The sequence below is a fragment of the Pseudomonas sp. LH21 genome (assembly GCF_036549575.1).
In the GTDB taxonomy this organism is placed as follows: Bacteria; Pseudomonadota; Gammaproteobacteria; order Pseudomonadales; family Pseudomonadaceae; genus Aquipseudomonas; species Aquipseudomonas peradeniyensis.
The window spans coordinates 1,050,544-1,105,191 of sequence record NZ_CP144367.1; the positions used below are offsets into that span (position 1 = coordinate 1,050,544).

General features: G+C 64.1%; 57 protein-coding genes (2 of these 57 cut by a window edge). 31 read left to right on the top strand and 26 right to left on the bottom strand.

Annotated features, from left to right (window positions below; translation table 11 throughout):
• Nucleotides 1-381, bottom strand: partial view of a hypothetical protein gene (locus tag VUG52_RS04950; RefSeq protein WP_050704074.1) — the 5' portion only. 1,254 nt of this gene lie to the left of the window's left edge; 381 of the gene's 1,635 nt are visible here — the first part of the coding sequence; it begins with the start codon at nucleotides 379-381; the stop codon falls past the left edge of the window.
• 190 nt (nucleotides 382-571) lie between these two features.
• Between VUG52_RS04950 and VUG52_RS04955 the strand changes: the two genes are divergently transcribed.
• Both VUG52_RS04955 and VUG52_RS04960 read left to right on the top strand, forming a co-directional pair.
• The gene (locus VUG52_RS04955) at nucleotides 572-1,513 is read left to right on the top strand and encodes an AEC family transporter (protein ID WP_050704075.1); all 942 of its coding nucleotides are present in this window, start codon (nucleotides 572-574) and stop codon (nucleotides 1,511-1,513) included.
• A gap of 210 nt (nucleotides 1,514-1,723) precedes the next feature.
• A complete protein-coding gene (locus VUG52_RS04960) occupies nucleotides 1,724-3,079 on the top strand; it encodes an amino acid permease (protein ID WP_028689633.1) in 1,356 nt (451 codons plus the stop codon).
• A gap of 1,044 nt (nucleotides 3,080-4,123) precedes the next feature.
• Here the strand turns inward: VUG52_RS04960 and VUG52_RS04965 are convergent.
• The 6 genes from VUG52_RS04965 to gatC form a co-directional block, all read right to left on the bottom strand.
• Complete coding sequence (locus VUG52_RS04965; RefSeq protein ID WP_050704077.1) at nucleotides 4,124-4,510, bottom strand: carboxymuconolactone decarboxylase family protein; 387 nt, start codon at nucleotides 4,508-4,510, stop codon at nucleotides 4,124-4,126.
• A gap of 10 nt (nucleotides 4,511-4,520) precedes the next feature.
• Complete coding sequence (locus tag VUG52_RS04970; RefSeq protein WP_050704078.1) at nucleotides 4,521-5,564, bottom strand: calcium/sodium antiporter; 1,044 nt, start codon at nucleotides 5,562-5,564, stop codon at nucleotides 4,521-4,523.
• A 61-nt stretch (nucleotides 5,565-5,625) separates the two neighbouring features.
• Nucleotides 5,626-6,000, bottom strand: a complete 375-nt coding sequence (locus tag VUG52_RS04975) for a septal ring lytic transglycosylase RlpA family protein (protein WP_052896239.1) — start codon at nucleotides 5,998-6,000, stop codon at nucleotides 5,626-5,628.
• 112 nt (nucleotides 6,001-6,112) lie between these two features.
• Nucleotides 6,113-7,558 carry an Asp-tRNA(Asn)/Glu-tRNA(Gln) amidotransferase subunit GatB gene (gatB, locus tag VUG52_RS04980; RefSeq protein ID WP_050704079.1) on the bottom strand — a complete coding sequence of 482 codons (1,446 nt, stop codon included), beginning with the start codon at nucleotides 7,556-7,558 and terminating at the stop codon, nucleotides 6,113-6,115.
• 11 nt (nucleotides 7,559-7,569) lie between these two features.
• Entirely contained in the window at nucleotides 7,570-9,021 is a 1,452-nt protein-coding gene (gatA, locus tag VUG52_RS04985; protein ID WP_050704080.1) for an Asp-tRNA(Asn)/Glu-tRNA(Gln) amidotransferase subunit GatA, read from the bottom strand.
• Between the two features lie 15 nt (nucleotides 9,022-9,036).
• Nucleotides 9,037-9,324: an Asp-tRNA(Asn)/Glu-tRNA(Gln) amidotransferase subunit GatC gene (gene gatC, locus VUG52_RS04990; RefSeq protein WP_050704081.1), complete on the bottom strand. Its 288-nt coding sequence runs from the start codon at nucleotides 9,322-9,324 to the stop codon at nucleotides 9,037-9,039.
• Between the two features lie 203 nt (nucleotides 9,325-9,527).
• On the opposite strand from gatC, the gene mreB reads away from it, so the two are divergent.
• The 8 genes from mreB (at nucleotide 9,528) to tldD (ending at nucleotide 20,591) form a co-directional block, all read left to right on the top strand.
• The gene (mreB, locus tag VUG52_RS04995; protein ID WP_003255163.1) at nucleotides 9,528-10,565 is read left to right on the top strand and encodes a rod shape-determining protein MreB; all 1,038 of its coding nucleotides are present in this window, start codon (nucleotides 9,528-9,530) and stop codon (nucleotides 10,563-10,565) included.
• A 161-nt stretch (nucleotides 10,566-10,726) separates the two neighbouring features.
• Entirely contained in the window at nucleotides 10,727-11,755 is a 1,029-nt protein-coding gene (gene mreC, locus VUG52_RS05000; protein WP_082337643.1) for a rod shape-determining protein MreC, read from the top strand.
• Nucleotides 11,755-12,243, top strand: a complete 489-nt coding sequence (gene mreD / locus VUG52_RS05005; RefSeq protein WP_028689641.1) for a rod shape-determining protein MreD — start codon at nucleotides 11,755-11,757, stop codon at nucleotides 12,241-12,243. The genes mreC and mreD overlap by 1 nt, the downstream gene beginning before the upstream one ends.
• Before the next feature lie 32 nt (nucleotides 12,244-12,275).
• Nucleotides 12,276-12,875 (top strand): Maf family protein, encoded by a 600-nt coding sequence (locus tag VUG52_RS05010; RefSeq protein WP_050704082.1) that lies wholly within the window; start codon nucleotides 12,276-12,278, stop codon nucleotides 12,873-12,875.
• Nucleotides 12,876-12,929: 54 nt separating this feature from the next.
• The gene (rng, locus tag VUG52_RS05015; RefSeq protein WP_050704083.1) at nucleotides 12,930-14,387 is read left to right on the top strand and encodes a ribonuclease G; all 1,458 of its coding nucleotides are present in this window, start codon (nucleotides 12,930-12,932) and stop codon (nucleotides 14,385-14,387) included.
• A gap of 82 nt (nucleotides 14,388-14,469) precedes the next feature.
• Nucleotides 14,470-18,285 (top strand): YhdP family protein, encoded by a 3,816-nt coding sequence (locus VUG52_RS05020; RefSeq protein ID WP_050704084.1) that lies wholly within the window; start codon nucleotides 14,470-14,472, stop codon nucleotides 18,283-18,285.
• Between the two features lie 12 nt (nucleotides 18,286-18,297).
• Complete coding sequence (locus VUG52_RS05025) at nucleotides 18,298-19,149, top strand: carbon-nitrogen hydrolase family protein (RefSeq protein WP_050704085.1); 852 nt, start codon at nucleotides 18,298-18,300, stop codon at nucleotides 19,147-19,149.
• Nucleotides 19,150-19,151: 2 nt separating this feature from the next.
• Nucleotides 19,152-20,591 (top strand): metalloprotease TldD, encoded by a 1,440-nt coding sequence (gene tldD, locus VUG52_RS05030; RefSeq protein WP_050704086.1) that lies wholly within the window; start codon nucleotides 19,152-19,154, stop codon nucleotides 20,589-20,591.
• A gap of 77 nt (nucleotides 20,592-20,668) precedes the next feature.
• Here the strand turns inward: tldD and yjgA are convergent, their stop codons facing one another.
• Complete coding sequence (gene yjgA / locus VUG52_RS05035) at nucleotides 20,669-21,190, bottom strand: ribosome biogenesis factor YjgA (protein ID WP_028689647.1); 522 nt, start codon at nucleotides 21,188-21,190, stop codon at nucleotides 20,669-20,671.
• A 109-nt stretch (nucleotides 21,191-21,299) separates the two neighbouring features.
• Between yjgA and pmbA the strand changes: the two genes are divergently transcribed.
• The 6 genes from pmbA (at nucleotide 21,300) to VUG52_RS05065 (ending at nucleotide 26,630) form a co-directional block, all read left to right on the top strand.
• On the top strand, nucleotides 21,300-22,646 hold the full coding sequence (gene pmbA, locus VUG52_RS05040; protein ID WP_050704087.1) for a metalloprotease PmbA: 1,347 nt from the start codon (nucleotides 21,300-21,302) through the stop codon (nucleotides 22,644-22,646).
• A gap of 208 nt (nucleotides 22,647-22,854) precedes the next feature.
• On the top strand, nucleotides 22,855-23,256 hold the full coding sequence (locus VUG52_RS05045; protein WP_050704088.1) for a hypothetical protein: 402 nt from the start codon (nucleotides 22,855-22,857) through the stop codon (nucleotides 23,254-23,256).
• On the top strand, nucleotides 23,249-24,625 hold the full coding sequence (locus VUG52_RS05050; protein WP_050704089.1) for a class II fumarate hydratase: 1,377 nt from the start codon (nucleotides 23,249-23,251) through the stop codon (nucleotides 24,623-24,625). The genes VUG52_RS05045 and VUG52_RS05050 overlap by 8 nt, the downstream gene beginning before the upstream one ends.
• A 25-nt stretch (nucleotides 24,626-24,650) precedes the next feature.
• Nucleotides 24,651-25,112, top strand: a complete 462-nt coding sequence (locus VUG52_RS05055) for a DUF2753 family protein (protein WP_050704090.1) — start codon at nucleotides 24,651-24,653, stop codon at nucleotides 25,110-25,112.
• 1 nt (nucleotide 25,113) lies between these two features.
• Nucleotides 25,114-25,731, top strand: coding sequence for a superoxide dismutase (locus tag VUG52_RS05060; RefSeq protein WP_050704091.1), 618 nt, complete (start codon nucleotides 25,114-25,116; stop codon nucleotides 25,729-25,731).
• Between the two features lie 5 nt (nucleotides 25,732-25,736).
• A complete protein-coding gene (locus tag VUG52_RS05065) occupies nucleotides 25,737-26,630 on the top strand; it encodes a ZIP family metal transporter (RefSeq protein WP_050704092.1) in 894 nt (297 codons plus the stop codon).
• A gap of 40 nt (nucleotides 26,631-26,670) precedes the next feature.
• On the opposite strand, the gene VUG52_RS05070 is transcribed toward VUG52_RS05065, so the two are convergent.
• The 12 genes from VUG52_RS05070 to VUG52_RS05125 all read right to left on the bottom strand — a co-directional run bounded on the left by VUG52_RS05070 (nucleotide 26,671) and on the right by VUG52_RS05125 (nucleotide 34,458).
• Nucleotides 26,671-26,991, bottom strand: a complete 321-nt coding sequence (locus VUG52_RS05070; RefSeq protein ID WP_050704093.1) for a helix-turn-helix domain-containing protein — start codon at nucleotides 26,989-26,991, stop codon at nucleotides 26,671-26,673.
• The gene (locus VUG52_RS05075; protein WP_050704094.1) at nucleotides 26,988-27,356 is read right to left on the bottom strand and encodes a type II toxin-antitoxin system RelE/ParE family toxin; all 369 of its coding nucleotides are present in this window, start codon (nucleotides 27,354-27,356) and stop codon (nucleotides 26,988-26,990) included. The genes VUG52_RS05070 and VUG52_RS05075 overlap by 4 nt, the downstream gene beginning before the upstream one ends.
• A 98-nt stretch (nucleotides 27,357-27,454) precedes the next feature.
• Complete coding sequence (locus tag VUG52_RS05080; protein ID WP_050704095.1) at nucleotides 27,455-27,727, bottom strand: HPr family phosphocarrier protein; 273 nt, start codon at nucleotides 27,725-27,727, stop codon at nucleotides 27,455-27,457.
• A 20-nt stretch (nucleotides 27,728-27,747) separates the two neighbouring features.
• Entirely contained in the window at nucleotides 27,748-28,602 is an 855-nt protein-coding gene (gene rapZ, locus VUG52_RS05085; RefSeq protein ID WP_050704096.1) for an RNase adapter RapZ, read from the bottom strand.
• Nucleotides 28,603-28,604: 2 nt separating this feature from the next.
• Entirely contained in the window at nucleotides 28,605-29,069 is a 465-nt protein-coding gene (ptsN, locus tag VUG52_RS05090) for a PTS IIA-like nitrogen regulatory protein PtsN (protein ID WP_050704097.1), read from the bottom strand.
• A 12-nt stretch (nucleotides 29,070-29,081) separates the two neighbouring features.
• Complete coding sequence (gene hpf / locus VUG52_RS05095; RefSeq protein ID WP_011532415.1) at nucleotides 29,082-29,390, bottom strand: ribosome hibernation-promoting factor, HPF/YfiA family; 309 nt, start codon at nucleotides 29,388-29,390, stop codon at nucleotides 29,082-29,084.
• 78 nt (nucleotides 29,391-29,468) lie between these two features.
• Nucleotides 29,469-30,968 (bottom strand): RNA polymerase factor sigma-54, encoded by a 1,500-nt coding sequence (locus VUG52_RS05100; protein WP_050704098.1) that lies wholly within the window; start codon nucleotides 30,966-30,968, stop codon nucleotides 29,469-29,471.
• Between the two features lie 172 nt (nucleotides 30,969-31,140).
• Nucleotides 31,141-31,866: an LPS export ABC transporter ATP-binding protein gene (gene lptB, locus VUG52_RS05105; RefSeq protein ID WP_011532417.1), complete on the bottom strand. Its 726-nt coding sequence runs from the start codon at nucleotides 31,864-31,866 to the stop codon at nucleotides 31,141-31,143.
• A complete protein-coding gene (lptA, locus tag VUG52_RS05110; RefSeq protein WP_011532418.1) occupies nucleotides 31,867-32,391 on the bottom strand; it encodes a lipopolysaccharide transport periplasmic protein LptA in 525 nt (174 codons plus the stop codon).
• Complete coding sequence (lptC, locus tag VUG52_RS05115) at nucleotides 32,378-32,950, bottom strand: LPS export ABC transporter periplasmic protein LptC (protein WP_028689658.1); 573 nt, start codon at nucleotides 32,948-32,950, stop codon at nucleotides 32,378-32,380. Before lptC ends, lptA begins: the two co-directional genes overlap by 14 nt.
• A gap of 8 nt (nucleotides 32,951-32,958) precedes the next feature.
• Nucleotides 32,959-33,483 carry a KdsC family phosphatase gene (locus VUG52_RS05120; RefSeq protein WP_028689659.1) on the bottom strand — a complete coding sequence of 175 codons (525 nt, stop codon included), beginning with the start codon at nucleotides 33,481-33,483 and terminating at the stop codon, nucleotides 32,959-32,961.
• Entirely contained in the window at nucleotides 33,484-34,458 is a 975-nt protein-coding gene (locus VUG52_RS05125; protein WP_050704099.1) for a KpsF/GutQ family sugar-phosphate isomerase, read from the bottom strand.
• Between the two features lie 244 nt (nucleotides 34,459-34,702).
• On the opposite strand from VUG52_RS05125, the gene VUG52_RS05130 reads away from it, so the two are divergent.
• The 10 genes from VUG52_RS05130 (at nucleotide 34,703) to hisC (ending at nucleotide 42,627) form a co-directional block, all read left to right on the top strand.
• Entirely contained in the window at nucleotides 34,703-35,512 is an 810-nt protein-coding gene (locus tag VUG52_RS05130; RefSeq protein ID WP_028689661.1) for an ATP-binding cassette domain-containing protein, read from the top strand.
• Nucleotides 35,512-36,306 carry a lipid asymmetry maintenance ABC transporter permease subunit MlaE gene (mlaE, locus tag VUG52_RS05135; protein ID WP_050704100.1) on the top strand — a complete coding sequence of 265 codons (795 nt, stop codon included), beginning with the start codon at nucleotides 35,512-35,514 and terminating at the stop codon, nucleotides 36,304-36,306. Before VUG52_RS05130 ends, mlaE begins: the two co-directional genes overlap by 1 nt.
• Entirely contained in the window at nucleotides 36,306-36,791 is a 486-nt protein-coding gene (mlaD, locus tag VUG52_RS05140; RefSeq protein ID WP_028689663.1) for an outer membrane lipid asymmetry maintenance protein MlaD, read from the top strand. The genes mlaE and mlaD overlap by 1 nt, the downstream gene beginning before the upstream one ends.
• Nucleotides 36,792-36,800: 9 nt before the next feature.
• Nucleotides 36,801-37,454, top strand: coding sequence for an MlaC/ttg2D family ABC transporter substrate-binding protein (locus VUG52_RS05145; RefSeq protein WP_050704101.1), 654 nt, complete (start codon nucleotides 36,801-36,803; stop codon nucleotides 37,452-37,454).
• Nucleotides 37,451-37,753 (top strand): STAS domain-containing protein, encoded by a 303-nt coding sequence (locus VUG52_RS05150; protein ID WP_050704102.1) that lies wholly within the window; start codon nucleotides 37,451-37,453, stop codon nucleotides 37,751-37,753. The genes VUG52_RS05145 and VUG52_RS05150 overlap by 4 nt, the downstream gene beginning before the upstream one ends.
• 118 nt (nucleotides 37,754-37,871) lie before the next feature.
• A complete protein-coding gene (locus tag VUG52_RS05155; RefSeq protein WP_028689666.1) occupies nucleotides 37,872-38,111 on the top strand; it encodes a BolA family protein in 240 nt (79 codons plus the stop codon).
• Nucleotides 38,112-38,134: 23 nt separating this feature from the next.
• A complete protein-coding gene (murA, locus tag VUG52_RS05160) occupies nucleotides 38,135-39,400 on the top strand; it encodes a UDP-N-acetylglucosamine 1-carboxyvinyltransferase (protein ID WP_050704103.1) in 1,266 nt (421 codons plus the stop codon).
• Between the two features lie 90 nt (nucleotides 39,401-39,490).
• Complete coding sequence (hisG, locus tag VUG52_RS05165) at nucleotides 39,491-40,126, top strand: ATP phosphoribosyltransferase (RefSeq protein ID WP_011532429.1); 636 nt, start codon at nucleotides 39,491-39,493, stop codon at nucleotides 40,124-40,126.
• A gap of 126 nt (nucleotides 40,127-40,252) precedes the next feature.
• Nucleotides 40,253-41,575, top strand: a complete 1,323-nt coding sequence (hisD, locus tag VUG52_RS05170; protein WP_050704104.1) for a histidinol dehydrogenase — start codon at nucleotides 40,253-40,255, stop codon at nucleotides 41,573-41,575.
• Between the two features lie 2 nt (nucleotides 41,576-41,577).
• The gene (hisC, locus tag VUG52_RS05175; RefSeq protein ID WP_050704105.1) at nucleotides 41,578-42,627 is read left to right on the top strand and encodes a histidinol-phosphate transaminase; all 1,050 of its coding nucleotides are present in this window, start codon (nucleotides 41,578-41,580) and stop codon (nucleotides 42,625-42,627) included.
• A gap of 856 nt (nucleotides 42,628-43,483) precedes the next feature.
• Here the strand turns inward: hisC and VUG52_RS05180 are convergent.
• Nucleotides 43,484-44,847, bottom strand: a protein-coding gene (locus VUG52_RS05180; protein ID WP_423812696.1) for an IS3 family transposase whose coding sequence is annotated in 2 segments (ribosomal slippage) — nucleotides 43,484-44,359 and nucleotides 44,362-44,847 — 1,362 coding nt in all. Because the reading frame shifts where the segments join, the coding sequence is not laid out codon by codon here.
• A gap of 194 nt (nucleotides 44,848-45,041) precedes the next feature.
• On the opposite strand from VUG52_RS05180, the gene VUG52_RS05185 reads away from it, so the two are divergent.
• The 4 genes from VUG52_RS05185 (at nucleotide 45,042) to VUG52_RS05200 (ending at nucleotide 47,902) form a co-directional block, all read left to right on the top strand.
• The gene (locus VUG52_RS05185) at nucleotides 45,042-45,710 is read left to right on the top strand and encodes a FadR/GntR family transcriptional regulator (RefSeq protein ID WP_050704108.1); all 669 of its coding nucleotides are present in this window, start codon (nucleotides 45,042-45,044) and stop codon (nucleotides 45,708-45,710) included.
• Between the two features lie 13 nt (nucleotides 45,711-45,723).
• The gene (locus VUG52_RS05190; RefSeq protein ID WP_050704109.1) at nucleotides 45,724-47,004 is read left to right on the top strand and encodes a CynX/NimT family MFS transporter; all 1,281 of its coding nucleotides are present in this window, start codon (nucleotides 45,724-45,726) and stop codon (nucleotides 47,002-47,004) included.
• 105 nt (nucleotides 47,005-47,109) lie between these two features.
• Nucleotides 47,110-47,568 carry a nuclear transport factor 2 family protein gene (locus tag VUG52_RS05195; protein ID WP_050704110.1) on the top strand — a complete coding sequence of 153 codons (459 nt, stop codon included), beginning with the start codon at nucleotides 47,110-47,112 and terminating at the stop codon, nucleotides 47,566-47,568.
• A 43-nt stretch (nucleotides 47,569-47,611) separates the two neighbouring features.
• Nucleotides 47,612-47,902 carry a GIY-YIG nuclease family protein gene (locus VUG52_RS05200; protein ID WP_050704111.1) on the top strand — a complete coding sequence of 97 codons (291 nt, stop codon included), beginning with the start codon at nucleotides 47,612-47,614 and terminating at the stop codon, nucleotides 47,900-47,902.
• 56 nt (nucleotides 47,903-47,958) lie between these two features.
• On the opposite strand, the gene VUG52_RS05205 is transcribed toward VUG52_RS05200, so the two are convergent.
• The 3 genes from VUG52_RS05205 to yejK all read right to left on the bottom strand — a co-directional run bounded on the left by VUG52_RS05205 (nucleotide 47,959) and on the right by yejK (nucleotide 50,023).
• Nucleotides 47,959-48,222: a DUF3077 domain-containing protein gene (locus VUG52_RS05205; RefSeq protein ID WP_050704112.1), complete on the bottom strand. Its 264-nt coding sequence runs from the start codon at nucleotides 48,220-48,222 to the stop codon at nucleotides 47,959-47,961.
• A gap of 119 nt (nucleotides 48,223-48,341) precedes the next feature.
• The gene (locus tag VUG52_RS05210; RefSeq protein WP_046854291.1) at nucleotides 48,342-48,584 is read right to left on the bottom strand and encodes a hypothetical protein; all 243 of its coding nucleotides are present in this window, start codon (nucleotides 48,582-48,584) and stop codon (nucleotides 48,342-48,344) included.
• Between the two features lie 431 nt (nucleotides 48,585-49,015).
• The gene (yejK, locus tag VUG52_RS05215) at nucleotides 49,016-50,023 is read right to left on the bottom strand and encodes a nucleoid-associated protein YejK (RefSeq protein WP_050704113.1); all 1,008 of its coding nucleotides are present in this window, start codon (nucleotides 50,021-50,023) and stop codon (nucleotides 49,016-49,018) included.
• A 391-nt stretch (nucleotides 50,024-50,414) separates the two neighbouring features.
• Between yejK and VUG52_RS05220 the strand changes: the two genes are divergently transcribed.
• Entirely contained in the window at nucleotides 50,415-50,696 is a 282-nt protein-coding gene (locus tag VUG52_RS05220) for an HU family DNA-binding protein (protein ID WP_011535502.1), read from the top strand.
• A gap of 50 nt (nucleotides 50,697-50,746) precedes the next feature.
• Here VUG52_RS05220 and rlmF read toward each other — a convergent pair whose 3' ends face one another.
• Both rlmF and VUG52_RS05230 read right to left on the bottom strand, forming a co-directional pair.
• On the bottom strand, nucleotides 50,747-51,697 hold the full coding sequence (rlmF, locus tag VUG52_RS05225; protein WP_050704114.1) for a 23S rRNA (adenine(1618)-N(6))-methyltransferase RlmF: 951 nt from the start codon (nucleotides 51,695-51,697) through the stop codon (nucleotides 50,747-50,749).
• Between the two features lie 107 nt (nucleotides 51,698-51,804).
• Nucleotides 51,805-54,648, bottom strand: partial view of a valine--tRNA ligase gene (locus VUG52_RS05230; RefSeq protein WP_050704115.1) — the 3' portion only. 3 nt of this gene lie beyond the right edge of the window; 2,844 of the gene's 2,847 nt are visible here — the last part of the coding sequence; its start codon lies off the right edge, out of view; its stop codon occupies nucleotides 51,805-51,807.

Genomic DNA, 54,648 nt, shown 5'->3' on the forward strand with positions numbered 1-54,648 from the left:
GGGCAAGCCGTAGAAGTCGCCGCCCAGGGCAATCACCTGGCCATAGGTCAGGCTCAGGCCGTTGGGCAACGGCAGCGGCGACTGGTGGGCGGGGATACCCGGTTGACCTGCTTCAAAGCGCAGCAGGGTGTTGTCGCCGATGGCGGTGTGTTCGCCGCCTTCGAAGAACAGCTCCGGTCCGCGCCGTGCGGATGGGCCGCGCGCCGGTGGCGGCGCAAGGCGGTGGTACTTGACGGTGTGATGGCCATGCATGACCAGCACCAGATGGCTGTCGCTGCCGGGCAGGGCGACGCCCTGTTCCTCGAACAGTTGCTCGAGGTCGGCGACCACCAGCGTTGCCTGGGCCTTCGCGGCCGCAGGCATTGTGTGCATTCCTGACATGATTTGCTCCTTGCAATGTCCGGATAATCCATTTTTATACTGTATGCATATACAGTAATCCGTACTATATTCAGGAAAATTCCTACGTCAAGACCTCTTTGTGCGGGTATCTGGCTGCTGTGGCGGGCGCAACTCCCCCGGCACTCACGTATGATGGCGCCCCTGACGGTATTTCCCGGGAACACGTTGCATGCTTGCCCTTCTCATCCAGACACTGAACATCACGGCCCCTGTGTTCGCCATGCTGTTCATGGGCGTGCTGCTCAAGCGCATCCGCTTGATCGACGACAACTTCAACCGGGTCGCCTCGAAGCTGGTGTTCAACGTGTGCATGCCAGCGCTGCTGTTCCTCGGCATCTACCACGCCGATCTGGCGTCGGCGGTGAAGCCTGGGGTGATCCTCTACTTCGTGGTCGCGACACTGGCGTGTTTCGGCCTGGCCTGGGGCCTGGCGATCTGGCGCTGCCCGCGGGCGGACCGGGGCGTCTACACGCAGGGCGCGTTTCGCGGCAACAACGGCGTGATCGGCCTGGCACTGGCGGCCAGCCTGTATGGCGACTACGGTATATCCCTCGGCGCGGTGCTGGCCGGGTTGGTGATCCTCATGTACAACTCGCTGTCGGCGGTGGTCCTGGCGGTGTACAGCCCGGACCTGAAGTCCGACCCGTGGAGCATCTGCAAGAGCATCCTCAGCAACCCGTTGATCATCAGCGTGCTGGTGGCCACGCCCATGGCGTATGGCCAGGTGCCGCTGCCCAACTGGCTGCTGACCTCGGGGGACTACCTGGCGCAGATGACCTTGCCGCTGGCGCTGATCTGCATCGGCGGCACCCTGTCACTGGCGGCGCTGCGCGACAGTGGCCGGTTGGCCATCGACGTCAGCCTGGTGAAGATGGTCTGGCTGCCGGTGCTGGGAACGCTTGGCGCCTGGTTGTGCGGTTTTCGCGGTGCGGAGCTTGGCATTCTGTTCCTTTACATCGGCAGCCCCACCGCGGCGGCCAGTTATGTGATGGCGCGGGAGGCCAACGGTAACCATGAGCTGGCGGCATCGATCATCGTGATCACCACGCTGATGGCCGCCGTCACCACGAACATCGGGATTTTCTTCTTGCAATGGGGTGGATGGATTTAGTGTGGTGTTTCACAAATAACGACCATAATTCGCGGCGCTTTTTGCGCTCATGCGGCGTTGTCGCTCCTCGCCGTAGCTGGGCTACGACTCGTCGCGACGCCTTGCCTGAGCACAAAAATCGCTCGCGACTTATTGGCCGTATTTGTAAAACACCACACTCGTCCAGTTGCAAGCAAAACCAATAACACTGCCTCACCTAAAGGACACTTCATGCAAGACCAGAGCACGCCCGAGCGCTTGCAGCGCGGGCTGAAGAATCGCCATATCCAGCTGATCGCGCTGGGCGGGGCCATCGGCACCGGGCTGTTCCTGGGCATCGCCCAGACCATCCAGCTGGCCGGCCCGTCGGTGTTGCTGGGCTACGCCATCGCCGGCCTGATGGCCTTCCTGATCATGCGCCAGCTGGGCGAGATGGTGGTCGAGGAGCCGGTCGCCGGCAGCTTCAGCCATTTCGCCCACCAGTACTGGAGCGAGTTCGCCGGTTTCGTCTCGGGCTGGAACTACTGGGTGGTCTACGTGCTGGTCGGCATGGCCGAGCTCACCGCGGTGGGCATCTATGTGCAGTACTGGTGGCCGGACTTCCCCACCTGGGCCACGGCGGCGATCTTCTTCGTGGTGATCAACGCGATCAACCTGACCCAGGTGAAGGTGTACGGCGAAATGGAGTTCTGGTTCGCCCTGGTCAAGGTGGTGGCGATCGTCAGCATGATCGGCTTCGGCGCCTGGCTGCTGACCAGTGGCCACGGTGGGCCGGATGCCAGCGTCGCCAACCTTTGGCAGTACGGTGGCTTCTTCCCCAATGGTGTCACCGGGCTGATCATGGCCCTGGCGGTGATCATGTTCTCCTTTGGTGGCCTGGAGCTGGTGGGCATCACCGCCGCCGAGGCGGCCAACCCGCGTGAGAGCATCCCGAAGGCCACCAACCAGGTGGTCTATCGCATCCTGATCTTCTACATCGGCGCGCTGGCCGTGCTGCTGTCGCTGTATCCGTGGCAGAAGGTGGTGCAGGGTGGCAGTCCGTTCGTGATGATCTTCCACGAGCTGGACAGCGACCTGGTTGCGACGATCCTCAACGTTGTGGTGCTGACCGCCGCGCTGTCGGTCTACAACAGCTGTGTGTACGCCAACAGTCGCATGCTGTTCGGCCTGGCCACGCAGGGTGACGCGCCGCGCCAGCTGCTCAAGGTCAGCCGTCGTGGCGTGCCGCTCACCGCGCTGGGCGTGTCGGCCTTCGCCACTGGTCTGTGCGTGGTGATCAACTACCTGATGCCGGGCGAGGCCTTCGGTCTGCTCATGGCTCTGGCGGTGTCGGCACTGGTGATCAACTGGGCGAGCATCAGCATTACCCACCTGAAGTTCCGCAAGGCCAAGCTGGCGGCGGGTATCCAGCCGTTCTACCGGAGCCTGGGGCATCCGCTGACCAACTACCTGTGCCTGGCGTTCATCGTGTTGATCCTGGTGGTGATGTACCTGACGCCGCCGATTCGTATTTCGGTGATGTTGATTCCGGCGTGGATTGCTGTGTTGTGGGTGGCATTCCGGATCAAGAAAGCGCGGCAGGCCTGATTTTATCTAGTTCGGTTTCGGGATGTTCATGGCGTCCTGAAACCGAGCAGGCTTGGATGGCGTATTATGGTCCTTCAAGTTTGTTTTCAATCTCTCGGTTGCCATCGCAGGCAGTTAACACATTGCCAATGATCTAACCTCCAACTTCGCATCTCGTGATCGTGATCTTGATCTTGATCTTGATCTTGATCTTGCTGTTGCTTCTAAGTGCGCGATAGTTCAGGCGACGCCAATTGCGACTTCAGGAGGCCGAGCGGAGTTCTTGCGAAGGGAGGTGACGGGCATGGATGCCCGTCAAGCGCTGCGCCCCAGGATGGGGCGTTCAGCGCGGTCCTCCCGGGAGCAAGAACGGAGCGAGGGGACCCCGGAGCGAAGCGTAGGGGCCGGATGAATGGAGCGAGGATTTTTTGGTTCCTTTTTGATCCTTCAAAAAGGGACCCGCCGTAAGGGCGGAAAGGTGACTATACGTCGCCATCGCAAATGAATGCGCATATAACTTTCAAAACACACGCTCTGAAAGTCAAAGTCAAAGTCAAAGTCAAAGTCAAAGTCAAAGTCAAAGTCAAAGTCAAAGTCAAAGTCAAAGTCAAAATCGGTCGGCGCGGGTTTCTACAGGTGCAAGCGCATTCATTTACGATGTCGACGCATAGTCACCCTTTCGCCCCCCGGCGAGTCACTTTTTGTCAAACGCGACAAAAAGTAACCAAAAAACGCTGCGCTCCATTCATCCGGCCCTCCGCTTCGCTCCGGGTCCCCTCACTCCGGCCTTGCTCCCGGGAGGACCGCGCTGCAGGGCCCATCCTGGGCCCCAGCGCTTGACGGGCATCCATGCCCGTCACCTCCCTCCGCAAGGCCTGCGTTCGGCCTCCTGAAGTCGCGAAGGCACGGGCGGCGCCTGGGCTGGCGCAGCTTTCGCTAGCTGACAGGGTGGCTAATCTTCCGGTCGCCAAGCGGTATGGATCACCTACGGGTTACACAGAAGTTCACTCACATAGGTGACAGTCATGACGGGGGAAAAGCAGTTTGCATAGTCAGTGCACGCCCTTAGTCCGTAGAGCTCGCCTGATAGCTATCAATCACTTCCTGCGCCGCCCGAAACGCATCAATCGCCGCCGGCACCCCGGCATACACCGCGCAATGCAGCAGCGCCTCGCGGATCTCCTCAACGGTGCAACCGTTGTTAAGCGCCCCGCGTACGTGCCCCTTGAGCTCCTGCGGGCACTTGAGCGCGGTCAGGGTGGCCAGGGTTATCAGGCTGCGGGTCTTCAGCGGCAACCCATCACGGGCCCAGATACTCCCCCAGGCATGTTCGTTGACGAAGTCCTGCAGCGGTTGGGTGAACGCGGTCGCATTGCCCAGGGCGCGATCGACGAAGGCATCACCCATCACCTGGCGACGAATGCTTTCGCCGGTCTGTTTCGTGTCAGCCATGTTGTTTTCCTTAGTGTTGGCGGCGCCAGGCACGAGCCGTGGTGTACAGCAGCACGACCCCGAGCACGGGCATCACATAGAACAGCATCAATCGTTCAAGGCGTCCGGCCAGCGGCATGCCGGTGGTGAAGGCCACCACATGCAGGCCGTAGGCCAGGTACAGGCACAGGAACACCAGGCCTTCGGCGCGGGTGACCCGGTAGCCGGAATAGAACACCGGCAGGCACAGGGCGGCGACGCCGAGCATCACCGGCAGGTCGAAGTCCAGGGCGTTGGGTGAGATCGACAACGGCTCGGGGGTGATCACCGCCGTGAGCCCCAGCACCGCCAGCAGGTTGAACAGGTTGCTGCCGATCACCGTGCCCACGGCGATCTCCCGTTCGCCGCGCAGGGCCGCGATCAGCGCGGCGGCCAGCTCCGGCAACGAAGTGCACACAGCCACCACGGTCAGGCCGATGATGCGTTCGGACAGGCCCAGGTCGGTGGCCACCTCGATCACTGCCTCGAGCAACAGGTGGCCGGCCAGGCTCAGGAGGCCCAGGCCCACGACAACTTGCAGCACTGTCCTGCTCCAGAAGCGCAGCGGGCTGCCGTGTACGGTGCTCGGCGCGGGGTAGGTGCGGGCGTAGTGGCGTGACTGATGCCAGAGCATGGCCAGGTAGCCCAGCAGGCCGAGCAGCAGCAGGCCGCCTTCCAGGCGACCGAGTTGGCCGTTGAGCGCTAGCAGGTACACCAGGGCGCTGGCCAGGATCATCAGTGGGATGTCCAGGCGCACCAGTTGACGCGACACGCGCAGCGGAATGATCAACGCCGCCAGACCGAGGATCACCAGCACGTTGAAGATGTTGCTGCCAACGACACTGCCCAGCGCCACGTCCGGCGCGCCCTGGTAGGCGGCCTGCAGGCTCACGGTCAGCTGTGGCGCGGTACTGCCGAAGGCCACCAGGCTCAGGCCGATGATCAGCGGGCGCACGTGCAGGCGGCCGGCCAGGCGCAGGGCGGCACGCACCAGCAGTTCGGCGCCGATGATCAGCAGCACGAGGCCCAGGCCCAGTTGCAGCAGGCTGAAGGCGGGGAGGGTGGCCAGGTCGAAAATGGCGAGGGCTCCAGTCAGGTCAATCGCTCAGACCTTGTACCCGGACTCGCGCGGTTCCGCTACGGAGCATGCCGATTTTTTCTGCGGCGGCGCGTGACAGGTCGATCAGCCGGCCACGGGTATGCGGGCCGCGGTCGTTGATGCGCACCACGACGCTGCGCTGGTTGGACAGGTTGGTGACCAGCACCCGGCTGCCGAAGGGCAGGCTGCGGTGGGCGGCGGTGAGGCCGTGCTGGTTGAAGGGTTCGCCGCTGGCGGTGCGTTTGCCGTGGTGACGGGCGCCGTAGTAGGAGGCGGTGCCGGTCTGGTCGTAGCCGCGAGGGTCGATGTCATGGCTGGCGCAGCCGGCCAGGAGGGAGAAGAGGGTGAGGGTGGTGAGGGAACGCTTGATCAAGTCGAATGCTCCGATTCAGGCACTGGGACCGCTATGCGGTCCTTTCGCGGCACAAGGCCGCTCCTACAGGTACAGCGTGACCTGTGGGAGCGGGCTTGCCCCGCGATCGGGATCACCCTTCGAGCTTGGCCTTGAGCAATTGGTTCACTTGCCCCGGGTTGGCCTTGCCTTTCGACGCCTTCATCGCCTGGCCGACGAAGAAGCCGAACATCTTGCCGCGCTTGGCCTCGTCGGCGGCGCGGTACTGTTCGACCTGTTCGGCGTTGGCGGCGAGCATCTCGTCGAGCATCTTGTCGATTGCGCCGGTGTCGGTGACCTGCTTGAGACCTTTGCTTTCGATGATGCCGTCGGCATCGCCTTCACCGGCGGCCATGGCCTCGAACACGGTTTTGGCGATCTTGCCGCTGATGGTGTTGTCGCGGATGCGCAGCAGCATGCCGCCGAGGTGCTCGGCGCTGACCGGCGACTGGTCGATCTCGACACCCAGCTTGTTCAGCAGGCTGCCCAGCTCGACCATGACCCAGTTGGCGGCCAGCTTGGCGTCGCCGCCGATCTTCACCACCTGCTCGAAGTAGTCGGCCTGCTCGCGGCTGGAGGCCAGCACGTTGGCGTCGTAGGCCGACAGGCCGTACTGGCTCTGGAAGCGCTCGACCTTCTGCGGCGGCAGCTCCGGCAGGGCGGCGCGCACGCTGTCGAGGAAGCTCGGCTCGATGACCACCGGCAGCAGGTCAGGGTCGGGGAAGTAACGGTAGTCGTTGGCTTCCTCCTTGCTGCGCATGGAGCGGGTCTCGTCCTTGTTCGGGTCGTACAGGCGGGTTTCCTGCACCACCTTGCCGCCATCCTCGATCAGGTCGATCTGGCGCTGGATCTCGCTGTTGATCGCCCGCTCGATGAAGCGGAACGAGTTGACGTTCTTGATCTCGCAGCGGGTGCCGAACTCGGTCTGGCCTTTCGGGCGGATCGAGACGTTGCAGTCGCAACGCAGCGAGCCTTCGGCCATGTTGCCGTCGCAGATGCCCAGGTAGCGCACCAGGGCGTGGATGGCCTTGACGTAGGCCACGGCCTCTTTGGCGCTGCGCATGTCCGGCTCGGAGACGATCTCCAGCAGCGGCGTGCCGGCGCGGTTCAGGTCGATGCCGGTGGCGCCGTTGAAGTCTTCGTGCAGGCTCTTGCCGGCATCTTCTTCAAGGTGCGCGCGGGTCACGCCGATGCGCTTGATGGTGCCGTCTTCCAGGGCGATGTCCAGGTGGCCCTTGCCGACGATCGGCAGGTCCATCTGGCTGATCTGATAGCCCTTGGGCAGGTCGGGGTAGAAGTAGTTCTTGCGCGCGAACACGTTGCGCGGGCCGATCTCGGCATCGATCGCCAGGCCGAACATGCACGCCATGCGCACGGCTTCCTGGTTGAGCACCGGCAGCACGCCGGGCATGCCCAGGTCGACCAGGCTGGCCTGGGTGTTCGGCTCGGAGCCGAAGGTGGTGGCGCTGCCGGAGAAGATCTTCGACTGGGTGGCGAGCTGGGTATGAATCTCCAGCCCGATCACAACTTCCCATTGCATGTGTGAACTCCTCAGAAGCCGTTGGGGGCGCGGGTGTGCCAGTCGGTGACTTGCTGGTAACGGTGCGCGATGTTGAGCAGGCGGCCTTCCTGGAAGTACGGGGCCAGCAGTTGCACGCCCACCGGCAGGCCGTCGACGAAGCCGGCCGGCATCGACAGGCCAGGCAGGCCCGCCAGGTTGGCGGTGATGGTGTAGAGGTCTTCAAGGTACTCGGCGACCGGGTCGCCGGCCTTGGCACCGATCTTCCAGGCCGGGTTCGGCGTGGTCGGGCCGATGATCACGTCGACCTCCTCGAAGGCGGCCATGAAGTCGTTCTTGATCAGTCGGCGGATCTGCTGCGCCTTGACGTAGTAGGCGTCGTAGTAGCCGGCCGACAGGGCGTAGGTGCCGACCATGATGCGGCGCTGCACTTCGGCACCGAAGCCTTCACCACGGGAACGCTTGTACAGGTCGGTGAGGTCCTTGGGATCCTCGCAACGGTAGCCGAAGCGCACGCCGTCGAAACGCGACAGGTTGGAGGAGGCCTCCGCCGGGGCGATCACGTAGTACGCCGGAATGGCGTGCTGCATGTTCGGCAGGCTGATTTCCTTGACCACCGCGCCGAGCTTCTCCAGCTCCTTGACGCTGGCCTGGACCAGGTCGGCGATGCGCGGGTCGAGGCCGGCGCCGAAGTATTCCTTCGGCAGGCCGATGCGCAGGCCTTGCAGCGAGGCGTTCAGGTTGGCGCTGAAGTCCGGCACCGGCTCGTCGACCGAGGTCGAGTCCTTGGTGTCGAAGCCGGCCATGCCTTGCAGCAGCAGGGCACAGTCCTCGGCGGTGCGGGCCAGCGGGCCGCCCTGGTCGAGGCTCGAGGCGTAGGCGATCATGCCCCAGCGCGACACGCGGCCGTAGGTGGGCTTGAGGCCGGTGAGGTTGGTCAGCGCCGCCGGCTGGCGGATCGAGCCGCCGGTGTCGGTGCCAGTGGTGGCCGGCAGCAGGCGCGCGGCCACGGCGGCGGCCGAGCCGCCGGACGAGCCGCCCGGCACGTGCTCGAGGTTCCACGGGTTCTTCACCGCGCCGTAGTGGCTGGACTCGTTGGCCGAGCCCATGGCGAATTCGTCCATGTTGGTCTTGCCCAGGGTGACCATGCCGGCCTCGGCCAGCTTGGCAACCACGGTGGCGTCGTACGGGGCGGTGAAGTTGTCGAGCATCTTCGAGCCGCAGCTGGTGCGCACGCCGTTGGTGCAGAACAGGTCTTTGTGGGCGATCGGCGCGCCCAGCAGCGCGCCGGTCTCGCCGGCGGCGCGACGGGCGTCGGCGGCGCGCGCCTGCTCCAGGGCCTGGGTTTCGGTGATGGTGATGAAGCTGTTGAGCTGCGGGTCGAGCTGCTTGATGCGCGACAGCAGGGCGCCGGTCAGTTCTTCCGAGGAGAACGACTTGTCGGCGAGGCCACGGGCGATCTCGGCCAGAGTGAGTTGATGCATGGCAGGCGCTATCCCTTAATCGATGACTTTCGGAACCAGGTACAGACCGTTCTCGGTCGACGGAGCGACGGCCTGGTAGCGGTCGCGCTGGTTGCTTTCGGTGACCTGGTCGGGACGCAGGCGCTGGGTGGTCTCCAGCGGGTGGGCGAGGGGTTCCACGCCGGAGGTGTCGACGGCTTGCATCTGGTCGACCAGCCCGAGAATACTGTTCAAGGCATCGGTGGTGCGTGGCAATTCGCCTTCATTCAGGCCCAGGCGGGCCAGATGGGCGATCTTTTCCACGTCGGAGCGTTGAAGCGCCATGGGGATCTCCAGGAAAACGACAGACGGAATGAGTCCGCAAATGAGGAACATGCTGGGATTCTGGCGGTCAAAGGGCCGCGATCATCGGCAGGCATGCTCGGAAAAACAGCCAATTTAACATATTGGCTCCTTGCCCAAAATCCCTGCCATTGTTAGAGTTTGCCGCACTTTTTTACCCACGCTTTCCCCAGGGTCACTTTCCCATGTTCAAGAAACTGCGTGGCATGTTTTCCAGCGATCTGTCCATCGACCTGGGTACTGCCAACACCCTTATTTACGTGCGTGAGCGCGGTATCGTCCTGAATGAGCCCTCGGTGGTTGCCATCCGCACCCACGGCAACCAGAAAAGCGTCGTCGCAGTCGGTACCGAAGCCAAGCGCATGCTGGGCCGTACGCCTGGCAACATTGCAGCCATTCGCCCGATGAAGGACGGCGTGATCGCCGACTTCAGCGTTTGTGAAAAAATGTTGCAGTACTTCATCAACAAAGTGCACGAAAACAGCTTCCTGCAGCCCAGCCCTCGCGTGCTGATCTGCGTGCCGTGCAAGTCGACCCAGGTCGAGCGCCGCGCCATCCGTGAATCGGCCCTTGGCGCCGGTGCCCGCGAAGTGTTCCTGATCGAAGAGCCAATGGCCGCCGCCATCGGTGCCGGCCTGCCGGTCGAAGAGGCCCGCGGCTCGATGGTCGTCGACATCGGTGGCGGTACCACCGAAATCGCCCTGATCTCGCTCAACGGCGTGGTCTACGCCGAATCCGTTCGCGTCGGCGGCGACCGCTTCGACGAAGCCATCGTCACCTACGTGCGCCGCAACTACGGCAGCCTGATCGGCGAATCCACCGCCGAGCGCATCAAGCAGGAAATCGGTACCGCCTACCCGGGCGGCGAAGTGCGCGAAGTCGACGTCCGTGGCCGCAACCTGGCCGAAGGCGTGCCGCGTGCCTTCACCCTGAACTCCAACGAAGTGCTCGAAGCGCTGCAGGAATCCCTGGCGACCATCGTCCAGGCGGTCAAGAGCGCCCTGGAGCAGTCGCCGCCCGAGCTGGCCTCGGACATCGCCGAGCGTGGCCTGGTGCTGACCGGCGGTGGCGCGCTGCTGCGCGACCTCGACAAGCTGCTGGCCCAGGAAACCGGCCTGCCGGTGATCGTCGCCGAAGACCCGCTGACCTGCGTCGCCCGCGGCGGTGGTCGTGCGCTGGAGATGATGGACAAGCACGCCATGGACCTGCTCTCCAGCGAGTGATCGCTGTGCAGTAGCATCCTCAGGTTTACAGGTGGCACGCACAGTGCTACCTGTATGCGCTGTGCTGGCGCCCGCCCGGGCGCCGTTTCCGTCAATCCGCAGCAGGCCGGTGCATTGCCCCATGTCCCATGACCTTCTGAGTCGTCCACGAGGAACGGCCCATTAAACCGCTTTTCTCCAAGGGCCCCTCGCTGGGCGTTCGCCTGCTCGTGCTGGTGGTGATGTCGGTCGCGCTGATGGTGGTCGACTCGCGCTTCGACCTGCTCAAGCCGGTGCGCAGCCAGATGGGCCTGGTGCTGATGGAATCCTACTGGATCACCGATCTGCCACAGCGCATGTGGCAGGGCGTGGCCGGCCAGTTCGGCAGCCGCACCGAGCTGATCGCCGAGAACGAGAAACTCAAGACCGAGGCCCTGCTGTTGCAGGGGCGCCTGCAGAAGCTGGCGGCCCTGACCGAGCAGAACGTGCGCCTGCGCGAGTTGCTCAACTCCTCGGCGCTGGTCAACGAGAAGGTCGAGGTCGCCGAGCTGATCGGTGTCGACCCCAATCCCTTCACTCACCGCATCCTGATCAACAAGGGCGAGCGCGACGGCGTGTTTCTCGGCCAGCCGGTGCTTGATGCCCGTGGCCTGATGGGCCAGGTGGTCGAGCTGATGCCATACACCTCGCGGGTGCTGCTGCTCACCGACACTACCCACAGTATTCCGGTGCAGGTCAACCGCAACGGTCTGCGCGCCATCGCCAGCGGCACCGGCAATCCGGAGCGCCTCGAACTGCGCCATGTGGCCGACACCGCCGACATCAAGGAAGGCGACCTGCTGGTCAGTTCCGGCATGGGCCAGCGCTTCCCGGCCGGTTATCCGGTGGCCACGGTCAATGAAGTGATCCACGACTCCGGCCAGCCGTTCGCCATCGTCCGTGCCATTCCGACCGCCGCGCTCAACCGCAGCCGCTACATGCTGCTGGTGTTCAGCGACCGGCGCACTCCGGAAGAGCGCGCCACCGAGGCGGCGATTGCCCAGGAAGAAGCCGACCGCCAAGGCGCCGGCCATACTCCGCCAGCAGCCACGCCCGCGCCGGCCCATGCCGCGCAGCCCGCGTCTGGCAACGCTCCCGCGGCTGCGCCAACGACGCCCAGCCCGGCACCGGCGCAACCGGCCGCCACGCCCGCCCAACCCCGGAGACAATAATGGCCAGCACCCGTAGCAGAAACGGCTGGGCCATCTGGCTGACCTTCGCCATCGGCCTGTTGCTCAGCGTCTCGCCCATGCCGCAGTTCATGGAAGTGTTCCGGCCTATGTGGCTGGCCCTGCTGCTGGCCTTCTGGACCCTCGCCGTGCCCGGCAAGGTCGGCATGACCACGGCATTCCTGCTCGGCCTGGCCGAGGATGTGCTGTACGGCACCCTGCTCGGCCAGAATGCCCTGATCCTTACCCTGATCACCTTCCTGGTGCTGTCGTTGCAGCAGCGCCTGCGCATGTTCCCCATGTGGCAGCAGAGCCTGGTGATCCTGGTGATCTTCGGCATCGCCCAGCTGATCCAGCTGTGGCTCAGCGCGCTCACCGGCAATCGCCTGCCGACCCTGGCCCTGGTCTGGTCGGCGGTGATCAGCGCCCTGCTCTGGCCCTGGGTGAGTTTCGCCCTGCGCGGCCTGCGCGTTCGCCTGCACATTCACTGACGAGCCGCCGCCACTGACAGGGAGATGTCCATATGACTCAGCTGTACCTGGCCTCCGGCTCGCCGCGCCGGCGTGAACTGCTGACCCAGATCGGCGTGCCGTTCACCGTCGTCAGCGCACCCATTGATGAAACCCCGCTGCCGGGCGAAGCCCCGGCGGCCTATGTCGAGCGCCTGGCCCAGGCCAAGGCCGTGGCGGGCTTCGCCCACACCGACGGCGCCGGGGTGGTACTGGGCGCCGACACCACCGTGGTGCTCGATGGCCAGATCCTCGGCAAACCGGAGAACCGCGAGCAGGCGCTGGCCATGCTTGGCGACCTGTCCAAGCGCGAGCACCAGGTGCTCACTGCCGTGGCGCTGACCGACGGCCAGCGCAGCATCAGCCGCTGCGTCAGCACCACCGTGCGTTTTCGCACCATCTCCTTCGAGGAAGCACTGCGCTACTGGGACAGCGGCGAACCGGTCGACAAGGCCGGCGGCTATGCCATCCAGGGCCTGGGTGCGGTGTTCGTCAGCGCTATCGAGGGCAGCTACTCGGCCGTGGTCGGCCTGCCCCTGAGCGAGACCGCCGAGCTGCTCGAGCAGTTCGCCATCCCCTGTTGGCAGCAGCAAGAGGATATGACACCGCGCTAGCCAGCCATCCCGCAGCGATCCATGATTACCCGAGACCTTTGACGAGAGCCTGCCATGAGTGAAGAGATCCTGATCAACATCACCCCAATGGAGTCACGCGTGGCGGTGGTGGAGAACGGCGTCCTGCAGGAAGTGCACGTGGAGCGCACCCAGCGCCGAGGCATCGTTGGCAACATCTACAAAGGCAAGGTGGTACGGGTCCTGCCGGGCATGCAGGCGGCGTTCGTCGACATCGGCCTGGAGCGGGCGGCGTTCATTCATGCCTCGGAGATCTCCCAGCGCGAAGGCTCGGCGGTGGAAAACATCACCGCGCTGGTGCACGAAGGCCAGGCGCTGGTGGTGCAGGTCACCAAGGACCCCATCGGCAGCAAGGGCGCGCGCCTGACCACCCAGCTGTCGATTCCGTCGCGCTACCTGGTGTACATGCCGCGCAGCAGCCATGTCGGCATTTCCCTGAAGATCGAGGAAGAAGCCGAGCGCGAGCGCCTCAAGCAGGTGGTCACCGACTGCATGGCCCAGGAAGACATGAAGGACGCCGGCGGATTCATCCTGCGCACCGCCGCCGAGGGCGCCCGCGCCGAGGACATCCTCCAGGACATTCGTTACCTGCGCCGCCTGTGGGAGCAGATCGGCTCGCAGATCAAGACCTGCGGTGCGCCCGTGGTCATCTACGAGGATCTTGGCCTGGCCTTGCGCACCCTGCGTGACCTGGTCAACCCCAAGATCGAGAAGATCCGCATCGACTCGCGGGAAACCTTCCAGAAGACCACGCAGTTCGTCGCCGAGCTGATGCCGGAGATCGCCGATCGCCTGGAGCATTACCCCGGTGAGCGGCCGATCTTCGACCTGTATGGCGTGGAAGACGAGATCCAGCGCGCCCTCGAGCGCAAGGTGCCGCTCAAGTCCGGCGGCTACCTGGTGGTCGACCCGGCCGAGGCGATGACCACTATCGACGTCAACACCGGGGCGTTCGTCGGCCATCGCAACCTCGAAGAAACCATCTTCAAGACCAATCTCGAGGCCGCCACCGCCATTGCCCGGCAACTGCGCCTGCGCAACATCGGCGGGATCATCATCATCGACTTCATCGACATGGAAGACGAGGAGCACCAGCGCCAGGTCCTGCGAACCCTGGAGAAGCAGCTCGAACGTGATCATGCCAAGACCAACATCATCGGCATCACCGAGCTGGGCCTGGTGCAGATGACCCGCAAGCGCACCCGCGAAAGCCTTGAGCAGGTGCTGTGCGAGCCCTGCGCGGCGTGCCAGGGGCGCGGCAAGCTGAAGACTCCCGAGACGATCTGTTACGAAATTTTCCGCGAGATCCTGCGCGAGGCCCGTGCCTACCAGGCCGAGGGCTATCGGGTGCTGGCCAACCAGAAGGTGGTTGACCGCCTGCTCGATGAAGAATCGGGCAACGTCGCCGAACTGGAGACGTTCATCGGGCGAACCATCCGCTTCCAGGTGGAGTCCATGTATTCCCAGGAACAATACGATGTGGTGCTGCTCTGACCTTCGCTAATGGCGGTCGCCCCATGGACGGGCTGGCAAAGCGCTATTCACCGGCCATAGTTAAGGGACGACTTGGAGGGCCATGGCCATGGAACGTCTGACCCGCGTTCTGGGCGCCTTGACCCGCTGGGGGCTGGGAATCTGCGCCCTGCTGGCGGTGCTGGTGGCGCTGTATGTCAGCCTCGGTCGGCAACTGGTGCCCCTGGTTGCAGAATACCGTGCCGACGCCGAACTCAAGGCCGAACAGGCCTTGGGCATGCCCGTGCACGTCGGTGCCCTGGAGGGGCGCTGGAGTGGCCTGGCGCCGGTGTTGCGCGTGCGCGACCTGCAGTTGGGCGAAGGCACGGCGGCCCTGCGCCTGGACGACGTCAAGCTGGTACCCGACCTGTGGGCCAGCCTCAAGGCCCGTGAAGTGCGCCTGGCGCGCATCCAGCTCAGCGGGCTGCAACTGATCCTGCGCGAGAGCGAGCAGGGAACCTGGACCCTCGAAGGCCTGCCGCAGAAGGATGATTCGCCGCTCGATCCGGCCGATGCGCTCAAGCGCCTGCGCCAACTGGGGCGGATCGATGTGTTCGACAGCCAGGTCACCCTGCATCCCTGGCAACGCGATCCCCTGACCCTCACCTATGTCAGCCTGGGATTGCAGGCCGGGGCGTCGCGCCAGAGCGTCGACCTGCGCGCGACGCTGCCCGATGGCCAGCCCTTGGCCCTGAGCCTGAACAGCCGCGCCACCGCCAAGGCCTGGCGCGACGGTCGCGTGCAGGCCTACCTGAGCCTGCCGCAAAGCGATTGGGCGCGCTGGCTGCCGCCGCAGCTGCTGGGCCAGTGGCAGGCCGACACCCTGCGTGCCGGTGGCGAGTTCTGGATCGACTGGAGCAAGGGGCAGTTGCAGCAGGCGATGGTTCGTCTCAACGCCCCGCAGCTCAAGGGCGCCTACACCGGGCGCAAGGCCATCACCCTGGACAACCTGGCCCTGTCGGCCTGGTTCCAGCGCCAGGACCAGGGCTTCGACGTCGTTGTCGACTCCCTGGCCATGAGCCTGGGCAAGACCCGCTGGGAGTCTCACCTGCAACTGGCGCAGCGTCCTGGTCAGAGCCCGGCCGAGGAAAGCTGGCAGGTGCAGGCCGACCGCCTCGACCTGACCCCGCTCACTCCGGTGATCGACGCCCTGGCGCCGTTGCCGGACAAACTGATGACGGTGGTCGACGCGCTCAAGGTGACCGGCGCGCTGCGCAACGTGCGCCTGGACATCCGCCCCAAGGCCGAGGGCGACCAGCGCCTGCAGTTCGCCGCCAACCTGGAGAAAGTCGGCTTTGACGCCTATCACGGCGCGCCGGCCGCCGGCAACGTCAGCGGCGCCATCAGCGGTGACCTCGGGCACGGCGAACTGCGCCTGGATACCCAGGCCTTCATGCTGCATCTGTACCCGATCTTCGGCAAACCCTGGCATTACCCGAAGGCCAACGCACGGCTGACCTGGACCCTGGACAAGGAAGCCTTCACCCTGGTGGCTCCCTACATCAAGGTGCTGGGCGACGAGGGCAAGATCGCCGCGGACTTCCTGATTCGCATCCACCTGCAACCGGGCCATGAAGACTACATGGACCTGCGCGTCGGCCTCACCGAGGGCGACGGTCGCTACACCGCCAAGTACCTGCCCGAGGTGCTCAGCCCGGCCCTGGACGAATGGCTGCGCAGCGCCATCGTCAAGGGCAATGTCGACGAGGGTTACTTCCAGTACCAGGGCTCGCTGCATCACAACGCGCCGCCCCATGCCCGCGATATCAGCCTGTTCTTCAAGGTCCACGACGCCGCGCTGGATTTCCAGCCGGGCTGGCCGCAGGTGCAGCAGGTCGACGGCAATGTCTACATCGAGGACACCGGCGTGCGCATCCAGGCCCGCAAAGGTCTGCTGCTGGACACCCAGGTCAGCGATGTCAGCGTCGACATTCCCCATGTCGAGGGCGACCAGCACAGCCACCTGTTCCTCGATGGCGACTTCGACGGCAGCCTCGGCGATGGCCTGAAGATCCTCAAGGAAGCGCCCATCGGCACGGGCGAGATCTTTGCTGGCTGGGAGGGTGAAGGCCCGCTCAAAGGCAAGGTCAAGCTCGATATCCCCCTGGCCCATGGGCAACGGCCCAAGGTGCTGGTGGACTTCGCGACCCACGACGCGACCCTGAAAGTGGCGCCGCCGAGCCTGGAACTGACCCAGCTCAAAGGCGACTTCGCCTTCGATTTCGACAAGGGCCTGAGTGGCAAGGACATCAGCCTGCACGCCTTTGGCAAGCCGGTGACCGCGCAGATCACCGCCGAAGGGCAGGGTGGGCAGATCCAGACCCGCATCAACGCCAATGGCCAGGTCGGCCTCAAGGCCCTGACCGACTGGTTGCAGTACCAGCAGCCGCTGCCCGCCTCGGGTGAGCTGCCCTATCAGTTGCAGGTGACACTCGGCAGTCGCGACAACCGGTTGAGCGTCAACTCCTCGCTCAAGGGGCTGGCCATCGACTTGCCAGCGCCGTTTGGCAAGGCCGCCGGGGAAATACGCGACAGTCGCTTCGGCCTGACCCTGCAAGGCCCCGAGCGGCGCATCGATGCCAGCTACGCCGACCTTGCCCGCTTCGCCTACGCTGCGCCCACCGACAAGCTGGCCCAGGGACGTGGCGAGCTGCTGCTGGGCACGGGCGAAGCCAGCCTCCCCAGCGGCCAGGGCCTGCGTGTGCGTGGCCGGCTTGAGACCCTGGACCTGGCCCCCTGGCAGCAACAGATGGAGCGCCTGGCCGGCAAGGATCCGGGCGGCAGCGCCCGGCAGAACCTGCAGAGCGTGGACCTGAGCATCGGCCAGCTCAAGGCCTTCGGCATGGACCTCAACCAGGCGGTGATCCGCCTGATGCGCGGCGGCCCGGCCTGGGACCTGCGCCTGGACAGCAGGGAAGTCATCGGCAATGCCCGTATTCCCGATGCCAAGGCCACGCCCATGACCGTCCGGCTGCAGAGCCTGCGCCTGCCGCCGGCCGACCCGAATGAAGCCCAGGACGAGAACGCGCCGGACCCATTGGCCGGGGTCGACCCGCGCAAGGTGCCGCCGCTGGACCTGACCATCGACAAGCTGTATCGCGGCGACGACCTGTTCGGCAGTGTCAACCTGAAGCTGCGCCAGACCGCCAAAGGCATGGCCATGAGCGATGTCGACCTGGACCTCAAGGGGCTGCACATTGATGGCAGCGGTGGCTGGGAAGGCGAGCCGGGCAGCAGTTCGAGCTGGTACAAGGGCCGCCTGGACGGCAAGAACCTGGGTGATGTGCTCAAGGCCTGGGGCTTTGCGCCCACGGTCACCAGCCGCGACTTCCGCATGGACGTGGACGGCCGCTGGCCGGGCTCGCCGGCCTGGGTCAGCCTCAATCGCTATTCCGGCAGCCTCGACGCGGCCTTGCGCAGCGGCCAGTTCGTCGAGGTCGAGGGCAGCGCCCAGGCCTTGCGGGTGTTCGGGCTGCTCAACTTCAACTCCATCGGCCGGCGCCTGCGCCTGGACTTCTCCGACCTGTTCAGCAAGGGCCTGGCCTACGACCGGGTCAAGGGCCTGCTGGTGGCCAGCGAAGGGGTCTACGTGACCCGTGAGCCGATCACCGTCACCGGTCCGTCGAGCAACTTCGAGCTCGACGGCACCATGGACTTCGTCCGTGACCGGGTCGATGCCAAGCTGCTGGTGACGCTGCCGGTGACCAACAACCTGCCGCTGGCCGCGCTGATCGTCGGCGCGCCGGCGATCGGCGGCGCGTTGTTCCTGGTCGATCGCCTGATCGGTGACCGGGTGGCGCGCTTCGCCAGTGTGCACTATCGCGTCGAAGGTCCGGTCAAAGAGCCTAAAATCACCTTTGTGAAACCTTTCGACAAATAACCTGGGGTGGTCATGACGTCAGCTGTGATCCAGATGGTCAGCCAGGACGATGTGCTGGCCAACCTGCAACGTGCCACGGCACTGCTCGAGCAGGCCGCCGCCGGTGGCGCGCGCCTGGCGGTGCTGCCGGAGAACTTCGCCGCCATGGGCCGGCGCGACGCCGCGGCCATCGGTCGGGCCGAGGCGCTGGGCGAGGGGCCGATCCTGCCATGGTTGAAACGCACCGCCCGCGACCTCAGGTTATGGATAGTCGCCGGTACCTTGCCGCTGCCGCCGGTCGGCCAGCCGCACGCCAAGGCCCACGCCTGCTCGTTGCTGGTCGATGAGCACGGCGAGATCGCCGCCCGCTACGACAAGCTGCACCTGTTCGATGTAGACGTGGCCGACAACCGTGGCCGCTACCGTGAGTCGGACGACTACGCCCACGGCAGCCAGGTGGTGGTGGCCGACACGCCCGTGGGCCGGCTGGGCCTGTCGGTGTGCTACGACTTGCGCTTCCCCGAGCTGTACAGCGCCTTGCGCGCCGCCGGGGCCGAGCTGATCAGCGCACCGGCGGCGTTTACCGCGGTGACCGGAGCGGCGCATTGGGAAGTACTGATTCGCGCACGGGCCATCGAGACCCAGTGCTATGTATTGGCGGCCGCCCAGGGCGGCCTGCATCCGGGGCCGCGGGAAACCCACGGCCAGGCGGCGATCGTCGACCCCTGGGGGCGGATCGTCGCGCAACAGGCGCGGGGCGAAGCGGTATTGCTTGCCACGCGCGACAGTGAAGAACAGGCGTCCATCCGGGCGCGCATGCCGGTGGTCACGCACCGGCGCTTTTTCTCGCAGGACGCCTTGCGGCCTGCGCACACCTCGGAGTGACTATGAGCGAGATTTTATCCACCGTCAGCGAGCAGCTCCTGGCCCCGGGCGGCCTGACCCTCGACAGCCTGCAGACGGTGCTGGGCGAGCTGGCCGGCCCCGGCATCGATGCCGCCGACCTGTATTTCCAGGGCCAGATCTCGGAAACCTGGGCGCTGGAGGACGGCATCGTCAAGGAGGGCAGCTTCAACCTCGACCAGGGCGTGGGCGTGCGTGCCCAGTCCGGCGAGAAGACCGGCTTCGCCTACAGCAACGCGATCAACCTCGAAGCCCTGACCTCGGCGGCCCGCGCCGCCCGCTCGATCTCCCGTGCCGGGCAGGACGGCAAGGTGCAGGCGTTCCGCAGCCAGGATGTGACTGCCCTGTACGCGTCTGACAATCCACTGGATGTGCTGAGCCGCGCCGAGAAGGTCGAGCTGCTCAAGCGCGTCGATGCCGCCACCCGCGCCCTCGACCCGCGTATCCAGCAGGTCAGCGTGAGCATGGCCGGGGTCTGGGAGCGGATCCTGGTCGCCGCCGCCGATGGCAGCCTGGCCGCCGATGTGCGTCCGCTGGTGCGTTTCAACGTCAGTGTGATCGTCGAGCAGAACGGTCGTCGCGAGCGCGGTGGGCAGGGCGGTGGCGGTCGTACCGACTATCGCTTCTTCACCGAGGAGCGGGTGATGGGCTATGCCCGCGAGGCGCTGCGTCAGGCCCTGGTCAACCTCGAGGCGATCCCGGCGCCGGCTGGCACGTTGCCGGTGGTACTCGGCCCGGGTTGGTCCGGCGTGCTGTTGCACGAGGCAGTCGGTCACGGGCTGGAAGGCGATTTCAACCGCAAGGGCAGCTCGGCGTTCAGTGGGCGTATCGGCGAGCAAGTGGCCTCGAAACTGTGCACCATCGTCGACGACGGTACCCTGGAAGGCCGCCGCGGCTCGCTCAGCATCGATGATGAAGGCACGCCGACCGAGTGCACCACGCTGATCGAGAACGGCATCCTCAAGGGCTACATGCAGGACAAGCTCAACGCCCGCCTGATGGGCATGGCGGTGACCGGCAACGGCCGGCGTGAATCCTACGCCCACCTGCCGATGCCGCGCATGACCAACACCTACATGCGCGCCGGCGACAGCGACCCCGAGGAAATCATCAAGTCGGTGAAGAAGGGCATCTACTGCGCCAACCTCGGCGGTGGCCAGGTGGATATCACCAGCGGCAAGTTCGTGTTCTCCACCAGCGAGGCCTACCTGATCGAGGACGGCAAGATCACCGCGCCGGTGAAGGGCGCGACCTTGATCGGCAATGGCCCGGAGGCGATGCGGGGTGTGTCGATGGTCGGCAACGACCTGGCGCTGGACAGCGGCGTGGGTACGTGCGGGAAGGATGGGCAGTCTGTGCCGGTAGGCGTTGGCCAGCCGACCCTGAAGCTGGATGCGATCACTGTCGGTGGTACAGGGGCTTGATGATCAATCGCGGGGCAAGCCCGCTCCCACGCAGCCTTTCCAGGCATCTGTGGGAGCAGGCTTGCCCCGCGATGGCCTCAACGCAGGCCGCGCTGGACCTCGTCGAGGTCGCGGATGTACTTGAACACTTTACGCGCAGCCGCAGGCGGCTTGTTCCGCGCCTTCTCGTGCTGGGCATGGCGGATCAGCGAGCGCAGGTGCTGGCGATCGGTGTCGGGGAACTCGTTGACGAAGCGTTCGAGGTCCTCGTCGTTGCCGTCGATCAGACGGTCGCGCCAGCGCTCGAGGCCGTGAAAGCGCTCGTTGTACTGGCGAGTCGAGCTGTCGACCTGCTCGAGCACGGCATGGATGGCGTCCAGGTCCTGCACGCGCATCAGCTTGCCGACGAACGACATGTGGCGTTTGCGGGCGCCGTGGGCGGTGTGCTTGCTGGCTTCTTCCAGCGCCTTGCGCAGCTCGTCGGTCAACGGCAGGCGGGCCAGGGTGTCGGCCTTGAGGGTGGTGAGGCGCTCACCGAGCTCGACCAGCGCATGCAGCTCGCGCTTGATCTGGGTTTTGCTTTTTTCGCCGTCGAAGGCGTCGTCGTAAGAATCAACCATGGGGGCAGTCCGCAGGAAATCGCCGCCATGATAACCAGTCGGGGGCCGCTTGTCCGGCCCGGTCGTAGAATGACCCAAGCCGAACGCAGAATTTTCAGTGGAGAGAACCATGAGTGCAGTCCAGAGCGTAGGCCCCAAGGACCTGCCGGCGTTGCAGGAACAGGTCGAGGCGATCGTTGCCGAGGCGCGCCGCCAGGGCGCCAGCGCCTGCGAAGTGGCGGTGTCGCTGGAGCAGGGCCTGTCCACCACGGTGCGCCAGCGCGAAGTCGAGACGGTCGAGTTCAACCGCGACCAGGGCTTCGGCATCACCCTCTACGTTGGCCAGCGCAAGGGTTCGGCCAGCACCTCGGCCAGCGGCCCTGAGGCGATCCGCGAGACCGTCGCGGCGGCCCTGGCAATCGCCAGGCACACCTCCGAGGACGAGTGTTCGGGGCTGGCCGATGCCGCCTTGATGGCCCGCGAGATCCCTGACCTGGACCTGTACCACGACTGGGACATCGAGCCGGAGAAGGCCATCGAGATGGCGCTGGCCTGCGAGGCGGCGGCGTTCGATGCCGACAAGCGCATCCTCAACGCCGACGGCACCACCCTCAATACCCACCAGGGCGTGCGGGTCTATGGCAACAGCCACGGTTTCATTGGCGGCTACGCGTCCACCCGGCACAGCCTGAGCTGCGTGATGATCGCCGAGGCCGAAGGGCAGATGCAGCGCGACTACTGGTACGACGTCAATCGCCAGGGCAACCTGCTGGCCGACCCGCGCAGCATCGGCCAGCGCGCCGCGCAACGCGCCGCCAGCCGCCTGGGCGCGCGTCCGGTGCCGACCTGCGAGGTGCCGGTGCTGTTCTCGGCGGAGCTTGCCGGCGGCCTGTTCGGCAGCTTCCTGTCGGCGATTTCCGGCGGCAACCTGTACCGCAAGTCATCGTTCCTCGAAGGCACCATCGGCCAGCGCCTGTTCCCCACCTGGCTGACCCTCGACGAGCGACCGCACATCCCGCGTGCGCTGGGCAGCGCGGCGTTCGACGGCGATGGCCTGGCCACCTACGCCAAGCCGTTCGTCGACAAGGGCGAGCTGGTGTCCTACATCCTGGGCACCTATTCCGGGCGCAAGCTGAGCCTGCCGAGCACCGCCAACGCCGGGGGCGTGCACAACCTGTTCGTCACCCATGGCGTTGAGGACCAGGCGGCATTGATTCGCCGCATGGGCCGCGGCCTGCTGGTGACTGAGCTGATGGGGCATGGCCTGAACATGGTGACCGGTGACTATTCCCGTGGCGCGGCGGGCTTCTGGGTTGAAAACGGCGAGATCCAGTTCCCGGTCCAGGAAGTGACCATCGCCGGCAATATGAAGGACATGTTCCAGCAGATCGTGGCGATCGGCAGCGATATCGAGACCCGCAGCAATATCCACAGTGGCTCGGTGCTGATCGAGCGGATGACGGTGGCGGGCAGCTGATCGGCGCTCTATTGGCTGGGGAGGGTGGGAGCGGGCTTGCCCCGCGATAATCTCACCTGCAATCGCGAGGCAAGCTCGCTCCCACGCTGCCCTGCTCATGTCTTGTAAAAGACCCGGCCATCGCGCCGGGTTTCTTTTGCCCATCGCCTGGCTTGAACTGATTCTATTTATCACATAATAATGAATATCATTATCCAGTAACCCGGCGATGATGTTCATGAAACCCGTCCTCCACGAACTGCCCTACCTGGAAAACTGGCGCTGGCTCAGCCGGCGCATCCGCTGCGCGCTCGAACCCGACGAGCCGCGCCTGATCGAGCATTACCTGGCCGAAGGTCGCTACCTGGTGTGCTGCACCGAAACCTCGCTCTGGACCGTGGCGCTGACCGCCTTCCGCCTGCTGCTGGATACCGCCAACGATCGCATGCTGCCGTGGCATTGGCGCTGCCTGTGCCTGGACCAGGCCTGGCGGCCCTTGCTCGACCTGCGCAACCTCGATCGCTGCGAACAGAACCAGCGTTGGCAGCCCTACGCGATGCAGCTCGCCAACAGCGTGCTGCTGCCGTCGATTTCTCCCGAAGAACTGATGCAAGGACTTGAAGATGAGTGATACCCGTATCGAGCGTGACAGCATGGGTGAACTGCAGGTGCCGGCCCAGGCCCTGTACGGTGCCCAGACCCAGCGCGCGGTCGACAACTTCCCGGTCAGCGGCAAGCCGATGCCGGCCCAGTTCATCCGTGCCCTGCTGCTGGCCAAGGCGGCGGCGGCCAAGGCCAACGTCGAGCTGTCCCAGCTGAGCGCGGGGCAGGGCGAGGCCATCGTCAAGGCGGTGGAGCAACTGCTGGCCGGGGATTTCATCCAGCACTTCCCGGTGGATGTGTTCCAGACCGGCTCCGGCACCAGCTCGAACATGAACGCCAACGAGGTCATCGCCACCCTGGCCAGCCGCGTGCTGGGCGAGCCGGTCAATGCCAACGACCACGTCAACTGTGGCCAGAGCAGCAACGACATCATCCCCACCACCATCCACGTCAGCGCCGCCCTGGCCCTGCACGAGCAGTTGTTGCCGGCCCTGCGCCATCTCACTCAGGTGATCGAGGCCAAGGCGCTCGAAGTGCACAAGCACGTGAAGACCGGCCGCACCCACCTGATGGATGCCATGCCGGTGCGCATGAGCCAGGTGCTCGGCGGCTGGGCCGCGCAGGTCAAGGGCGCCCAGGCGCATATCGAAGCCACCCTGCCGAGCCTGCAGGCGCTGGCCCAGGGCGGCACCGCCGTGGGCACCGGCATCAACGCCCATCCGCTGTTCGCCGCAGGCTTTGCCCGCCAGTTGAGCGGCCTGACCCAGGTCAAGTTCACCCCCGGCGAGAACCTGTTCGCCCTGATCGGCTCCCAGGACACCGCCGTGGCCCTGTCCGGCCAGCTCAAGACCGCCGCCGTGGCGCTGATGAAGATCGCCAACGACCTGCGCTGGATGAACTCCGGCCCGCTCGCCGGCCTCGGTGAAATCGAGCTGCAGGGCTTGCAGCCGGGCTCGTCGATCATGCCGGGCAAGGTCAACCCGGTGATCCCGGAAGCCACCGCCATGGTCGCCGCCCAGGTGATCGGCAACGACGCCACCATCGCCGTGGCCGGGCAGTCGGGCAACTTCGAGCTCAACGTGATGCTGCCGGTGATCGCCCGCAATCTGCTGGAAAGCATCGAGCTGATGGCCAACGTCAGCCGCCTGCTGGCCGACAAGGCCATCGCCAGCTTCAAGGTCAACGAAACCAAGCTCAAGGAGGCGCTGTCGCGCAACCCGATCCTGGTCACCGCGTTGAACCCCATCATCGGCTACCTCAAGGCCGCCGAGATCGCCAAGACCGCCTACAAGCAGGGTCGTCCGATCATCGACGTGGCGCTGGAGCACACCGACCTGTCGCGTGACCAGCTCGAGGCGCTGCTGGATCCGGAAAAACTCACCGCCGGCGGCATCTGAGCCCGGGCCGCCCAGGAGACACGTCATGCAGCACTGGAAACGCACCACGCAAGACGCCAACCGCCTGTTCGAGCAGGGCGAGCTGGTCGATGCCCGGGAACACTACCTGCAAGCCCTGGCCCTGGCCCAGGTGCTATTCGAGCGCTGGCATGACGTCGACGAGGCGGTGGCCGCACTGGTCATTGCCCATCACAACCTGGCCGACCTGCACTTGCGCCTGAACCAGCCGCAGGAAAGCGCCGACTACCTGTGCGCGGCGCACCAGCGGCTGCTCCAGGCCAGCCAGGATCCGCGCCTGCCCCAGGCCCTGCGCGACGCCGCGTTGCGCCACAGCGGGCGCACCTACACCGAGTTGCTGAGCTTCATCGCCGAATACGGCCAATACCCGCGTACCGAGCGCCTGCTCAACCGGCAGGCCCCGGTGGCCGGCGAGCTGGTCGCACATACGGATATCACTGATCGCACACCTGCCTACGGAATCCACTGACATGCCGCATACCTTGCCTGCGTTGCCCTATGCCTACGATGCGCTGGAACCGCACATCGACACCCAGACCATGGAGATCCACCACAGCAAGCATCACCAGACCTACATCAACAACCTCAACGCCGCCATCGAGGGCACCGAGTGGGCCGAATGGCCGGTGGAACGCCTGGTGGGCGCGGTCAAGCAACTGCCCGAGAAGCTCCAGGGCGCGGTGATCAACCAGGGCGGCGGGCATGCCAACCACACCCTGTTCTGGACCGTCATGTCGCCCAAGGGCGGCGGCCAGCCGGCAGGGCAGGTGGCCAAGGCCATCGATGCGCAGCTCGGCGGCTTCGAGGCGTTCAAGGAGGCCTTCACCAAGGCCGCGCTGACCCGTTTCGGCAGCGGCTGGGCCTGGTTGAGCGTGACCCCGCAGAACACGCTGGTCGTTGAGAGCAGCGGCAACCAGGACAGCCCGCTGATGCACGGCAACACGCCGATCCTCGGCCTGGACGTGTGGGAGCACGCCTACTACCTGAAGTACCAGAACCGTCGTCCGGAATACATTGGCGCCTTCTACAACGTGGTCGACTGGGCCGAAGTGGAACGTCGCTACCTTGAAGCCCTGAAACGAGTCTGACCGGTATGCGCTCCGAGGTGATGTCTGTCAGCAGTGTGCGCCTGTTCCGCCTGGCGCTTGGGACCTTGCTGTTGCTGGTTGGCACCGCGTTGCTGGTGGCGCGGGGCATCGCCTGGCTGGACCTGGAGCCGCGCATGTTGCGTGCCCTTGAGGGCGGCGCATTGTGCGCGCTGGGGACGGCGTTGGGCGCGGTACCGGTATTGGTGATCCGTAACATGCCGGTGGCCGTGGCCGACACCTTGCTCGGCTTCGGCGCCGGGGTGATGCTGGCGGCCACCGCATTCTCGCTGATCATGCCCGGGCTGGATGCGGCCCAATCCATCGGTTTCAGCCCATGGGGCGCCGGTGGCCTGATCAGCGGCGGCCTGCTGTTCGGCGCGCTGTGCCTGTTCCTGGTCGACCTCAAGGTTTCCGGCACCTCGCCAGAGGCCCTGGTCGGCAACGATCAGCAGCCGGTGATCGCGGCGCGGATCTGGTTGTTCGTCATTGCCATCATCGCCCACAACATCCCCGAAGGCATGGCCATCGGTGTGTCCGCCGGCGGGGGCATGCCTGATGCCGACAGCCTGGCCATGGGCATCGCGCTGCAGGATGTACCGGAGGGCCTGGTGATCGCGCTGGTGCTGGCCGGGGCCGGCATGCCGCGGTTCAAGGCGTTCCTGATCGGCGCGGCGTCAGGGCTGGTCGAGCCGCTGGCTGCGGTGATCTGCGCCTGGCTGGTGAACATCGCCGAACTGCTGTTGCCGCTGGGCCTGGCCTGCGCGGCGGGGGCGATGCTGCTGGTGGTGACCCAGGAGATTATTCCCGAATCGCGCAGCAACGGGCATCACCGCCTGGCGAGCCTGGGGCTGTGTGTCGGGTTCTGCCTGATGATGGTGATGGACACGGCGCTGTCGTGAGAGGAGCAGGGGATGGAGTCAGCTTCTCGTTGGGCGTTGCTCAGGCGAAGATGACCTCCACCCGCCCTTGGGGACGTGAACGCGGTGCGGCCTTGACCACGATCTGCACGTCGCGGCCAAGGCGTGCCAGGCAGTCGATCATCTTGCTTTCGCTGATACCACGGAATTTTCCGCGAATCATTTCCGATACTTTTGGCTGAGGCAGGCCAAGGATTTGCGCGGCTTGCATCTGGGTCAGATGGCGGGCCTTGATGATGCTGCAGATCTTGCTCGCCAGGCGTGCCTTGACCAGCATCTCGTCTGCATCCGGGTAGTTGAGGTCTGCGTAGACATTGCCGCTGCCCTGTTCGATTTCGCTCATGCCTGGATTCCTTCTGAGTGGGCCTGTGCAAGCTTCAATCGCTTGCGCACCAGGGCGATGTCTGTTTCGGGCGTCCTGATGCCCGCCTTGGACTTCTTCTGGAAGCAATGCAAGACATACACCGCAGTGCCAAGGCGTACGGTATAGACCGCGCGATAGGCGTTGCCGTCATGGTCTTCCACGACTTCGAGCACGCCAGCGCCTGAAAATCCTCTTAGGACTTTAGCCTGTAGGTGCCTGCCTCCTGTCTGAGCCAGGTGCAGAGCAAAGCCGACGGTTTGCTGGACGTCCTCGGGGAGGCACAGCAGATCCTTTTTGCTGCTTGCGACCCAGTAAAGCGGCTTGGGTTGCCTGTCCGATTCCATGAAATCACCTGCTGAATTTATACCTATATAGGTATAAATTCAATCTGGCAAAGCTGCATCCGGACAATTGGAAGAGGATGTTGCGGGAGGAGAAAGCGTTACTCGCCTTCGTCGAAGAAGTTGTTGATCAGCTCGACCAGCGCATCCATGGCTTCAGCGTCCTGCTCGCCTTCGGTGTGCAGGTGCACCGGCGTGCCCTTGCCGGCGGCGAGCATCATCACCGCCATGATGCTCTTGCCGTCCACCAGCTTGTCCGGCGCGCGGCCGACCCGCACCTGGCAGGGGAAGCGACCGGCCACGCCGACGAACTTGGCGGCCGCCCGCGCATGCAGGCCCAGCTTGTTGATGATGGTGATTTCGCGGGCGGGCATCGTGGGGCGGATCCTGTGGGCTAGAGGTCGCGGTGGCGGACCTGGACGTTTTTCAGGGATTGCTGGAGCAGTTGGCCAAGCCGTTCGGTGATGTACACCGAGCGGTGGTGGCCGCCGGTACAGCCGATGGCGATGGTGACATAGGCGCGGTTGCTGGCGGCGAAGCGCGGCAGCCATTTGAGCAGGTAACCGGAGATGTCCTGGAACATTTCCTCGACGTCCGGCTGGGCGGCCAGGTAGTCGATTACCGGCTGTTCGAGGCCGGAATGCTCGCGAAGTTCCGGCTTCCAGTACGGATTGGGCAGGCAGCGCACGTCGAACACCACATCGGCGTCCACCGGCATGCCGCGCTTGAAGCCGAATGACTCGACCAGGAACGCGGTGCCTGGCTCGGGTTGGTTGAGCAGGCGCAGCTTGATCGAATCGCGCAGCTGGTAGAGGTTCAGGCTGGTGGTGTCGATCTTCAGGTCGGCGAGGTCGGCGATCGGCCCGAGCAGCTCGCTTTCCACGCGGATCGCCTCGGCCAGCGAGCGACTGTCATTGGTCAGTGGGTGGCGCCGGCGGGTTTCCGAGAAGCGCTTGAGCAGGGTGTCTTCGTCGGCGTCCAGGTACAGCACGTCGCACTGGATATGCCGTGAGCGTGCCTCTTCGAGCAGTTCGGGGAAGCGCGACAGGTGGCTGGGCAGGTTGCGCGCGTCGATGGACACCGCCACCTTCGGTTGCAGCAGCTCGGTGTTGATCAGCGCGTTTTCCGCCAACTGCGGCAACAACCCGGCGGGCAGGTTGTCGATGCAGTAGTAGCCGTTGTCTTCCAGCACGTCGAGGGCGGTACTCTTACCGGAGCCGGAGCGGCCGCTGACGATGATCAGGCGCATGTTCAGTGCTCGTTCTGTACGTCCAGGACGACCTGGTAAAGGGTCTCGCTGCTGTCGGCGGCACGCAGGCGATCGCGGACCTCCTTGCGATCGAGCATGCTGGCGATCTGGCGCAGCAGTTCAAGGTGGGCATCGGTGGCGGCTTCCGGGACCAGCAGGACGAACAGCAGGTCGACCGGGGCGCCATCGATGGCATCGTAATCGATGGGGGCATCCAGGTGCAGCAGGGCGCTCACTGGCGCGGTGCAGCCCACAAGCCGGCAGTGGGGAATGGCGATGCCATTGCCAAAACCGGTGGAGCCCAGTTTTTCCCGAGCGATGAGCTTGTCGAAGACGTCTTGCATCTCCAGCTCGGGTACTTGCTCGGCGATCAGGGTGGCGACCTTTTCCAGGGCGCGCTTCTTGCTGCCGCCCGGCACGTTCACGAGGGAACGGCCGGGGGTCAGGATGGTTTCAAGTCGGATCATGGATGAGGGGGATCAGCGGGCGGCTGCGCCTTGCAGCAGGCTTTGCTGTTTTTCCTTGTGTTTTTTCAGTTGGCGATCGAGTTTGTCGGCCAGGGCGTCAATCGCCGCGTACATGTCTTGATGTTCGGCGTTGGCGACGACTTCGCCACCGGGAATCTGGAGTGTGGCTTCCACCTTCTGCTGCAGCTTCTCGACCTTCATGATCACCGTCGCATTGGTGATCTTGTCGAAATGACCCTCGACGCGGGCGAGCTTCTCGAGCACGTAATCGCGCAGTGGTTGGGTGACTTCTACATGCTGTCCACTGATGTTGACTTGCATACAGCTTCTCCTTTGTTGCCCGTGCATAAAGAGGCAGGTATTGCACCTGCCACTGAAACGCTGTGGCACATCCCGGGGCTACATCAGTCGCTTGCGCTCGCTCGATGGGGCGATGCCCAACGATTCGCGGTACTTGGCGACGGTGCGACGGGCTACCTGGATGCCTTGTGCCTCCAGTAAACCAGCGATCTTGCTGTCACTCAATGGCTTTTTCTGATTTTCCGCCGCCACCAGTTTCTTGATGATCGCGCGGATCGCCGTGGACGAGCATTCGCCGCCTTCGGCGGTGCTTACGTGGCTTGAGAAAAAGTATTTCAGTTCGTAGATGCCGCGTGGGGTGTGCATGTATTTCTGCGTGGTCACCCGCGAGATGGTCGACTCGTGCATGCCCACCGCCTCGGCGATATCGTGCAGCACCAGCGGCTTCATGGCCTCGTCGCCATGGTCGAGGAAGCCGCGCTGGTGCTCGACGATCTGCGTCGCCACCTTCATCAGCGTTTCGTTGCGGCTCTGCAGGCTCTTGATGAACCAGCGCGCTTCCTGCAGCTGGTTGCGCATGAAGGTGTTGTCGGCGCTGGTGTCGGCGCGGCGGACGAAGCCGGCGTACTGCGGGTTGACCCGCAGGCGCGGTACCGCTTCCTGGTTGAGCTCGACCAGCCAGCGCTCGCTGTCCTTGCGCACGATGACGTCGGGCACGACGTACTCGGGCTCGCTGGACTCGATCTGCGAGCCGGGGCGCGGGTTGAGGGTCTGTACCAGTTCGATGACCTGGCGCAGCTCGTCTTCCTTGAGCTTCATGCGGCGCATCAGCTGGCTGTAGTCGCGGCTGCCGAGCAGGTCGATGAAATCGGTGACCAGGCGCTGGGCCTCGCTCATCCACGGTGTCGAGGCAGGCAGCTGGCGCAGTTGCAACAGCAGGCATTCGCCCAGGGAGCGGGCGCCGATACCGGCGGGCTCGAATTGTTGGATGCGATGCAGCACCGCCTCGACCTCGTCCAGCTCGATGTCGAGCTCCGGGTCGAAGCCTGCGCAGATCTCCTCGAGGGTGTCTTCCAGGTAGCCCTGGCCGTTAATGCTGTCGATCAGGGTGACGGCGATCAGGCGGTCGGTGTCGGACATCGGCGCCAGGTTGAGCTGCCACAGCAGGTGGCTCTGCAGGCTCTCGCCGACCGAGGTGCGGGTGGTGAAGTCCCACTCGTCGTCATCGTTGCTCGGCAGGCTGCTGGCGCTGGTCTGGTAGATGTCTTCCCAGGCGGTGTCGACCGGCAGTTCGTTGGGGATGCGCTCGGCCCATTCGCCGTCTTCGAGGTTTTCCGCGGTGCTGCTGGTACTGGTTTCCTGGAAACTGTTGTCCTGGACTTCGGCGGCCGGCTTGTTCTCGGCGTTGTCCGCCATCGGGTCGCTGTTGTCGAAGTCCTCGCCGTCTTCCTGACGTTCGAGCATCGGATTGGACTCCAGCGCTTCCTGGATTTCCTGCTGGAGGTCCAGGGTGGAGAGCTGAAGCAGACGGATGGCCTGTTGCAACTGCGGGGTCATCGTCAGTTGCTGGCCCATTTTTAGGACGAGCGATGGTTTCATGGCTGGGGCTTGATACCTTGTTGCCGGCGCGCATGCGCCATCCACTACACGGAGGGCGCCTGGGCGCCGATTTTAAGCAAGTTGTATGCCTGAAATTGCAGCGTTTGCCTAGAGCACTGTAACAACTTAAGCCTCGAACAGGCGCTTGCGCCAGTGCTCCGGGCAGGCCGGGTCAGAGTCGGAACTCGTGCCCCAGGTACACTTCCTTGACCAGCTGGTTGGCCAGGATGGTCTCGGCGTCGCCTTCGGCGATCAGCTGGCCATCGTTGACGATGTAGGCAGTCTCGCAGATGTCCAGGGTCTCGCGAACGTTGTGGTCGGTGATCAGTACGCCGATGCCCTTGTTCTTGAGGTGGTGGATGATCTGCTTGATGTCGCCGACGGAGATCGGGTCGACGCCGGCAAAGGGTTCGTCCAGCAGGATGAACTTGGGCGCGGTGGCCAGGGCGCGGGCGATCTCGACGCGGCGGCGTTCGCCGCCGGAGAGGCTCATGCCGAGGTTGTCGCGGATGTGGCTGATGTGGAATTCCTGCAGCAGGCTTTCCAGCTCCTTGCGCCGGCCGTCGCGGTCGAGGTCCTTGCGGGTCTCGAGGATGGCCATGATGTTGTCGGCCACCGACAGCTTGCGGAAGATCGAGGCTTCCTGCGGCAGGTAGCCGATGCCGGCCTGGGCGCGCCCGTGCATGGGCTGGTGGCTGACGTCGAGGCTGTCGATCAGCACCCGACCCTGGTCGGCCTGGACCAGGCCGACGATCATGTAGAAGCAGGTGGTCTTGCCGGCGCCGTTGGGGCCGAGCAGGCCGACGATCTGGCCGCTGTCGATGGACAGGCTGACGTCGCGAACGACCTGCCTGCCCTTGTAGCTCTTGGCCAGGTGCTGGGCTTTGAGGGTTGCCATTTACTCGGCCTTTTTCTTCGGTTGAATGACCATGTCGATGCGCTGACGTGGTGCAGTCACGTTGCCACCGCGACCGGCGGTAGCCACCTGGGTCTTGGTGTTGTAGACGATCTTCTCGCCTTCGGTGGTGTTGCCTTCGTTCTCGACCTTGGCGCGATCGGTGAGGATCACCATGTCTTTCTGCGCCTGGTACTGGATGGTCACGGCCCAGCCTTTCATCTTGTCGGGCTTGGCGGCGCTCTGCTGCTGCTCGAAGTAGGCCAGGTTGCCCACCGAGGTGACCACGTCGATGTCGCCGGAGGCGGCGCGGGTCATGGTCACGGTGTTGCCTTTGATCATCATCGAACCTTGGGTGATGATCACGTCGCCGGTATAGGTGGCAACGCCCTGCTTGTCGTCCAGGTGGGCGTTGTCCGCCTGGATGCGGATCGGCTGGTCACGGTCGTTCGGCAGGGCGAAGGCGCTCGCGCTTCCCAGTGCTACGCCCAGGCTGAGCAGAAGGGGGATGGTTTTAACGAGCCTCATACTGTCCTCTTACGTTAGAGAGCAGGTCCATCCTGCCTTCTTTCAAATACGCTTTCATTCCTTTGCCCGTAGTCGTGCCACCGGCGCCGTCGATTCTAACGGCTTGCTCGGTCTGCGCATATTGCTTCTGCGGGAACACGGTCATGCGTGTGCTGGTGATGATGGTTTCACGTTGCTTCTCGTCGGTGCGCGCCACGCGCACATCGTCGATCAGTTCGACCTCGGTGCCGTCCGGGTTGACCTCGGCGCGCTTGCTCTGCACGTGCCAGGGGTACTCGGTGCCGCGGTACATGTGCAGGTCGGGCGTGGTCACCAGGGTAACCTCGCTGGCCTTGAGGTGCTCGACCTTGGCGGCGGTCATCTCGTACTGCAGCTTGCCGTCGGGCAGGAACTGCAGGCTGTGGGCGTTGATCGCGTAGTAGTCGATGGCGCTCTGGTCGACCTGGGCCTGCGGCTGGTCGAGGAAGCTCTCCGGGCTGATGTTCCAATAGCCTACCGCAACCAGCACGGCGGCGATCCCGCCTAGCAGCGCGACATTTCTGATCTTCTTGCTGAGCATGGGCAGCCTTACAGGTAATGGGCGTTGGCAGCGTCCAGGGTGCCCTGGGCCTGCATGATCAGTTCGCAGAACTCGCGGGCGGCGCCTTCGCCGCCGCGGGCCTGGGTGACGCCGTGGGCGTGCTGGCGAACGAATGCCGCGGCGTTGTGCACCGCCATGCCCAGGCCGACGCGGCGGATTACCGGCAGGTCGGGCAGGTCGTCGCCGAGGTAGGCGACCTGTTCATAGCTTAGATTGAGTTCGGCGAGCAGGCCGTCCAGCACCACCAGTTTGTCCTCGCGGCCCTGGAACAGGTGCGGGATGCCGAGGTTCTTCGCCCGGCGCTCGACCACCGGGGTCTTGCGCCCGCTGATGATCGCGGTGGTCACGCCCGCGGCCATGAGCATCTTGATGCCGTGGCCATCGAGGGTGTTGAAGGTCTTGAACTCGCTGCCGTCCTCGAGGAAGTACAGGCGGCCGTCGGTGAGCACGCCATCGACGTCGAACACCGCCAGCTTGATGGCCTTGGCGCGTTGCATCAGGTCCTGGTTCATTTACATCACTCCGGCGCGCAGCAGGTCGTGCATGTTCAGGGCGCCGGTCGGGCGGTCGTCCTGATCGACGACCACCAGCGCGCTGATCTTGTGGTCTTCCATGATCTTCAGTGCCTCGGCGGCGAGCATCTCGGCGCGGGCGGTCTTGCCGTGGACGGTCATGACCTCGTCGATGAGGGTCTTGTGCACGTCGATGTTGCGGTCCAGGCTGCGGCGCAGGTCACCGTCGGTGAACACGCCGGCGAGCTTGCCGTCGTCACCCAGGACCACGGTCATGCCCAGGCCTTTGCGGGACATTTCAAGCAGCGCGTCCTTGAGCAGGGTGCCGCGTTTGACCTGGGGCAGCTCCTCGCCGGCGTGCATGACGTTCTCGACCTTCAGCAGCAGGCGACGACCCAGCGCGCCACCGGGGTGGGAGAAGGCGAAATCCTCGGCGGTGAAGCCGCGGGCTTCGAGCAGGGCGATAGCCAGGGCATCGCCCAGCGCCAGCGCGGCAGTGGTGGAGGAGGTCGGCGCCAGGTTGAGCGGGCAGGCTTCCTGGGCGACGCTGGCGTCGAGGTTGACCTCGGCGGCCTGGGCCAGGGGCGAGCCCGGATTGCCGGTCAGGCTGATCATCTGGATGCCCAGGCGCTTGATCAGCGGCAGCAGGGTGACGATCTCGGCGGTGCTGCCGGAGTTGGACAGGGCAAGAATGACATCGTCCCGGGTGATCATGCCCATGTCGCCGTGGCTGGCCTCTGCCGGGTGCACGAAGAACGCCGGGGTGCCGGTGCTGGCCAGGGTGGCGGCGATCTTGTTGCCGATATGCCCCGACTTGCCCATGCCCACCACCACGACCCGTCCCTTGCTGGCCAGGATCAGTTCGCAGGCCTTGACGAAATCACCGTCGATGCGGGCCAGCAGGGCCTCCACGGCCTCGAGTTCGAGGCGCAGGGTGCGCTGGGCGGATTGGATCAGCTCGCTGGATTGGGTCATGTCGAAACGCAATGCCTGATGAAAAGGCGGCGATTATAGCCGCAATGTGTGAAAGGCTCATCCTTCGAATGTCATATGGATGCCGCGCCAGCCTGTCTGTGCCCTGAACGAGTGGGGGGACGCCCTTGGGGCGGGCCTATCAGCGGTGCTATAGTTCGCCGCTATTCAGCCCGCAGGGGACCTGTGTGCCTTCAAGATGAAGGCAGGCGTCCACATGACGAGGCTGCACTAGCAAGGAGTCTAGATGAGTGTGGATAGCGCCTACGCGGTCGAGTTGAAGGGCGTCACCTTCAAGCGCGGTTCGCGCAGCATTTTCAGCAATGTGGACATACGCATTCCCCGCGGCAAGGTCACCGGCATCATGGGGCCTTCGGGGTGCGGCAAGACCACCTTGCTGCGCCTGATGGGCGCGCAGTTGCGCCCGTCCGGTGGCGAGGTCTGGGTCAACGGGCAGAACCTGCCCGCGCTGTCGCGCAGCGACCTGTTTGATGCGCGCAAGCAGATGGGCGTGCTGTTCCAGAGCGGCGCGCTGTTCACCGACCTGGATGTGTTCGAGAACGTGGCCTTCCCGCTGCGGGTGCATACGCAGCTGTCGGACGAGATGATCCGTGACATCGTGCTGATGAAGCTGCAGGCCGTGGGCCTGCGCGGCGCCATCGACCTGATGCCCGACGAGCTGTCCGGCGGCATGAAGCGCCGCGTGGCACTGGCCCGGGCGATCGCCCTCGATCCGCAGATCCTCATGTACGACGAACCGTTCGTCGGTCAGGACCCGATCGCCATGGGCGTGCTGGTGCGCCTGATCCGCCTGCTCAACGATGCCCTGGGCATCACCAGCATCGTGGTTTCCCACGATCTCGCGGAAACCGCGAGCATCGCCGACTACATCTATGTGGTCGGCGACGGCCAGGTGCTGGGGCAGGGCACGCCGGACGAACTGATGGGCTCGGACAATCCGCGCATCCGCCAGTTCATGAAAGGCGACCCGGACGGCCCGGTACCCTTCCACTTCCCTGCGCCTGACTACCGCGCCGATCTGCTGGGGACGCGTTGATGCGCAGAAAATCCTTACTCGAACGTATCCGTCTGTTCGGCCGTTCGGCCATCGATGTGCTGGCCGTGCTGGGACGCTCGTGCCTGTTCCTCGGCCATTCGCTGGGCGGGCGCAGCGGCATCGGTGGCTTCCAGCTGCTGGTCAGGCAACTGTATTCGGTGGGCGTGCTGTCGCTGGCGATCATCGTCGTGTCCGGCGTGTTCATCGGCATGGTACTGGCCCTGCAGGGCTACAGCATCCTCGCCAGGTACGGCTCGGAGCAGGCCGTGGGGCAGATGGTTGCCCTGACCCTGCTGCGCGAGCTGGGGCCGGTGGTCACCGGCTTGCTGTTCGCCGGCCGCGCGGGCTCCGCGCTGACCGCCGAGATCGGCAACATGAAGTCCACCGAGCAGCTGTCGAGCCTGGAGATGATCGGCGTCGACCCGCTCAAGTACATCGTCGCCCCGCGCCTGTGGGCCGGCTTCATCTCGCTGCCGCTGCTGGCGCTGATCTTCAGCGTGGTCGGCATCTGGGGCGGCTCATGGGTCGCCGTGGACTGGCTGGGCGTCTATGAGGGTTCGTTCTGGGCCAACATGCAGAACAGCGTTTCGTTCAGCGACGACGTGATCAACGGGCTGATCAAGAGCCTGGTGTTCGCCTTCGTCGTCACCTGGATCGCCGTATTCCAGGGGTACGACTGTGAGCCCACTTCAGAAGGGATCAGCCGTGCCACCACCAAGACCGTGGTCTATGCCTCGTTGGCAGTCCTGGGTCTGGACTTTATTCTGACCGCCTTGATGTTTGGAGATTTCTGATGCAAAACCGCACCCTGGAAATCGGTGTCGGCCTGTTCCTCCTGGCCGGGATCCTGGCGCTGCTGCTGCTGGCCCTGCGTGTCAGCGGGCTGTCGGCCAGCCCGAGCAGCGACACGTACAAAGTTTATGCGTACTTCGACAATATCGCCGGTTTGACGGTCAGAGCTAAAGTGACCATGGCCGGTGTGACCATCGGCAAGGTCACGGCCATCGATCTGGACCGCGATTCCTACACCGGTCGGGTCACGCTGCAGCTGGACAAGCATGTCGACAACCTGCCGACCGACTCCACTGCCTCGATCCTGACCGCAGGCCTGCTGGGCGAGAAGTACATCGGCATCAGCGTGGGTGGCGAGGACGCGGTACTCAAGGACGGCAGCACCATCCACGACACCCAGTCGGCGCTGGTGCTGGAAGACCTGATCGGCAAGTTCCTGCTCAACTCGGTGGGCAAGGAACCGAAAGAAGCACAACCGGCTAATTAAGGAGTTTCCATGATTTCGATCCTGCGACGTGGCCTGCTGGTTCTGCTGGCGGCCTTCCCCTTGCTGGCCCTGGCGGCGCCGGGGCAATCCGCCCGTGATGTGATCCAGGGCACCACCACGCAGCTGCTCAGCGACCTGAAGGCCAACAAGGAGCAGTACAAGGCCAACCCCGAGGCGTTCTACAACGCGCTCAACAGCAACCTCGGCCCGGTGGTCGATGCCGACGGCATTTCCAAGAGCATCATGACCGTCAAGTATTCGCGCAAGGCGACGCCCGAGCAGATGCAGCGCTTCCAGGAGAACTTCAAGCGCAGCCTGATGCAGTTCTACGGCAACGCCCTGCTGGAGTACAACAACCAAGGGATCACCGTCGACCCGGCCAAGGCCGAGGACGGCGACCGCACCAGCGTCGGCATGAAGATCACCGGCACCAACGGCGCGGTCTATCCGGTGCAGTACACCATGCAGAAGCTCGATGGCGAGTGGAAGGTGCGCAACGTCATCGTCAACGGCATCAACATCGGCAAGCTGTTCCGCGACCAGTTCCAGGACGCCATGCAGCGCAACGGCAACAACCTGGACAAGACCATCGACGGCTGGGCCGGCGAAGTGGCCAAGGCCAAGGAAGCGGCGGACAGCTCGCCGGATAAGGAAGTCAAATGAGCGATGCCGCCGTGAGCATGGCCGAGCCGGGCGTCCTCGCCCTGGCCGGCGTGCTGGACTACCGCAGCGGCCCGGCCCTGCGCAAGCAGGGCAAGACGCTGGTCGAGGCGTGCCGCGAACCGCGCCTGGTGCTCGATTGCTCCGCGGTGGTGAAGTCGAGCAGTGTCGGCCTGTCTTTGTTGCTGGGCTTCATGCGCGATGCCCAGGCGGCCGGCAAGACCTGGGAACTGCGCGGTATTCCCGAGGATATGCGGGAAATCGCCGGGGTCTATGACCTCGATGAAGTCCTGGCAGGCTGATGCCCTGCCGTTCGGGAAAGGCCCCTCGGTCAGCGCGCCCTCTCATGGGCTTCGCAGGCGAGGGGCTTTTTTGTATGATGGCCGACCCGCGCGCGTTGGGCGCCGATCGAGGTTGAGCATGCAGGCCGTAGAAGTCAAAAGCTTTCTGGAAGAGAAATTGCCGGGAACCCGGGTCGAAGTTGAAGGCGAAGGCTGCAACTTCCAGTTGAACGTGATCAGCGACGAGCTGGCCGGCCAGAGCCCGGTCAAGCGTCAGCAGGCGATCTATGCTCACCTCAATCCGTGGATCGCCAACGGCAGCATTCACGCGGTAACCATGAAATTCTTCAGCAGCGCAGCCTGGGCTGAGCGCACCTGAGCCAACTTGGCGGCGAGATACGTATGGACAAACTGATTATTACTGGCGGCGCGCGCCTTGACGGCGAGATCCGCATTTCCGGCGCGAAGAACTCGGCGCTGCCGATCCTCTCGGCCACCCTGCTGTGCGATGGTCCGGTCACGGTCGGCAACCTGCCGCACCTGCACGACATCACCACTATGATCGAGCTGTTCGGCCGCATGGGCATCGAGCCTGTGATCGACGAGAAGCTCTCGGTGGAAATCGATCCGCGCACCATCAAGACCCTGGTCGCTCCCTACGAGCTGGTCAAGACCATGCGCGCCTCGATCCTGGTGCTCGGCCCGATGGTCGCCCGCTTCGGTGAAGCCGAAGTCGCCCTGCCGGGCGGTTGCGCCATCGGTTCGCGTCCGGTCGACCTGCACATCCGCGGCCTGGAGGCCATGGGTGCGAAAATCGACGTCGAAGGCGGCTACATCAAGGCCAAGGCGCCCGAGGGCGGCCTGCGCGGCGCGCACTTCTTCTTCGACACCGTGAGCGTCACCGGCACCGAGAACATCATGATGGCCGCCGCCCTGGCCAAGGGCCGCAGCGTGCTGCAGAACGCCGCCCGCGAGCCGGAGGTGGTCGACCTGGCCAACTTCCTGATTGCCATGGGTGCGAAGATCCAGGGCGCCGGCACCGACACCATCACCATCGATGGCGTCGAGCGTCTGCAGCCGACCACCTACCGCGTCATGCCCGACCGTATCGAGACTGGCACCTACCTGGTCGCCGCTGCCGTGACCGGTGGCCGCGTCAAGGTCAAGGACACCGATCCGACCATCCTCGAAGCCGTCCTGGAGAAGCTCAAGGAAGCCGGCGCCGACATCACCACCGGTGAAGACTGGATCGAGCTGGACATGCACGGCAAGCGTCCGAAGGCCGTGAACCTGCGTACCGCCCCGTACCCGGCGTTTCCGACCGACATGCAGGCGCAGTTCATCTCGCTCAACGCCATCGCCGAAGGCACTGGCGCGGTGATCGAGACCATCTTCGAAAACCGCTTCATGCACGTCTACGAGATGCACCGCATGGGCGCGCAGATCCAGGTCGAGGGCAACACCGCCATCGTCACTGGCGTCAAGGCGCTCAAAGGTGCTCCGGTGATGGCCACCGACCTGCGCGCTTCCGCCAGCCTGGTGCTGTCGGCGCTGGTCGCCGAAGGTGACACCCTGATCGATCGCATCTACCACATCGACCGTGGCTACGAGTGCATCGAGGAAAAACTGCAGATGCTGGGCGCGAAGATCCGTCGCGTACCGGGCTAGTCGTCTGTACGGCGCAGGGACGCGCCCTGAATCTTTTGCGGTCGGGCCCTGTGCCCGGCCGGCTATAGCTGCTTAAGGACCGACGTTCCAATGTTGACCATCGCGCTATCCAAAGGCCGTATTCTCGACGATACCCTGCCACTGCTGGCCGAAGCCGGTATCGTGCCGACCGAGAATCCGGACAAGAGCCGCAAGCTGATCATCCCGACCACCCAGGATGATGTCCGCCTGCTCATCGTGCGTGCCACCGACGTGCCGACCTATGTCGAGCATGGCGCCGCCGACCTCGGTGTGGCCGGCAAGGACGTGCTGATGGAATACGGCGGCCAGGGCCTGTACGAGCCCCTGGACCTGCAGATCGCCCAGTGCAAGCTGATGACCGCCGGCGTGACCGGTGCGCCCGAGCCCAAGGGCCGCCTGCGCGTGGCCACCAAGTTCGTCAACGTAGCCAAGCGCTACTACGCCGAGCAGGGCCGCCAGGTCGACATCATCAAGCTGTACGGCTCCATGGAGCTGGCGCCGTTGATCAACCTCGCCGACAAGATCATCGACGTGGTCGACACCGGCAACACCCTGCGCGCCAACGGCCTCGAGCCCCAGGAACTGATCGCCACGATCAGCTCGCGCCTGGTGGTCAACAAGGCCTCCATGAAAATGCAGCACGCCCGTATCCAGAGCCTGATCGACACCCTGCGCAACGCTGTCGAATCGCGACACCGCGGCTGACCTCTGCGCGCGACCTCCGCTGTCGCGCCCGTCTATCCGCGTCATAGCCAATTTTCTCAGGTGCCCGCGCGGATGGAGTGGTAGCTTTAGGGCGCCTGAACATCCGCTAATAACGAGGCCCTCGCCATGACCGTGTCCACTGCAATTGCCCGTCTCAACGCCGCTGACCAGGATTTCGCCCGACATCTGGATCATCTGCTGAGCTGGGAAAGCGTGTCTGATGACGCGGTCAACCAGCGCGTGCTCGACATCATCAAGGCCGTGCGCGAGCGTGGCGATGCGGCGCTGGTGGAATTCACCCAACGCTTCGACGGTGTCGAAGCCAAGGGTATCAATGACCTGATCCTCGACCGCGCGCGCCTGGAACTGGCCCTGACCCGCATCACCCCGGTGCAGCGCGAAGCCCTGGAAAAAGCCGCCAACCGTGTGCGTATCTACCACGAGCGGCAGAAGCAGGACTCCTGGCAGTACACCGAGGCCGACGGCACCGTGCTCGGCCAGAAGGTCACCCCGCTTGACCGCGCCGGCCTGTACGTGCCGGGCGGCAAGGCGTCGTACCCGTCGTCGGTGTTGATGAACGCGATTCCGGCCAAGGTGGCCGGTGTGGCCGAGGTGGTGATGGTGGTGCCGACCCCGCGTGGCGAGGTCAACGAGCTGGTGCTGGCCGCCGCCTGCATCGCCGGTGTCGACCGGGTGTTCACCATCGGTGGCGCCCAGGCAGTCGCGGCCCTGGCCTACGGCACCGAAAGCGTGCCGCAGGTGGACAAGATCGTCGGCCCGGGCAACATCTACGTGGCCACTGCCAAGCGCCATGTGTTCGGCCAGGTCGGCATCGACATGATTGCCGGCCCTTCGGAGATCCTGGTGGTGTGCGACGGCCAGACCGATCCGGACTGGATCGCCATGGACCTGTTCTCCCAGGCCGAGCACGACGAAGACGCCCAGGCCATCCTGGTCAGCCCGGACGCCGAGTTCCTCGATCGCGTGGCCGCGAGCATCGACAAGCTGCTGCCGACCATGGAGCGTGCCGAGATCATCGAGAAGTCGATCAACGGACGTGGCGCGCTGATCCAGGTGCGTGACATGCAGCAGGCCATCGAGGTGGCCAACCGCATCGCTCCCGAGCACCTGGAACTGTCGGTGGCCGACCCGCAGGCCTGGTTGCCGCAGATTCGCCACGCCGGCGCGATCTTCATGGGTCGCCACACCAGCGAGGCGCTGGGCGACTACTGCGCCGGCCCTAACCACGTGCTGCCGACTTCCGGCACCGCGCGCTTCTCTTCGCCCTTGGGCGTGTATGACTTCCAGAAGCGTTCGTCGATCATCTTCTGCTCCGAGCAGGGCGCGTCCGAGCTGGGTCACACCGCTTCCGTGCTGGCCCGGGGCGAATCGCTGACCGCCCACGCGCGCAGCGCCGAATACCGCATCCTCAACGAGAAGGGGAACTGAGCATGAGTCGATTCTGGAGTCCCTTCGTCAAGGACCTGGTGCCTTACGTGCCGGGCGAGCAGCCGAAGCTGGCGCGGCTGGTCAAGCTGAACACCAACGAGAACCCCTATGGCCCGTCGCCCAAGGCGCTGGAGGCCATGCGTGGCGAGCTCAACGACAACCTGCGCCTGTATCCGGACCCGAACGGTGACCGGCTCAAGCAGGCGGTGGCCGAGTATTACGGCGTGACGCCGGCGCAGGTGTTCGTCGGCAACGGCTCGGACGAGGTGCTGGCGCACATCTTCCACGGCCTGTTCCAGCATGACCGTGGGCCGCTGCTGTTCCCGGACGTGAGCTACAGCTTCTACCCGGTGTATTGCGGCCTGTACGGTATCGCGTTCGAGCAGGTGGCGCTGGATGAGCAGTTCCAGATCCGGGTTTCGGATTACAGCAAGCCTAATGCCGGGGTCATCTTCCCCAACCCCAATGCGCCGACCGGTTGCCTGTTGCCGCTTGAGGCGGTCGAGCAACTGCTGCAGGCCAACCGGGATTCGGTGGTGGTGGTCGATGAGGCCTACATCGATTTCGGTGGCGAGACGGCCATCAGCCTGGTCGATCGCTATGACAACCTGCTGGTGACCCAGACCTTGTCCAAGTCGCGTTCGCTGGCGGGGCTTCGGGTTGGGTTGGCGGTTGGTCATCCGGACCTGATCGAGGCGTTGGAGCGGATCAAGAACAGCTTCAACTCGTATCCGTTGGATCGCATGGCGATTGTCGGGGCGGCGGCGGCGTTTGACGACCGTGAGTATTTCGATGAGACCTGTCGCAAGGTTATCGATAGCCGAGAGGTGTTGGTTGCCGAGTTGGTAGCGCGGGGGTTTGAGGTGCTGCCTTCGGCGGCGAACTTCATCTTTGCCCGGCATCCCGGGGAGGATGCGGCGGGGATCGCGGCTCGGCTTCGGGAGCAGGGGGTGATTGTTCGGCACTTCAAGCAGGAGCGGATTGCGCAGTTCCTGCGGATTACCGTTGGGACGCCGGAGATGAATCAGGCTTTGCTTGATGCTTTGAATTGATTTCAGGGGGTTGACTGGGGGCGGGTTCGAAGTTTTTATTATGACTTCTGACTCGCGCCTTGTTGTTTTAATATTTCTGTTTTGGCTTTTTCAAGCGGCGACGCTTATATCGCTGTTTCGCCTTGCGGCGACTTACTTTTGTCTTGACTCGCCGTCCGCGTCAAAAGTAAGCAAAACCGCGCGCTCATTCATCCGGCCCCTGCGCTTCGCTCCGGGGTTCCCTCACTCCGGCCTTGCTCCCGGGAGGACCGCGCTGCAGGGCCCATCCTGGGCCCCAGCGCTTGACGGGCATCCATGCCCGTCACCTCCCTCCGCAAGACCTACGCTCGGCCTCCTGAAGTCGCGCAAGTTACGGGCGGCGCCTGGGCTGGCGCAGCTGTCGCTAGTTAGAAATTCAATAATCTCTCGATCGTATCGCGGGACAAGCCCGCTCCCACGCAATAGTCGTCGTTATATAGATCTCTGTAGGAGCGGGCTTGCCCCGCGAAAGGGTCGGAACAGCCAATATATAACTAACTATCAATCAAATAGCTTCGCATCTCTTGCTCTTGCTCTTGCTCTTGCTCTTGCTCTTGCTCTTGCTTCTAAGCGCGCGATAGTTCAGGCAACACCAATTGCGACTTCAGGAGGCCGAGCGGAGTTCTTGCGGAGGGAGGTGACGGCCATGGATGGCCGTCAAGCGCTGCGCCCCAGGATGGGGCGTTCAGCGCGGTCCTCCCGGGAGCAAGAACGGAGCGAGGGGACCCCGGAGCGCAGCGTAGGGGCCGGATGAACGGAGCGGGGCGGCTTTGGTTACTTTGGCCAAGACCAAAGTAACCCGCCGTTGAACTGACCCCCGAAAGTTGGACGGGGTACGCTATGGGTTCAGCGCTTGAGTCCGAAATTGTACCGGGCTCAAGCCATTCAGTCTTAGACTTATACGTTCTTGATTGTAGTAGGCGATGTAGTCCTCTAGCCCTGATGCCAGTTGCTCAACACTGTCAAACGATTCCAGATAGAAAAACTCGCTCTTGAGTGTACCGAAAAAGCTTTCCATCGCGGCATTGTCCAGGCAGTTGCCCTTACGCGACATGCTCTGCTGGATTTCCTTTCCGCCCAGCATATGTCGATAAGCAGGCTGTCGATATTGCCAACCTTGATCGGAGTGCAATATCGGTTTGTCATCTGGGCTCAGCCGCTCGAAAGCTTGCTCCAACATCGTCGATACCATCTTGAACTCAGGGCGCGGATTGATCTGATAGGCAAGAATTTCGCCGTTGTACAGGTCCATCACAGGTGAAAGATACAGCTTCTGCCCTTTCACCTTAAACTCAGTCACATCGGTTACCCATTTCTGATTAGGGGCTTCCGCCTTGAATTCACGCTTGAGCAGATCAGATGCAACAAGCCCTTCGGAACCTCGGTAGGAGCGATATTTCTTCACTTTTACCAGGGATTTCAGATTCATCAACTGCATCAACCGCTGCACCTTCTTGTGATTGATCACTTCGCCGTGCCGCTCAAGCACTGCGGTGATGCGGCGATAGCCGTACCGCCCCTTGTGCTTGTGATAGAGGCTATTGATGCGCTCTTTGAGAACCGCATGCTTGTCGGTCACCAACGCTTTGCTTTGGTAATAGAAGGTGCTGCGTGCCAGCCCTGCCGCGCGTAAAAGCAGAGCTAGCCGATGCTCATGCCTCAATCCTTGGACGGTCTGCGCTTTCTTGATTGCGCAGTGCTGGGGTCCGCTTGGATCAAGGCATCGAGCTTTTTTAGATAGGCATTCTCCGCACGCAGATACTCCAGCTCTTCGAGCATCTGCTCAGGTGTCAGCTCGGTATCTGCAGGGGTAGCCGGGCTTATGCTGGGTTGTTTTGATGCTTTGCGGGGCATTCGGGATTCTCGGGCACGATGCGGGTGAAGTGCTTCTACTCCGCCTTCATCGTACAGCCTTTTCCACTGCCTGATGCTACTCGGACCTCGGATATCAAACTGTATGCAGGCTTGCTGGGCTGACAGTCCGCCTTGCTCGATGCACTGCAAAACCTTCAACTTGAACTGGGCGTCGTAGTGGCTGTACTTGGTAGTCAGACCTGCTGCGCCGTGTTGCTCATAGCCCTTTATCCAACGGCGTAGCAACGATGGACTCAGGCTATGCTTCAGTGCTACCTCATGAACACTCCGTGCAGAAAGGCACTCTTCGATGAGTGCTTGCTTGAGCGCTAGATTGTATTTCGTCATGGAACACCCTCCGGTTGGAGTCAGGCGTCCAACTTTCGGGGGTCAGTTCACGTAAGGGCGGAAAGGTGACTAAATGTCGATATCGTCTACGAATGCGCATAAAAAAATCAAAACCCACGCCCTGAAATTCGAACCCAAACCCTTGCCCAATCCCCCCCCAACCGCTATCGTCCAACCCCAAGAAAATTCATCCGATGACTGGACGTACCCACCCCGTGACCCCGCTCATCAAACGCTCCCTGGTAGAACAAGCCGTAGACCAGCTCCGCGACCGCATCGCCAAGGGCACCTGGTCGATAGGCCAACGCCTACCCACAGAACCAGAGCTGGCCAGCGACCTGGGCATCAGCCGCAACACCGTCCGCGAGGCCATGCGCGTCCTGGCCTTCAGCGGCCTGGTGGAAATCCGCCAGGGCGACGGCAGCTACCTGCGTACCGCCGTGGACCCCTTGCAGGCCGTGCAGGTCATGTCCCGCTGCGCAGTCGAACACGCCCGCGAAACCCGCCATATCCTTGAAGCAGAAGCCATTGGCCTGGCCGCCATGCGCCGCACCGACGCCGACCTGCAGGCCCTGCGCGAGGCCTTGCAGCACAGCGCGGAGCACTTCCATGGCGATGTCGACGCCTACGTAGAATGCGACCTGGTCTTCCACCAGCGCCTGGTGGACGCCGCCCACAACCCCGCCCTGAGCGAGCTGTACCGCTATTTCTCCAGCGTGGTCCGCGCCGCCCTGCAGCACAACATGACCACCGTCCCCCGCTGCCAGGCCGTGTTCGACCTGCACGGGCAGATCCTCGACGCCCTCGAACAACGCGATCCGGAACGGGCCAAGCACCTGAGCCGGACCCTCATCGAATCCTGACAACGAGAAGGCCATGGCCGAACAACTGACCCGCAACACCGCTCCCCGCGAGGCGGAGCTCGACGAACTGCTGATCGACGCCGAAGCCGACGACGAGCAGGTCCAGCAACAGCCCGTGGTGCTGCGCAGGCCCTGGCTGTTGCTGTTGGGCCTGGTGCTGGTGGCGCTGAACCTGCGTCCGGCGCTGTCGAGCATGTCGCCGGTGCTCGGCCAGGTCTCCGAAGGGCTGGGGCTCAGCGCATCGCAAGCCGGGCTGCTGACCACCTTGCCGGTACTGTGCCTGGGGCTGTTCGCGCCGCTGGCGCCGATCCTGGCGCGACGCTTCGGCAGCGAGCGGGTGATCTTCGGCATTCTGCTGACCCTGGCGCTGGGCATCCTGGTGCGCAGCACCCTGGGTGCCACCGGGGTGTTCCTCGGCAGCCTGATGGCGGGGGCGAGCATCGGCATCATCGGCGTGCTGCTGCCAGGTATCGTCAAGCGCGACTTCCCCCAGCACGCCGGTACCCTGACCGGCGTCTACACCATGGCGCTGTGCCTGGGCGCCGCGATGGCCGCCGGGGCCACGGTGCCCTTGACCCGCCACTTCGATGACAGCTGGGCACTGGGGCTGGGCTTCTGGCTGCTGCCTGCCCTGCTGGCGATGCTGGTCTGGTTGCCCCAGTCCCGTCAGGGCCATGGCGTGCACAAGGTCGCCTACCGCGTGCGCGGGCTGTGGCGCGACCCGCTGGCCTGGCAGGTGACGCTGTACATGGGCCTGCAGTCGTCGCTGGCCTACATCGTGTTCGGCTGGTTGCCTTCGATCCTGATCGGTCGCGGGCTGAGCCCGACCGAGGCGGGGCTTGTGCTGTCCGGTTCGGTGATCGTGCAACTGATCAGCTCCCTGAGCGCGCCCTGGCTGGCCACGCGTGGCAAGGACCAGCGCCTCGCCATCGTGGTGGTGATGCTGGTGACCCTGGGCGGGCTGTTCGGTTGCCTGTATGCGCCGATCGAGGGGCTGTGGGGCTGGGCGATCCTGCTCGGGCTGGGGCAGGGCGGCACCTTCGCCCTGGCACTGACCCTGATCGTGCTGCGCTCCAAGGACGCCCATGTGGCGGCGAACCTGTCGAGCATGGCCCAGGGCGTGGGCTACACGCTGGCTTCCATGGGGCCGTTCGCGGTGGGCCTGGTGCATGACTTGACCGGTGGCTGGAGCGCGGTGGGCTGGATCTTCGCGGTGCTGGGCGTCGGGGCGATCCTGTTCGGTCTCGGCGCCGGGCGCGCGCTGCATGTGCAGGTCAACAGCGAGCACGTTTAAGGCGCTGGCCTGCCCCGTGATCGTCATTCACGACGCGAATGGGCATGGTGTTGCTGGCATCCAGGCAGTATCTTGCGGGTTTCGCACCTTGCGCAGGAACAGTCCATGAGCGATGCCAACAGCGCCCTGATCACCCGTTTCTACCAGGCCTTCCAGCGCCTGGATGCCGAGGCCATGGTGGCCTGCTACAGCGAAGACATCGTCTTCAGCGACCCGGTCTTCGGCACCCTGCGCGGGCGTGACGCGGGTGATATGTGGCGGATGCTCACCGCCCGCGCCAAGGACTTCACCCTGACTTTCGACGACGTGCGCAGCGATGGCGCGCACTGGGTGGCGACCTACCTGTTCAGCCAGACCGGGCGGGTGGTGGTCAACGATATCCAGGCGCGCTTCGTGATCCGCGACGGGCTGATCTGCCAACACGACGATACCTTCGGCCTGTGGCGCTGGGCACGTCAGGCACTGGGCATGCCGGGTGTGCTGCTGGGCTGGACGCCGATGCTGCAGAACAAGGTGCGCCATCAGGCGTTCAAGGGGCTTCGCGCATTCCAGCAGGCGCGCTGAGGCGTTAAGCTGGCGGCCTTCTTCCGTTGCACCGAACCGAGCCGTGAGCGAAACAGCGCCTTCCCCCGATTGCAAACCCTGGTACGTCTACCTGGTGCGTGCCGCCAATGGCTCGTTGTACTGCGGTATCAGCGACGATCCGCAGCGACGGTTCATCAAGCACCAGAAAGGGCAGGGCGCGCGCTATTTCAAGACCAGCCCGGCGCAGGCGCTGGTGTATGTGGAGCAATGGCCGGACAAGGGCGAGGCGTTGCGCCAGGAGCGGTTGGTGAAGAAGCTGCGCAAGGCGGCGAAGGAGGCGTTGGTGGCGTCCTATGCCGGACTCGGGGGGTAGTGTCCTCGCCAGGGCGCCTTGGTCCTGCACACCTATGGCGCCGCCTTGTTCCCTGTTCAGTGCTTCATGCCTAGTTCGGCATCATCCATCAATGCTTTGGCCAGGGCGCTCAGGTAATACGACGCCCAGAGTAACTGAGGCTTTTCCTCCATGATCCCGGTGATGGTCAGGTCGCGTACGCAGCCCATCAGTTCCGAGGCCTGGTCGCGGGCGTGCTGGCAGGGGATGCCGGGTTCGATGCAGAACAGCGGGTCGGTCATGCCTTCGCCCTGGTAGAACTTGGTCTTGCCGACGGTGGTGGGGGTGTTGTCTGTGGTCATGATTTTTCTCCCTGAAAGGGTCGGTGCCTGTGCGGGCGCCATCGCGGGGCAAGCCCGCTCCCACGCAGCCGAGGCCTACTGAGTGCTGGCGTGGGAGCGGGCTTGCCCCGCGATTGGGCTTAATGCAACGTCGGCGCCTGCGCCGGCATCTGTACCTGGATCAATGCCGCTTCGAGCAACACACGCAGCGACTCCATTTCATGCATCGACGCCATCATCAGCACGGCAGCCGGCGACCTGGGTTTGAGCTGCACGGCGTGATGGGCAACGGTCAAGGCGCACAGGGCGTACTCGGTGGCCTGGATGAGGGTGTCTTCGAGGGAATGAGGGTTGTGGGGTGGATCGGGGACGATCTTTAGCATTTTGGGGCACCTGGATAGGGCCACCACACGCCTGCTGTCAAACAAGAAGGTGGCAGCTGTACATGGGTTGACAGACCGGTAGGCATCCCAAAACCCGGCGCACATAAAGTGCCCCACGCACAGCCGCCATGAAGGCTAAGCCACGGGAATAAACCTAGGACGGCCTGTCAAAGCCGATCGCTGAATGTGCAGCGACTGCCCGAGACTAGAGGCCAACCCAGACCACCGCAATGGCTTGAAAGGGCTTGGGAGTATGTTTGGGAAATGGACTACAGGGAATGGGGAAAGTCTGATGAATCGGTGCTTATTTTGAGATCGCTGGGGCTGCTTTGCAGCCCTTTCGCGGCACAAGGCCGCTCCTACAAGGGGAGCGCGATTCCTGTAGGAGCGGCCTTGTGCCGCGAAAGGGGCGCAACGCGCCCCCGGCTATTTCAGTCCTTGCGCCGCTTCAACTGATCGATCAGCTGCGTCGGCAAGCCCTTGATCACCAGCGTCCCGGCTTCCTCGTCATACTCCACCTTCGACCCGAGCAAATGCGCCTCGAAGCTGATCGACAACCCCTCCGCACGCCCGGTAAAGCGCCGGAACTGGTTGAGGGTACGCTTGTCGGCCGGGATCTCCGGCGACAGCCCGTAGTCGCTGTTGCGGATATGGTCGTAGAACGCCTCGGGGCGGTCCTCGTCGATCAGGCTGGAGAGCTCCTCCAGCGTCACCGGCTCGCCCAGCTTGGTCTGGGTGGTGGCATAGTCGACCAGGGTCTGGGTCTTCTCCCGGGCAGATTCTTCCGGCAGGTCTTCTTTCTCGACGAAGTCGCTGAAAGCCTTGAGCAGGGTGCGGGTCTCGCCCGGGCCGTCGACGCCTTCCTGGCAGCCGATGAAGTCGCGGAAATAATCCGAGACCTTCTTGCCGTTCTTGCCCTTGATGAACGAGATGTACTGCTTGGAGTTCTGGTTGTTCTTCCACTCGGACAGGTTGACCCGCGCCGCCAGGTGCAGCTGGCCCAGGTCCAGGTGGCGCGACGGGGTGACGTCGAGTTCGGCGTTCACCGCCACGCCTTCGCTGTGGTGCAGCAGGGCGATGGCCAGGTACTCGGTCATGCTTTGCTGGTAATGAGCGAACAGCACGTGGCCGCCGGTGGACAGGTTGGACTCTTCCATCAGCTTCTGCAGGTGCTCGACGGCGACGCGGCTGAAGGCGGCGAAGTCCTTTTCCTCATCCAGGTACTGCTTGAGCCAGCCACTGAACGGGTAGGCGCCGGACTCGCCGTGGAAAAAGCCCCAGGCTTTGCCTTGCTTGGCGTTGTAGCTGTCGTTGAGGTCGGCCAGCAGGTTCTCGATGGCGTCGGAGGCTGCCAGTTCGCTGTCGCGCGCATGGAGCACGGCGGGGCTGCCATCGGGCTTCTTGTCGATCAGGTGAACGATGCAATGACGGATTGGCATGGAATTCTCGGTGGTCTGAGCGGTGAAAAGCCGCGCTGCAAAAGTCGCTCAGTTTACCTCAGGGTGGGGGTGATGCAGTGGCCAGATATTGGCACAAATGCCAGTTGTTCGTTTTTTGTTCATTTTTTTGCGATTTTTCCGAAAACCCCCGAAAAACCTGCACAAAATCAATGTCGACAGCGGATATTTCTCGATTCCTGTGGTAGCTTTGCGCGGTCTTGCGCCCCTTGGGTGGCGCATTGCTGGCAGATCGCTTGCGCGGTGTCGAACCAAACGCCGATTTGCGTATCTACATACGCGATCGACGCGGCCTCTGGATTGTCCCGGGCTGGCCCGACCACCGACCAAACATGCTGCACAACCTCTGATTTGATAGGGAAGGAACACCACCATGGCACTGACCAAAGACCAACTGATTGCCGACATTGCTGAATCCATCGACGCGCCGAAAACCACCGCGCGCGCTGCTCTGGAGCAACTGGGCCAGATCGTTGCCGACCAACTGGAAAACGGCGCCGAAATCACCCTGCCAGGCATCGGCAAGCTGAAAGTCTCCGAGCGTCCTGCCCGTACCGGCCGCAACCCTTCGACTGGCGCCGCCATCGAAATCGCTGCCAAGAAAGTCGTCAAGTTCGTTCCAGCCAAAGTGCTGACCGACTCGATCAACAAGTAATTGTTGATGCGTTGACGAAACCGCGCCCGGCTTGCCCGGGCGCGGTTTTTTCATGCCTGTGATTTGCGCGCGGCATGCCACTGCTGGCGTGCGCTGTCGTCCTGGAAGCTCCAGGCGACCATGCGGCTCTGCTTCTGCCCCTGGCCCATCTCGACGATGCGCAGGGCCTTCACCCCGGCCTTCTTCAAGGCCGCCTCGATACCCGGCAGGTTGCTGGCCTTGGACACCAGGCTGGTGAACCACAGCACCTGGGCCGCGTACTGAGCGCTTTCGGCGACCAGTTGGCTGACGAAGCGAATCTCGCCACCTTCGCACCACAGTTCGTTGTTCTGCCCGCCAAAGTTCAGCACTGGCAGCTTGCGCTTGTGGTCCTGCTTGCCGAGGTTCTTCCACTTGCGCTGGCTGCCGCGGGTGGCTTCCTCGCGGGAGGCGTGGAACGGCGGGTTGCACAGGGTGACGTCGAAGCGTTCGTCGGCTTGCAGCAGGCCACTGAGAATGTGCCTGGGCTGCGCTTGCTGGCGCAGGCTGATGGCCTTGTCGAGCTTGTTGGCCTGGACGATGGCCTTGGCCGAGGCCAGGGCCATGTCGTCGATGTCGGAGCCGGTGAAGCGCCAGCGGTAGTCGCTGTGGCCGAGCAGGGGGTAGATGCAGTTGGCGCCGACGCCGATATCCAGGGCGCGCACCTGGGCGCCACGGGGGATCTCGCCGGCATTGTCCTCGGCCAGCAGGTCGGCCAGCACGTGGATGTAGTCGGCGCGGCCAGGGATTGGCGGGCACAGGTAGTCGGCCGGGATGTCCCAGTGCTGGATGCCGTACTGGGCCTTGAGCAGGGCGCGGTTGAACACCCGCACGGCCTCGGGGTTGGCGAAGTCGATGCTGGGCTTGCCGTAGGGATTTGTAATGGTGAAGCGGGCCAGGTCAGGGTGTGCCTTGATCAGCGCGGGAAAGTCGTAGCGGCCCTGGTGGCGGTTGCGTGGGTGCAGGGTAGGTTTCTGAGTCATGGTTTGGTCCCGGAAAGCATCGCGGGGCAAGCCCGCTCCCACGTTCTCGCCCCTGTAGTGGGGGATGGCGTGGGAGCGGGCTTGCCCCGCGATGGCTTCACTGAATATTACAGCGCAGCAATCCGCGCATGCTGCTCGGTGAAGTTGGCCAGGGCCTGCTCCGACTCGGCCAGCTTGGCGCGTTCCTTCTCGATCACCGCAGGCGGCGCCTTGTCGACGAAGGCGGCGTTGGACAGCTTGCCACCCACGCGCTGGACCTCGCCCTGCAGGCGCTGGATCTCCTTGCTCAGGCGCGCCAGCTCCGCGTCCTTGTCGATCAGGCCGGCCATCGGTACCAGCACCTGCAGGTCACCCACCAGCGCGGTGGCCGACAGCGGCGCTTCGTCCTGCTCGCCGAGCACGGTGAACGACTCGACCTTGGCCAGCTTCTTCAGCAGGGCTTCGTTTTCCTGCAGGCGACGCTGGTCGTCGGCGTTGGCGTTCTTCAGGAACAGCGGCAGCGGCTTGCCCGGGCCGATGTTCATCTCGGCGCGGATGTTGCGCAGGCCCACCATCAGCTCCTTGAGCCACTCGATGTCGCCTTCGGCGGCGGCGTCGATGCGGCTTTCGTTCGCTTCAGGCCACGGCTGCAGCATGATGGTCTTGCCTTCGATGCCGGCCAGCGGCGCGATGCGCTGCCAGATCTCTTCGGTGATGAACGGCATGAACGGGTGCGCCAGGCGCAGGGCGACTTCCAGCACGCGCACCAGGGTGCGACGGGTGCCGCGGGCGCGCTCGACCGGGGCGTTCTCGTCCCACAGCACCGGCTTGGACAGCTCCAGGTACCAGTCGCAGTACTGGTTCCAGATGAACTCGTACAGGGCCTGGCTGGCCAGGTCGAAGCGGAACTGCTCGAGCTGGCGGGTAACCTCGGCTTCGGTGCGCTGCAGCTGCGAGATGATCCAGCGGTCGGCCAGCGACAACTCGTAGGCCTCGCCGTTCTGGCCGCAGTCCTCGCCCTTGTCCAGCACGTAGCGGGCGGCGTTCCAGATCTTGTTGCAGAAGTTGCGGTAGCCTTCGACGCGGCCCATGTCGAACTTGATGTCACGACCGGTGGAGGCCAGCGAACAGAAGGTGAAGCGCAGGGCGTCGGTGCCGTAGCTGGCGATGCCTTCGGGGAACTCGGCCTTGGTCTGCTTGGCGATCTTCTCGGCCAGCTTCGGCTGCATCATGCCGCTGGTGCGTTTTTCCAGCAGGGCGTCGAGGGTGATGCCGTCGACGATGTCCAGCGGGTCGAGGACGTTGCCCTTGGACTTGGACATCTTCTGGCCCTGGCCGTCGCGGACCAGACCGTGCACGTAGACGGTCTTGAACGGGACCTGCGGGGTGCCGTCCTCGTTCTTGATCAGGTGCATCGTCAGCATGATCATCCGGGCGACCCAGAAGAAGATGATGTCAAAGCCCGTGACCAGCACGTCGGTGGAGTGGAATTTCTTCAGGAACTCGGTCTGCTCCGGCCAGCCCAGGGTGGAGAAGGTCCACAGGCCCGAGCTGAACCAGGTGTCGAGCACGTCGTCGTCCTGGCGCAGCTTCACCTCGTTGCCCAGGTTGTGCTTGGCGCGCACTTCGGCCTCGTCACGGCCGACGTAGACCTGGCCGGCCTCGTCGTACCAGGCCGGGATGCGGTGGCCCCACCACAGCTGGCGGCTGATGCACCAGTCCTGGATATCGCGCATCCAGGAGAAGTACATGTTCTCGTACTGCTTGGGCACGAACTGGATGCGGCCGTCTTCCACGGCGGCGATGGCAGGCTCGGCCAGCGGCTTGGTGGAGACATACCACTGGTCGGTCAGCCACGGCTCGATGACGGTGCCCGAACGGTCGCCCTTCGGTACCTTCAGGGCGTGGTCGTCGATGCTGACCAGCAGGCCCTGGGCGTCCAGGTCGGCGACCATCTGCTTGCGCGCGACAAAGCGGTCGAGGCCGGCGTACTGGGCCGGCAGCGAGGTGTCGATACCTTCGTTGACGCTGCCGTCGAGGTTGAACGCCTGCACGGCGGCCAGCACGGTGGCGTTCTTGTCGAAGATATTGAGCAGCGGCAGGTTGTGGCGCTTGCCGACTTCATAGTCGTTGAAGTCGTGGGCCGGGGTGATCTTCACGCAGCCGGTGCCGAACTCCGGGTCGCAGTAGTCGTCGGCGACGATCGGGATGCGACGGCCGACCAGCGGCAGTTCGACGAACTTGCCGATCAGTGCCTGGTAGCGCTCGTCGGTCGGGTTGACCGCGACGGCGACGTCACCCAGCAGGGTTTCCGGACGGGTGGTGGCGACCACCAGGTGGTCCTTGCCTTCGGCGGTCTTGGCGCCGTCGGCCAGCGGGTAGCGCAGGTTCCACAGGTGGCCCTTCTCGTCGTGGTTTTCCACTTCGAGGTCGGAAATCGCCGTGTGCAGCTTGGTGTCCCAGTTGACCAGGCGCTTGCCGCGGTAGATCAGGCCGTCTTCGTGCAGGCGCACGAAAGCCTCTTTGACCGCTTCCGACAGGCCGTCGTCCATGGTGAAGCGCTCGCGGCTCCAGTCCACCGACGAGCCCAGGCGGCGGATCTGGCGGCTGATGTTGCCGCCCGATTGATCCTTCCACTCCCAGACCTTCTCCAGGAACTTCTCACGACCCAGGTCGTGACGGTTCTGGCCCTTGGCCTCGAGCTGGCGCTCTACCAGCATTTGGGTGGCGATACCGGCGTGGTCGGTGCCCGGCTGCCACAGGGTGTCGCGACCCTGCATGCGGCGGAAGCGGATCAGCGCGTCCATGATCGCGTTGTTGAAGCCGTGGCCCATGTGCAGGCTGCCGGTCACGTTCGGCGGCGGGATCATGATGGTGTAGGACTCGCCTGCACCTTGTGGAGCGAAATAGTTCTCGGACTCCCAGGTGTTGTACCAGGAAGTTTCGATGGCGTGCGGCTGGTAGGTCTTATC

Bases quoted from the DNA above. Each gene is read 5' to 3' on its own strand.
- VUG52_RS05080 (WP_050704095.1), bottom strand. From the start codon at position 27,727: ATGCCCGCCCGCGAAATCACCATCATCAACAAGCTGGGCCTGCATGCG.
- lptB (WP_011532417.1), bottom strand. From the start codon at position 31,866: ATGGCAACCCTCAAAGCCCAGCACCTGGCCAAGAGCTACAAGGGCAGG.
- VUG52_RS05100 (WP_050704098.1), bottom strand. From the start codon at position 30,968: ATGAAACCATCGCTCGTCCTAAAAATGGGCCAGCAACTGACGATGACC.
- mreB (WP_003255163.1), top strand. From the start codon at position 9,528: ATGTTCAAGAAACTGCGTGGCATGTTTTCCAGCGATCTGTCCATCGAC.
- rapZ (WP_050704096.1), bottom strand. From the start codon at position 28,602: ATGCGCCTGATCATCGTCAGCGGCCGCTCCGGCTCCGGTAAGAGTACC.
- yejK (WP_050704113.1), bottom strand. From the start codon at position 50,023: ATGCCAATCCGTCATTGCATCGTTCACCTGATCGACAAGAAGCCCGAT.
- lptA (WP_011532418.1), bottom strand. From the start codon at position 32,391: ATGAGGCTCGTTAAAACCATCCCCCTTCTGCTCAGCCTGGGCGTAGCA.
- VUG52_RS05190 (WP_050704109.1), top strand. From the start codon at position 45,724: ATGGCCGAACAACTGACCCGCAACACCGCTCCCCGCGAGGCGGAGCTC.
- VUG52_RS05220 (WP_011535502.1), top strand. From the start codon at position 50,415: ATGGCACTGACCAAAGACCAACTGATTGCCGACATTGCTGAATCCATC.
- gatA (WP_050704080.1), bottom strand. From the start codon at position 9,021: ATGCATCAACTCACTCTGGCCGAGATCGCCCGTGGCCTCGCCGACAAG.
- VUG52_RS05020 (WP_050704084.1), top strand. From the start codon at position 14,470: ATGGCCATGGAACGTCTGACCCGCGTTCTGGGCGCCTTGACCCGCTGG.
- tldD (WP_050704086.1), top strand. From the start codon at position 19,152: ATGAGCGAGATTTTATCCACCGTCAGCGAGCAGCTCCTGGCCCCGGGC.
- VUG52_RS05055 (WP_050704090.1), top strand. From the start codon at position 24,651: ATGCAGCACTGGAAACGCACCACGCAAGACGCCAACCGCCTGTTCGAG.
- hisG (WP_011532429.1), top strand. From the start codon at position 39,491: ATGTTGACCATCGCGCTATCCAAAGGCCGTATTCTCGACGATACCCTG.
- VUG52_RS05050 (WP_050704089.1), top strand. From the start codon at position 23,249: ATGAGTGATACCCGTATCGAGCGTGACAGCATGGGTGAACTGCAGGTG.
- VUG52_RS05125 (WP_050704099.1), bottom strand. From the start codon at position 34,458: ATGACCCAATCCAGCGAGCTGATCCAATCCGCCCAGCGCACCCTGCGC.
- VUG52_RS05070 (WP_050704093.1), bottom strand. From the start codon at position 26,991: ATGAGCGAAATCGAACAGGGCAGCGGCAATGTCTACGCAGACCTCAAC.
- VUG52_RS05075 (WP_050704094.1), bottom strand. From the start codon at position 27,356: ATGGAATCGGACAGGCAACCCAAGCCGCTTTACTGGGTCGCAAGCAGC.
- ptsN (WP_050704097.1), bottom strand. From the start codon at position 29,069: ATGATCCGACTTGAAACCATCCTGACCCCCGGCCGTTCCCTCGTGAAC.
- VUG52_RS05150 (WP_050704102.1), top strand. From the start codon at position 37,451: ATGAGCGATGCCGCCGTGAGCATGGCCGAGCCGGGCGTCCTCGCCCTG.
- murA (WP_050704103.1), top strand. From the start codon at position 38,135: ATGGACAAACTGATTATTACTGGCGGCGCGCGCCTTGACGGCGAGATC.
- VUG52_RS05210 (WP_046854291.1), bottom strand. From the start codon at position 48,584: ATGCTAAAGATCGTCCCCGATCCACCCCACAACCCTCATTCCCTCGAA.
- hpf (WP_011532415.1), bottom strand. From the start codon at position 29,390: ATGCAAGTCAACATCAGTGGACAGCATGTAGAAGTCACCCAACCACTG.
- hisD (WP_050704104.1), top strand. From the start codon at position 40,253: ATGACCGTGTCCACTGCAATTGCCCGTCTCAACGCCGCTGACCAGGAT.
- VUG52_RS05045 (WP_050704088.1), top strand. From the start codon at position 22,855: ATGATGTTCATGAAACCCGTCCTCCACGAACTGCCCTACCTGGAAAAC.
- VUG52_RS05130 (WP_028689661.1), top strand. From the start codon at position 34,703: ATGAGTGTGGATAGCGCCTACGCGGTCGAGTTGAAGGGCGTCACCTTC.
- VUG52_RS04965 (WP_050704077.1), bottom strand. From the start codon at position 4,510: ATGGCTGACACGAAACAGACCGGCGAAAGCATTCGTCGCCAGGTGATG.
- VUG52_RS04955 (WP_050704075.1), top strand. From the start codon at position 572: ATGCTTGCCCTTCTCATCCAGACACTGAACATCACGGCCCCTGTGTTC.
- pmbA (WP_050704087.1), top strand. From the start codon at position 21,300: ATGAGTGCAGTCCAGAGCGTAGGCCCCAAGGACCTGCCGGCGTTGCAG.
- yjgA (WP_028689647.1), bottom strand. From the start codon at position 21,190: ATGGTTGATTCTTACGACGACGCCTTCGACGGCGAAAAAAGCAAAACC.
- gatB (WP_050704079.1), bottom strand. From the start codon at position 7,558: ATGCAATGGGAAGTTGTGATCGGGCTGGAGATTCATACCCAGCTCGCC.
- VUG52_RS05065 (WP_050704092.1), top strand. From the start codon at position 25,737: ATGCGCTCCGAGGTGATGTCTGTCAGCAGTGTGCGCCTGTTCCGCCTG.
- VUG52_RS05025 (WP_050704085.1), top strand. From the start codon at position 18,298: ATGACGTCAGCTGTGATCCAGATGGTCAGCCAGGACGATGTGCTGGCC.
- VUG52_RS04960 (WP_028689633.1), top strand. From the start codon at position 1,724: ATGCAAGACCAGAGCACGCCCGAGCGCTTGCAGCGCGGGCTGAAGAAT.
- rlmF (WP_050704114.1), bottom strand. From the start codon at position 51,697: ATGACTCAGAAACCTACCCTGCACCCACGCAACCGCCACCAGGGCCGC.
- VUG52_RS05120 (WP_028689659.1), bottom strand. From the start codon at position 33,483: ATGAACCAGGACCTGATGCAACGCGCCAAGGCCATCAAGCTGGCGGTG.
- VUG52_RS05155 (WP_028689666.1), top strand. From the start codon at position 37,872: ATGCAGGCCGTAGAAGTCAAAAGCTTTCTGGAAGAGAAATTGCCGGGA.
- lptC (WP_028689658.1), bottom strand. From the start codon at position 32,950: ATGCTCAGCAAGAAGATCAGAAATGTCGCGCTGCTAGGCGGGATCGCC.
- VUG52_RS05205 (WP_050704112.1), bottom strand. From the start codon at position 48,222: ATGACCACAGACAACACCCCCACCACCGTCGGCAAGACCAAGTTCTAC.
- VUG52_RS05060 (WP_050704091.1), top strand. From the start codon at position 25,114: ATGCCGCATACCTTGCCTGCGTTGCCCTATGCCTACGATGCGCTGGAA.
- VUG52_RS05145 (WP_050704101.1), top strand. From the start codon at position 36,801: ATGATTTCGATCCTGCGACGTGGCCTGCTGGTTCTGCTGGCGGCCTTC.
- hisC (WP_050704105.1), top strand. From the start codon at position 41,578: ATGAGTCGATTCTGGAGTCCCTTCGTCAAGGACCTGGTGCCTTACGTG.
- mreD (WP_028689641.1), top strand. From the start codon at position 11,755: ATGGCCAGCACCCGTAGCAGAAACGGCTGGGCCATCTGGCTGACCTTC.
- VUG52_RS05195 (WP_050704110.1), top strand. From the start codon at position 47,110: ATGAGCGATGCCAACAGCGCCCTGATCACCCGTTTCTACCAGGCCTTC.
- gatC (WP_050704081.1), bottom strand. From the start codon at position 9,324: ATGGCGCTTCAACGCTCCGACGTGGAAAAGATCGCCCATCTGGCCCGC.
- mlaD (WP_028689663.1), top strand. From the start codon at position 36,306: ATGCAAAACCGCACCCTGGAAATCGGTGTCGGCCTGTTCCTCCTGGCC.
- VUG52_RS05185 (WP_050704108.1), top strand. From the start codon at position 45,042: ATGACTGGACGTACCCACCCCGTGACCCCGCTCATCAAACGCTCCCTG.
- rng (WP_050704083.1), top strand. From the start codon at position 12,930: ATGAGTGAAGAGATCCTGATCAACATCACCCCAATGGAGTCACGCGTG.
- mlaE (WP_050704100.1), top strand. From the start codon at position 35,512: ATGCGCAGAAAATCCTTACTCGAACGTATCCGTCTGTTCGGCCGTTCG.
- VUG52_RS05010 (WP_050704082.1), top strand. From the start codon at position 12,276: ATGACTCAGCTGTACCTGGCCTCCGGCTCGCCGCGCCGGCGTGAACTG.